General features: G+C 57.1%; 49 protein-coding genes and 1 tRNA gene (1 of these 50 running past the window's edge). 11 read left to right on the forward strand and 39 right to left on the reverse strand.

Annotated features, from left to right (window positions below; genetic code table 11):
* From BLV11_RS11600 to thrS, 13 genes are all read right to left on the reverse strand, one after another.
* The coding region (locus BLV11_RS11600; protein ID WP_139173232.1) for a transposase at nt 1–265 on the reverse strand (265 nt) is incomplete at its 3' end.
* A gap of 198 nt (nt 266–463) precedes the next feature.
* The gene (locus BLV11_RS11605) at nt 464–1,840 is read right to left on the reverse strand and encodes a tyrosine-type recombinase/integrase (protein ID WP_091814148.1); all 1,377 of its coding nucleotides are present in this window, start codon (nt 1,838–1,840) and stop codon (nt 464–466) included.
* A gap of 281 nt (nt 1,841–2,121) precedes the next feature.
* Nucleotides 2,122–2,313: a hypothetical protein gene (locus tag BLV11_RS18225; protein ID WP_139173233.1), complete on the reverse strand. Its 192-nt coding sequence runs from the start codon at nt 2,311–2,313 to the stop codon at nt 2,122–2,124.
* Nucleotides 2,314–2,322: 9 nt separating this feature from the next.
* On the reverse strand, nt 2,323–2,760 hold the full coding sequence (locus BLV11_RS11610) for a hypothetical protein (RefSeq protein WP_091814152.1): 438 nt from the start codon (nt 2,758–2,760) through the stop codon (nt 2,323–2,325).
* 180 nt (nt 2,761–2,940) lie between these two features.
* Nucleotides 2,941–4,320 carry a sodium:proton antiporter NhaD gene (gene nhaD, locus BLV11_RS11615; protein WP_091814155.1) on the reverse strand — a complete coding sequence of 460 codons (1,380 nt, stop codon included), beginning with the start codon at nt 4,318–4,320 and terminating at the stop codon, nt 2,941–2,943.
* Nucleotides 4,321–4,535: 215 nt separating this feature from the next.
* Complete coding sequence (locus BLV11_RS11620; RefSeq protein ID WP_091814159.1) at nt 4,536–4,901, reverse strand: MerR family transcriptional regulator; 366 nt, start codon at nt 4,899–4,901, stop codon at nt 4,536–4,538.
* Complete coding sequence (gene ihfA, locus BLV11_RS11625; protein ID WP_007151838.1) at nt 4,882–5,184, reverse strand: integration host factor subunit alpha; 303 nt, start codon at nt 5,182–5,184, stop codon at nt 4,882–4,884. The genes BLV11_RS11620 and ihfA overlap by 20 nt, the downstream gene beginning before the upstream one ends.
* A 4-nt stretch (nt 5,185–5,188) precedes the next feature.
* Nucleotides 5,189–7,561, reverse strand: a complete 2,373-nt coding sequence (pheT, locus tag BLV11_RS11630; RefSeq protein ID WP_091814162.1) for a phenylalanine--tRNA ligase subunit beta — start codon at nt 7,559–7,561, stop codon at nt 5,189–5,191.
* 60 nt (nt 7,562–7,621) lie between these two features.
* Nucleotides 7,622–8,620 (reverse strand): phenylalanine--tRNA ligase subunit alpha, encoded by a 999-nt coding sequence (gene pheS, locus BLV11_RS11635; RefSeq protein ID WP_091814165.1) that lies wholly within the window; start codon nt 8,618–8,620, stop codon nt 7,622–7,624.
* A gap of 198 nt (nt 8,621–8,818) precedes the next feature.
* A complete protein-coding gene (gene rplT, locus BLV11_RS11640; protein WP_091814168.1) occupies nt 8,819–9,172 on the reverse strand; it encodes a 50S ribosomal protein L20 in 354 nt (117 codons plus the stop codon).
* A 32-nt stretch (nt 9,173–9,204) separates the two neighbouring features.
* Complete coding sequence (gene rpmI, locus BLV11_RS11645; protein WP_091814171.1) at nt 9,205–9,396, reverse strand: 50S ribosomal protein L35; 192 nt, start codon at nt 9,394–9,396, stop codon at nt 9,205–9,207.
* Between the two features lie 95 nt (nt 9,397–9,491).
* Nucleotides 9,492–10,031 carry a translation initiation factor IF-3 gene (infC, locus tag BLV11_RS11650; protein WP_091814175.1) on the reverse strand — a complete coding sequence of 180 codons (540 nt, stop codon included), beginning with the start codon at nt 10,029–10,031 and terminating at the stop codon, nt 9,492–9,494.
* Between the two features lie 15 nt (nt 10,032–10,046).
* Nucleotides 10,047–11,960 carry a threonine--tRNA ligase gene (gene thrS / locus BLV11_RS11655; RefSeq protein ID WP_091814179.1) on the reverse strand — a complete coding sequence of 638 codons (1,914 nt, stop codon included), beginning with the start codon at nt 11,958–11,960 and terminating at the stop codon, nt 10,047–10,049.
* Nucleotides 11,961–12,197: 237 nt separating this feature from the next.
* Between thrS and BLV11_RS11660 the strand changes: the two genes are divergently transcribed.
* A complete protein-coding gene (locus BLV11_RS11660; RefSeq protein WP_091814182.1) occupies nt 12,198–12,944 on the forward strand; it encodes a ParA family protein in 747 nt (248 codons plus the stop codon).
* Between the two features lie 39 nt (nt 12,945–12,983).
* Here the strand turns inward: BLV11_RS11660 and BLV11_RS11665 are convergent, their stop codons facing one another.
* The 11 genes from BLV11_RS11665 to BLV11_RS11715 all read right to left on the reverse strand — a co-directional run bounded on the left by BLV11_RS11665 (nt 12,984) and on the right by BLV11_RS11715 (nt 29,034).
* Nucleotides 12,984–15,590: a TRAP transporter permease gene (locus BLV11_RS11665; protein ID WP_091814185.1), complete on the reverse strand. Its 2,607-nt coding sequence runs from the start codon at nt 15,588–15,590 to the stop codon at nt 12,984–12,986.
* Between the two features lie 261 nt (nt 15,591–15,851).
* Nucleotides 15,852–16,835 carry a TAXI family TRAP transporter solute-binding subunit gene (locus BLV11_RS11670; RefSeq protein ID WP_091814851.1) on the reverse strand — a complete coding sequence of 328 codons (984 nt, stop codon included), beginning with the start codon at nt 16,833–16,835 and terminating at the stop codon, nt 15,852–15,854.
* A 183-nt stretch (nt 16,836–17,018) separates the two neighbouring features.
* Entirely contained in the window at nt 17,019–19,403 is a 2,385-nt protein-coding gene (locus BLV11_RS11675) for an efflux RND transporter permease subunit (RefSeq protein WP_091814188.1), read from the reverse strand.
* Between the two features lie 49 nt (nt 19,404–19,452).
* Nucleotides 19,453–20,544, reverse strand: coding sequence for a WD40/YVTN/BNR-like repeat-containing protein (locus BLV11_RS11680; protein ID WP_091814192.1), 1,092 nt, complete (start codon nt 20,542–20,544; stop codon nt 19,453–19,455).
* A 187-nt stretch (nt 20,545–20,731) separates the two neighbouring features.
* The gene (locus tag BLV11_RS11685; RefSeq protein ID WP_091814195.1) at nt 20,732–22,120 is read right to left on the reverse strand and encodes a DUF1329 domain-containing protein; all 1,389 of its coding nucleotides are present in this window, start codon (nt 22,118–22,120) and stop codon (nt 20,732–20,734) included.
* A 166-nt stretch (nt 22,121–22,286) separates the two neighbouring features.
* Nucleotides 22,287–24,926 (reverse strand): aminopeptidase N, encoded by a 2,640-nt coding sequence (pepN, locus tag BLV11_RS11690; protein WP_091814198.1) that lies wholly within the window; start codon nt 24,924–24,926, stop codon nt 22,287–22,289.
* Nucleotides 24,927–24,997: 71 nt separating this feature from the next.
* Nucleotides 24,998–25,834: a DUF2797 domain-containing protein gene (locus BLV11_RS11695; protein ID WP_091814201.1), complete on the reverse strand. Its 837-nt coding sequence runs from the start codon at nt 25,832–25,834 to the stop codon at nt 24,998–25,000.
* Between the two features lie 8 nt (nt 25,835–25,842).
* Nucleotides 25,843–26,100 carry a YeaC family protein gene (locus BLV11_RS11700; RefSeq protein WP_091814204.1) on the reverse strand — a complete coding sequence of 86 codons (258 nt, stop codon included), beginning with the start codon at nt 26,098–26,100 and terminating at the stop codon, nt 25,843–25,845.
* Between the two features lie 173 nt (nt 26,101–26,273).
* Entirely contained in the window at nt 26,274–27,131 is an 858-nt protein-coding gene (locus BLV11_RS11705; protein ID WP_091814207.1) for a rhomboid family intramembrane serine protease, read from the reverse strand.
* 2 nt (nt 27,132–27,133) lie between these two features.
* Nucleotides 27,134–28,135, reverse strand: coding sequence for a metallophosphoesterase (locus BLV11_RS11710; protein WP_245726012.1), 1,002 nt, complete (start codon nt 28,133–28,135; stop codon nt 27,134–27,136).
* 14 nt (nt 28,136–28,149) lie between these two features.
* Nucleotides 28,150–29,034: an NAD(+) kinase gene (locus tag BLV11_RS11715; protein WP_091814214.1), complete on the reverse strand. Its 885-nt coding sequence runs from the start codon at nt 29,032–29,034 to the stop codon at nt 28,150–28,152.
* 165 nt (nt 29,035–29,199) lie between these two features.
* On the opposite strand from BLV11_RS11715, the gene BLV11_RS11720 reads away from it, so the two are divergent.
* The gene (locus BLV11_RS11720; RefSeq protein ID WP_091814217.1) at nt 29,200–30,102 is read left to right on the forward strand and encodes a DUF1853 family protein; all 903 of its coding nucleotides are present in this window, start codon (nt 29,200–29,202) and stop codon (nt 30,100–30,102) included.
* Here BLV11_RS11720 and BLV11_RS11725 read toward each other — a convergent pair.
* Entirely contained in the window at nt 30,099–31,367 is a 1,269-nt protein-coding gene (locus BLV11_RS11725; RefSeq protein ID WP_091814220.1) for a DNA repair protein, read from the reverse strand. The genes BLV11_RS11720 and BLV11_RS11725 overlap by 4 nt on opposite strands.
* 321 nt (nt 31,368–31,688) lie before the next feature.
* A complete protein-coding gene (locus BLV11_RS11730) occupies nt 31,689–33,761 on the reverse strand; it encodes an oxidoreductase (RefSeq protein WP_091814224.1) in 2,073 nt (690 codons plus the stop codon).
* Nucleotides 33,762–33,874: 113 nt separating this feature from the next.
* Between BLV11_RS11730 and BLV11_RS11735 the strand changes: the two genes are divergently transcribed.
* Nucleotides 33,875–34,930 (forward strand): AraC family transcriptional regulator, encoded by a 1,056-nt coding sequence (locus tag BLV11_RS11735; protein ID WP_091814228.1) that lies wholly within the window; start codon nt 33,875–33,877, stop codon nt 34,928–34,930.
* A gap of 255 nt (nt 34,931–35,185) precedes the next feature.
* Here the strand turns inward: BLV11_RS11735 and BLV11_RS11740 are convergent.
* Together BLV11_RS11740 and BLV11_RS11745 are read right to left on the reverse strand one after the other, a co-directional pair.
* Nucleotides 35,186–35,262 (reverse strand) — tRNA-Asp (locus BLV11_RS11740).
* A 124-nt stretch (nt 35,263–35,386) separates the two neighbouring features.
* Entirely contained in the window at nt 35,387–36,418 is a 1,032-nt protein-coding gene (locus BLV11_RS11745) for an AraC family transcriptional regulator (RefSeq protein ID WP_091814231.1), read from the reverse strand.
* A gap of 197 nt (nt 36,419–36,615) precedes the next feature.
* On the opposite strand from BLV11_RS11745, the gene BLV11_RS11750 reads away from it, so the two are divergent.
* On the forward strand, nt 36,616–37,500 hold the full coding sequence (locus BLV11_RS11750) for a MaoC/PaaZ C-terminal domain-containing protein (RefSeq protein WP_091814235.1): 885 nt from the start codon (nt 36,616–36,618) through the stop codon (nt 37,498–37,500).
* A gap of 144 nt (nt 37,501–37,644) precedes the next feature.
* Here the strand turns inward: BLV11_RS11750 and BLV11_RS11755 are convergent, their stop codons facing one another.
* From BLV11_RS11755 to BLV11_RS11765, 3 genes are read right to left on the reverse strand one after another with little or no spacing between them, the layout of a single operon-like run.
* A complete protein-coding gene (locus BLV11_RS11755) occupies nt 37,645–39,231 on the reverse strand; it encodes an ATP-binding response regulator (protein ID WP_091814238.1) in 1,587 nt (528 codons plus the stop codon).
* A 46-nt stretch (nt 39,232–39,277) separates the two neighbouring features.
* Nucleotides 39,278–39,904 (reverse strand): response regulator FixJ, encoded by a 627-nt coding sequence (fixJ, locus tag BLV11_RS11760; protein ID WP_091814241.1) that lies wholly within the window; start codon nt 39,902–39,904, stop codon nt 39,278–39,280.
* Between the two features lie 51 nt (nt 39,905–39,955).
* The gene (locus BLV11_RS11765; protein ID WP_091814244.1) at nt 39,956–42,361 is read right to left on the reverse strand and encodes a Lon protease family protein; all 2,406 of its coding nucleotides are present in this window, start codon (nt 42,359–42,361) and stop codon (nt 39,956–39,958) included.
* Nucleotides 42,362–43,053: 692 nt separating this feature from the next.
* Here BLV11_RS11765 and BLV11_RS11775 point away from each other — a divergent pair.
* From BLV11_RS11775 to BLV11_RS11790, 5 genes are all read left to right on the forward strand, one after another.
* On the forward strand, nt 43,054–43,431 hold the full coding sequence (locus tag BLV11_RS11775) for a PilZ domain-containing protein (protein WP_091814251.1): 378 nt from the start codon (nt 43,054–43,056) through the stop codon (nt 43,429–43,431).
* Nucleotides 43,432–43,559: 128 nt separating this feature from the next.
* On the forward strand, nt 43,560–45,461 hold the full coding sequence (ftsH, locus tag BLV11_RS11780) for an ATP-dependent zinc metalloprotease FtsH (RefSeq protein WP_091814253.1): 1,902 nt from the start codon (nt 43,560–43,562) through the stop codon (nt 45,459–45,461).
* Between the two features lie 36 nt (nt 45,462–45,497).
* A complete protein-coding gene (locus BLV11_RS18330; protein WP_175528345.1) occupies nt 45,498–45,653 on the forward strand; it encodes a hypothetical protein in 156 nt (51 codons plus the stop codon).
* Between the two features lie 56 nt (nt 45,654–45,709).
* A complete protein-coding gene (locus BLV11_RS11785; protein ID WP_091814257.1) occupies nt 45,710–46,702 on the forward strand; it encodes a calcium/sodium antiporter in 993 nt (330 codons plus the stop codon).
* Nucleotides 46,703–46,777: 75 nt separating this feature from the next.
* Nucleotides 46,778–47,080 (forward strand): helix-turn-helix domain-containing protein, encoded by a 303-nt coding sequence (locus BLV11_RS11790; RefSeq protein WP_139173234.1) that lies wholly within the window; start codon nt 46,778–46,780, stop codon nt 47,078–47,080.
* Here the strand turns inward: BLV11_RS11790 and BLV11_RS11795 are convergent, their stop codons facing one another.
* From BLV11_RS11795 to BLV11_RS11805, 3 genes are all read right to left on the reverse strand, one after another.
* Nucleotides 47,081–47,551: a flavodoxin family protein gene (locus tag BLV11_RS11795; RefSeq protein WP_091814854.1), complete on the reverse strand. Its 471-nt coding sequence runs from the start codon at nt 47,549–47,551 to the stop codon at nt 47,081–47,083.
* 98 nt (nt 47,552–47,649) lie between these two features.
* Nucleotides 47,650–48,696: a recombinase RecA gene (gene recA, locus BLV11_RS11800; RefSeq protein ID WP_091814264.1), complete on the reverse strand. Its 1,047-nt coding sequence runs from the start codon at nt 48,694–48,696 to the stop codon at nt 47,650–47,652.
* Between the two features lie 145 nt (nt 48,697–48,841).
* A complete protein-coding gene (locus BLV11_RS11805) occupies nt 48,842–49,339 on the reverse strand; it encodes a nicotinamide-nucleotide amidohydrolase family protein (protein WP_091814267.1) in 498 nt (165 codons plus the stop codon).
* 81 nt (nt 49,340–49,420) lie between these two features.
* Between BLV11_RS11805 and mutS the strand changes: the two genes are divergently transcribed.
* Both mutS and fdxA read left to right on the forward strand, forming a co-directional pair.
* The gene (mutS, locus tag BLV11_RS11810; protein WP_091814271.1) at nt 49,421–52,036 is read left to right on the forward strand and encodes a DNA mismatch repair protein MutS; all 2,616 of its coding nucleotides are present in this window, start codon (nt 49,421–49,423) and stop codon (nt 52,034–52,036) included.
* A gap of 163 nt (nt 52,037–52,199) precedes the next feature.
* Nucleotides 52,200–52,523, forward strand: a complete 324-nt coding sequence (gene fdxA / locus BLV11_RS11815; RefSeq protein ID WP_091814275.1) for a ferredoxin FdxA — start codon at nt 52,200–52,202, stop codon at nt 52,521–52,523.
* Between the two features lie 84 nt (nt 52,524–52,607).
* On the opposite strand, the gene BLV11_RS18525 is transcribed toward fdxA, so the two are convergent.
* From BLV11_RS18525 to BLV11_RS11840, 5 genes are all read right to left on the reverse strand, one after another.
* Nucleotides 52,608–52,838 carry a GDCCVxC domain-containing (seleno)protein gene (locus tag BLV11_RS18525; protein WP_425433829.1) on the reverse strand — a complete coding sequence of 77 codons (231 nt, stop codon included), beginning with the start codon at nt 52,836–52,838 and terminating at the stop codon, nt 52,608–52,610.
* Nucleotides 52,839–52,895: 57 nt separating this feature from the next.
* Nucleotides 52,896–55,595 (reverse strand): cation-transporting P-type ATPase, encoded by a 2,700-nt coding sequence (locus tag BLV11_RS11825; RefSeq protein ID WP_217634567.1) that lies wholly within the window; start codon nt 55,593–55,595, stop codon nt 52,896–52,898.
* Between the two features lie 126 nt (nt 55,596–55,721).
* Nucleotides 55,722–56,360 (reverse strand): LysE family translocator, encoded by a 639-nt coding sequence (locus BLV11_RS11830; protein ID WP_091814282.1) that lies wholly within the window; start codon nt 56,358–56,360, stop codon nt 55,722–55,724.
* 48 nt (nt 56,361–56,408) lie between these two features.
* The gene (locus BLV11_RS11835; RefSeq protein WP_091814286.1) at nt 56,409–57,443 is read right to left on the reverse strand and encodes a hypothetical protein; all 1,035 of its coding nucleotides are present in this window, start codon (nt 57,441–57,443) and stop codon (nt 56,409–56,411) included.
* A 133-nt stretch (nt 57,444–57,576) separates the two neighbouring features.
* Nucleotides 57,577–57,671 carry the end of a DegV family protein gene (locus BLV11_RS11840; protein ID WP_091814289.1) on the reverse strand. 856 nt of this gene lie beyond the right edge of the window, so the window shows 95 of its 951 coding nt (coding positions 857–951); its start codon lies beyond the right edge, outside the window; it ends in the stop codon at nt 57,577–57,579.

Here is a 57,671-nt window from a genome sequence, read left to right on the forward strand (position 1 = left end):
ACACTGCCGCTTCGCGCAAAAAATCACGCTCCTTCTTCACACGGGCCAGTTCTCGCTTGAGACGGGCAACCTCCTCGTCTCTGGGAGAGCCAGAGCCTTTGAAGGCCTTGTCCGTCTCCTCATCCGCTTCTCTGCGCCAACGGGTCAGTAGGTTGGGATTGATGCCGATCTCCAAAGCTATTTGTCGACAACTCACACCGGGTTGGCGGGTCAAAGCAATGGCTTCGCGTTTGAACTCTGGGCTATATTTTCTGCGTCTGGACATGAACACTCCTTTGGCACATTGTGCCTCTTTTCAGAAGTGTCCGCAGTAACGGGGTAGAACCCATAGGCTTGTAGCTGATTAGGAATACGACACCAAATATTTCTTTCCTCTTTCTTTTGGGACCTCAACAACTCTTGAACGTCGATACCACCATCCCGCTCAAGATCCGCTAGAGACGTCATCAAAACTGCACTAACCTTACGCGTCACTTTCAACCTCCTGAGAGCCCATTGTCGAACCAGCCTTGTGAAGCTTAGCAAGGTGAGAGCCAAGCGTATCCCATGCTTCTTTCTTTTCGGGACCATAGCTGTGCCGTTGATAGACCCGCTTCACTTTGTTCTCTTCTGTGTGATTCAGGCAACGCTCTGCTACCTCTGGCATGATTCCCAATGCTGTCATCAAAGTGGCTCCTGTCCGGCGAAGGTCATGGGGCGTCCACTTACCACCTGGTACAATCAATGTCTGTCCACGCGAACTCCTACCCTTATGCGGTTCACGTCCCTCTGGCAACTGTCTGTCGCCGATTTGCTTAGTGATCGTGCGCGGGCACACCGGACCGGTTAACTTCGAGTTTGGATAACACCACTCTGAGTCGCCAGTGTAGGACTTCAGGTCATGGAACCATCCAAGCGCAAATTCAGACAATGCAACTTCATGCGGTTTCCCGTTTTTACTGTTTTCAGCAGGGATTGTCCAAAGGGCACGAACAAAATCAATATCGAGCCACCTTGCCTTAACGAGCTCACCAATACGACAGCATGTAGCCAACATGATCCAGATGGCACTTGAGGTTGAAGGCAACATCTGAGCCGCAGGAACTTGCGTGGCAAGGGCCTTGATCTCCTCGCGACTCAAGACCCGGTCTCGCTCGACCTCTTTACCGCCAATCTTGGATTTCCTGATACTGGCTGTAGGGTCATGTTCAATGAGATCCCGATCAACAGCAAACCGAAACATCTGACGAATCAGGCTCAGGGTTAACTTGGCCAGCCGGGTTACCCCCCGATTGAGTTGGGAATCCACAATCTCAATTACGTTCCCCTTCTTCACATCTTCAACGGCAAGCTCACCAATCTTGGGGAGGACATCTTTTTCAAAGATCCTACGAACCTCAGCGCCGCCGTCCTTTCGGTTCTTTAGGTCAATGTCAGCCCAGTGCTCAAAGAGCTCTGATACTGTCTTACGGGCCGCCTGACGAGCTATCTCAGCCTCAGCAGCTTCCCGCTCGGCCTCCATCCGCGCCATCTCAGCCTCATGGGCAGCTTTGCGAGCGACCTCCTCTGCATCCAGGTGCTCTTTTAAATCTCGAACACCGCTCTGGTAAAGACGGGATAGCTCTCCGGCTTTTGTTCTGGCCTCACGCAGGGTCAAACCGTCCTTGCCAGACTGATCATAGTTTCCAATCGGAAGAAAGATTCGGTCGCCGTCAGAATTGGTGTAACGAAAATAGAACAGCCGGTCGCCGCTTTTCAGGATTCGAGCCATAAAACGCCCGCACCCTCTCGGAGCGTCCTCCGTTAGCCAAACTGATTTATCTGGCTTTGAGTTCATCTGCTTGTCTGTAATGGTCCCCATCGCACCCAATCCGTATTAACCTGAATTCTCGTCACCGTTTGGTCACCGTTTCTCGTTCGCTTAAACTGGATGCTATTGGATTTCCTTGGAAAGCGCAAAACAGAAAAGTCTTTGGTATCAATGGGTAGATGATTTTACTTGGTTTGGATTAGATTGGGCTGGATGACAATCAATCTTTATGGGGTGCAGGTGGTCGCAGGTTCAAATCCTGCCGTCCCGACCATATCCCAAAAGAAAGCCCGATACCGAAAGGTTCGGGCTTTCTTTTTTCTCCCCCTCAGTCACCGCAAACTGACGATCTTCAGAAGCATCAAACGAACGCTTTCTCTTGAGCGGACATCACCGCACGAAAACTCATCCACATGCAGCTCCTGCTCACAAAGCAGACGCCACAGACATTCACTGCTGAGCGTTACGGTAACGCTTTCGGCTCCGGCAAATTCCCTGGCCGGACCAGTTCTTTGCTGTCTCATCGCCGCACCTCAATGAATCACGTTGGCTTTTCTCTGATGAGCGCTTGAGCCCGCCAATGCCGGCCAGCTCATATAGTCGCTGAAAAAGCGCAGGCGTTTCGCCTGATCCCTTAATGTTGCGGCAAATTCCCTGGGAGCATCGTCGTTCAAGCGCTGCAATGCCAGCTCGATAACGGCGTCCGCCAACTCAGGATGAGCCAGCTTCTGGAGCACTTCGGCAAGACAGATTGCCGCCAGCACCATCTCAACGACCATGCCAGGCCGAGGCTCACGGAGGGAAGTTGAAGCGAGATCGAAAGCACAGCCGGCATAGCTGACAACCTGCGGCCAATTCTGACGATCGGAATGATTACCAGCCTCCGCCATCCAGTTAAACCAGAGATCCATTTTTTCGCTTTGGCCCAGGGCCGAAAGCTCGTTCAGGTGGGCATGACACAAAAACCGCATAGGCGACCTCACTATCCTTAATGATAATCATTATCATCTTAGCAGCAATTGAAGCCATCGCAAGAATTTTAGACAACACAGCAAACATTTCAGGGCGAATCACCCTGCCCTCATGCCGGGCGGACCATGCCAATATGGCCGCCCAACACCTCAAGAGAAAGCGTCGCAGTCAGAGCCCGTTCAGAATAGCTCTGCATTCAGCCATAGGTGGGTCAGTATTGAGGCCCCATAGCCAAGCACAATCACCGGCGTCCAACGCAGGTGCGTCATCATGGTGTAATACCCTCGGGCCTGCCCCATCAGCGCCACCCCTGCGGCAGAGCCGATGGACAGCATGGAACCACCTACACCCGCGGTTAGCGTCACCAGCAGCCATTGCCCATGAGACATCTCCGGCTCCATGGAGAGCACTGCAAACATCACTGGAATGTTATCAACAATGGCGGACAAAACCCCAACCGCCACGTTAGCCGCGGTCTGGTTCCAGTTGGTGTACAACAAGGTGGAGACCTCACTGAGATAGCCGATGTAGCCCAGGCCGCCCACACACAGCACGACACCATAGAAGAACAGCAACGTATCCCACTCCGCCCGGGCAATGGGGCTGAAGATGTCGAAGGGAATGGCATTATCCAGGCGGGCCAGCAGACGCTCATTCTGCTCCTTAGCAGCCCACGCTCGTTCCTTAGCGACATTACGCTCGAAACTGATGCGCAGGTAGTACCCAAAGACCTGCAGGTAACCCAGCCCCATCATCATCCCGACAACCGCTGGCAGGTGCAGGAAGTTGTGTCCCAGTACCGCCGTAGTAATCGTCAGCAGGAACAGCACCACCGTGCGGCGAGCGCCCCGCTTCATGATGACCTTTTCCGTTGCCTTTTCGGGCGGCTCATTGGGAATAAAGAAGTGCATAATGGCTGCTGGAACCAGGAAGTTCACCAACGAAGGCACGAACAGTGCAAAGAACTCGGTAAAGTCAACGACCCCCTTCTGCCAGACCATCAGTGTGGTTATATCGCCAAACGGCGAGAAAGCACCACCAGCATTCGCGGCCACCACGATATTGATACAGGCCATCCCGATAAAACGGGGACTGTTCTCGCCGACCTTCATGACCACAGCACACATCAGCAAGGCGGTCGTCAGGTTGTCGGCCACCGGCGATATCAGGAACGCCAGGATCCCGGTAATCCAGAACAGACCCGCGTAGCTGAACCCCTTGTTCACCAGCCAGGCCCGCAACGCATCGAATAACTGTCGCTCTTCCATCGCGTTGATGTAGGTCATGGCGACCAGCAGGAACAACAACAGCTCGGAATACTCCAGCAGGTTGTGCCCAAGCGCCTCGTTCGCACTTTCACTGTCACCATTGGCCGCAGCCAGGCCAGCTACCAGAAACCAGATGATGCCTGCGGCCAACAGAACCGGCTTGGACTTACGCATATGCAGCTTTTCTTCGAGCATCACAAAGGCATAGGCCAGAACAAAAATCGCGACGGCCAGGTAACCAATGGGATGGCTGGTCATGTTCAAGCCGCCAGCCCCGGCAGCATGGGCCATAGAAGCCCCTGCCAGTAGCAACAGGCTCAACGCCGAAAAGAGCGCCGCGTACACACGGCGATGTCTTGATTGATGATTCGAATTACTGGTTGGCATGCATGGAACCTCACCGGAAGCAGTAGGTAGTTGGAAGGGATAATGCTTGTTCAGGACGGGCGTGCCAGGCACAAAAAAGCCGAAGTCATGAGCTTCGGCTTTTTATTTCAGCACTGCCATCATTTGATGGGGGCACCCAGAACCTCCAGGACTTCTTCCAGCTCGGTGATCATCTGACGGATCAGCTGCTTGTACTGGGAGGTATCGTCTTTCACTTCATGACTGCTGAGCTTCTGCTTGGCGCCACCGATGGTGTAGCCCTGATCGTACAGCAAGCTTCGAATCTGACGAATGGTAATCACGTCGGAACGCTGGTAGTAACGGCGATTACCACGACGTTTGACCGGCGACAGCTGCGGAAACTCCTGCTCCCAGTACCGTAACACGTGCGCTTTTACCGCACACAGCTCGGCCACTTCACCTATGGTGAAATAGCGCTTGCCCGGGATGACGGGAAGTTCGTTGTTATGACTGGGTTCCAGCATACGCTTCTACTTTCTGCTTCAGTTTCTGGCCCGGGCGGAACGTCACAACACGACGTGCGCTGATCGGGATTTCTTCACCGGTCTTGGGGTTTCGTCCCGGCCGCTGCTTTTTGTCGCGCAGGTCAAAGTTGCCGAATCCCGACAATTTGACCTGTTCGTTGTGGCTGAGTGCGCCCCTGATCTCATCGAAAAAAGCTTCTACCATTTCCTTGGCTTCACGCTTGTTGAGACCTAATTCCTCATACAGGCGCTCTGCCATTTCCGCTTTCGTCAACGCTGCCATTCAATCAGCTCCTCAGTGTCGCCCCCAACTCTTCCTTCAGTGCGCCAATCACGCCGTCGAAGAGTCCGTGCACTTCATCTTCGTTGAGTGTTCGTTCCGGATGCTGCCAGAACAGGCTCAAAGCCAGGCTACGGTTGCCCTCACCCAGGCTTTCGCCCTCATAAACATCAAACGCACGCACCGACGTGAGATTCTCTCCCGCCGTATTCCTGACGACACGTTCTACATCCGCAAAAGCCGTCTCATTGCCGATAATAATAGCCAAATCCCGGCGAACTTCAGGGAATTTTGAAATTACTTTGAAATTAGGCACATAACCGGTAACGACTGGATTCAAGAATAGCTCAAACATCAGAATCGTGCCATTAAGTTCCAGTTTTTTCTGCACTTGCGGGTGCAATGCCCCAAGCCAGCCGACTGACTGGCCATCCAGCACCAGCTCGGCCGTCTGCCCCGGGTGCAGCGCCGGATGACTGCCACGACGGAACTCAACATTAACACCAAGCATCTGGAACAGCGCCTCAAGCTCGCCCTTAACGTCGAAGAAGTCGGCTTCGCGGCGACCGTTCAGCCAGTTTTCCGGCACCTGGGGCCCGGCAACTACGCCGCTTAGCATCGGACGCTGCTCAATCTCACCGTCCCGACGCACGAAACGCAGGCCAGTCTCAAACAGACGGACTCGCGGTTGCTGGCGATTCTGGTTGTAAGCCACCGTCTTCAACAAGCCGCTCCACAGGGTGGTGCGCATGACTGACAGGTCCGCTGAAATCGGGTTAGCCAGCTCGATGCCCTCTTCATCGGGAGAGACCAGGGCCTGTACCTTCGGGTCAACGAAGCTGTAGGTAATCGCTTCCTGGTAGCCGCGGGATACAAAGAAACTCTGTACCGCCGACAGCGGACGGGTCGCCTCGGGCGTCGCCGTCAGCCCCAGGGAGCCCATCGGCTCAGTGACTGGCAGATTGTTATAGCCAAAAATACGACCCACTTCCTCGATCAGGTCTTCCTCAATGGCCAGATCCGGTCGGAAGCTGGGCACACGCACCTGCCAGCCATTCTTTAGAAGCTTGTCGATGTGCAAACCCAGTCGCGAGAGAATCTCCTCAACAGTTGTGCGATCAATCTGCAGCCCCAACACATCGGCCAGACGCTGCTCACGCAGATCAATCAGCAACTCGTCCGGCATTTCGGCCTCGTTGACAACCTCAATAATTTCGCCGGGCTCGCCACCCACGATATCCATCAACAGCGCCGTTGCCCGCTCCATGGCATCCCGTGCCAGGTTATAGTCAACGCCCCGCTCAAAGCGGTGAGAGGCGTCGGTGTGCAGACCGAAAGCACGAGCTTTACCCGCCAGGGTAATGGCATCGAAATAAGCCGCTTCGAGGATCAGGCTACGGGTGTTCTCGCTGACGCCAGAGTGCTCACCGCCCATGATGCCCGCCATGGCGATCGCCTTCTCGTGATCGGCAATCACCAGCGTGCCCTCATCCAGAGTCACTTCCTGGCCATCCAGAAGTACCAGTTTTTCACCGGCCTCCGCCATCCGTACCACAATGCCACCCTTGATCTCCTCGCGATCAAACGCGTGCATCGGCTGGCCCTGCTCGAGCATGACGTAGTTGGTCACGTCCACCGCTGGGTCAATGGAACGGATGCCACTGCGGCGCAGCTTCTCCTGCATCCACAACGGCGTACCCACACTCAGATCGACGTTGCTCAGCACCCGCGCCAGGTAACGCGGACAGCCTTCCGGAGCGCGCACCTCAACCTCGACGCGCTCACTGGTTGTCGCAGCCACTGGCTCGATTTCCGGACCTTCAACCGGCTGACTGTTCAGAACCCCCACTTCCCGGGCAATACCACGAATGGACAGACAGTCGGAACGGTTCGGGGTCAGGTCTACGTCGATGGAAACGTCATCCAGCTTCAGGTAATCCCGCAGACTTTCGCCGGTAGGTGCATCTGCCGCGAGCTCCATCAGCCCCTCATGGCTATCAGACAGGCCCAGCTCCGATTCGGAACACAACATGCCAAACGAAGGCTGGCCGCGGAGTTTCGCTTTCTTGATCTTGAAGTCACCAGGCAACACCGCACCCACGACCGCAAATGGCACCTTGAGACCTTCACGCACATTGGGTGCGCCACACACGACCTGCACGACTTCTTCGCCACCGGCAACCTGGCACACCCGCAGCTTATCGGCATCCGGATGGGGAACTACGGCCACCACCTCGCCGACGATAACGCCGGTAAAACGCCCAGCCACCGGCTCAAAGCCATCGACTTCCAGACCCGCCATGGTGATCTGGTCCACCAGTGCCTGTGTATCGATTGCAGGATTGACCCATTCCCGTAGCCACTGTTCACTGAATTTCATGTTGTATGCCTTGTTCTGATGCCGGTTTGCGGTATTGACTCGATTCGATGGTGTTCGCTGTTAACGGAATTGACGCAGGAAACGCAGATCGTTCTCGAAGAACATCCGCAGATCGTTCACACCGTAACGCAGCATGGCCAGACGCTCTACGCCCAGACCAAACGCAAAGCCCCGATACTCTTCGGGATCAATGCCGCAGTGTTCAAATACCTTGGGATGGACCATGCCGCAGCCCATGACCTCCAGCCACTTGATGCTGCCATCCTCTTCCCGACCCCATTCAATGTCCACCTCAGCCGAAGGTTCAGTGAACGGGAAGTAGGACGGGCGGAAACGCACCGCAAGATCACGCTCGAAGAACACCCGGAGGAACTCCTCAACGGTGCTCTTGAGGTCAGCAAAGCTGACATTCTTTTCAACCAGCAAGCCCTCAACCTGATGGAACATCGGCGTGTGGGTCATATCAGAATCGCAGCGATACACCCGGCCCGGGCAGATCATCCGGAACGGCGGCTTGGAAGCCTCCATGGTACGGATCTGAACCGGCGACGTATGGGTACGCAGCAGGGTTCCGGGATTGAAGTAGAAGGTGTCATGCATGGCGCGGGCCGGATGGTGGCCCGGAATATTGAGCGCCTCGAAGTTGTGATAATCATCTTCGATTTCCGGCCCCTGCTCGACGCTGTAGCCTGCCCTGGCGAAGAACTGCTCAATGCGCTGCAGGGTGCGGGTGACCGGGTGCAACCCACCCAGGTCCTGACCACGGCCCGGCAGGGTCACATCAATGGATTCACTGGCCAGTTTCGCATCCATGGCCGCCTGCTCAAGAGCGTCCCGACGGGCATTGATTGCCTGCTGAACCTGAACCTTGGCTTCGTTGATCTTCTGTCCGGCCGCCGGGCGCTCCTCGGCAGACAACTTGCCGAGGGACTTCAGTTGCTGGGTAAGCACACCTTTTTTACCCAGGTAATCGACGCGGACCTGATCCAGTTCCTGCAGACCAGCGGCTTTATCGACCGCGGCCAGCCCGTCCTGAACAAGTTGCTCCAGGTTTTCCATTGACCCTGCTCCAAACCAGATATGGAATTGCTTGAAAGGCTTCTGAATACATCCTGCTGTGTTCGCTGGCGAACCGGGCATCGAGGATTCATTCAGAAGCCCTATAACAAAAATAGGGGAAGAGCGCGCCCTTCCCCTATCATCGGGCGCCTTGAACCAGCACCCTATCGATCAGCAATCGCTGAAAGAGCTAAGCGATCACAAAGACGCTTTGGCCTTCTCAACAACAGCAGCAAATGCCTGCTGTTCGTTCATGGCCAGATCGGCCAGAACCTTACGATCGATTTCAACGTTAGCCTTCTTCAGACCAGCGATCAGACGGCTGTAAGACAGACCATTGGCACGGGCGCCAGCATTGATACGGGCAATCCACAGTGCACGGAACTGACGCTTGCGGTTGCGACGGTCACGGTAAGCGTACTGACCCGCTTTGATAACCGCCTGCTTGGCAACACGGAACACACGGCTACGAGCACCGTAGTAACCTTTGGCCTGATTCAGAATCTTCTTGTGACGACGGCGTGCAACCACACCACGTTTTACGCGAGGCATATTCTATATCCTTCTGTTAAACCAGTGGGCGATTACTGCCCGATCATACGCTTGATGGAAGCCACATCGGCCTTGGCAATCAGCTTGGTACCACGGAGCTGACGCTTACGCTTGGGGCTCTTCTTGGTCAGAATATGACTGGTGAAGGACTGCTTATGCTTGAAGCCTTTGGCGGTTTTCTTAAACCGCTTGGCGGCCCCGCTTTTGGTTTTCATCTTGGACATTTTTTAAAACTCCGCATTCTATTTTGAAAACAACGCATGTGCTTCTGAAACGACAAATCCCCCGCGACTGCGGGGGATGAGTCACTGTTCCGGAATCACTTCTTCTTACGGGGCGCCACAACCATGGTCATCTGCCGGCCTTCCATTTTCGGCCGCATCTCTACCGTAGCCAGCTCTTCAATATCCGTCTCGATGCGGGACATGAGTTTCATACCAATTTCCTGGTGTGCCATCTCACGCCCACGGAAGCGAATAGTGATTTTGCCGCGGTCCCCGTTCTCAAGGAAACGTATCAGGTTGCGTAGTTTGACCTGATAATCCCCTTCTTCAGTTCCTGGACGGAACTTAAGCTCTTTGACCTGCGTCTGCTTCTGCTTTTTCTTGGCAGCCGCCTTGGCCTTTTTCTCTTCGAAGATCTTCTTGCCGTAGTCCATTATCTTACAGACAACGGGATCGGAATCCGTGACCTGAACCAGATCAAGAGAAGCTTCTTCCGCCCGTTTCAGAGCATCCTCGATGGATACAATACCGACCTGCTCGCCTTCGGCGTCGATCAGCCGGACTTCTGTTGCGTCAATGTTCTCATTGATAGGTGCGCGTGGTGCGCGGCCACCCCGATTCGTTCGCTGTTTAATAATAAGATCTCCGTCTTAGATTTTGCCTTTGCGTTCAACCGCTTCTTGCAGTAGCGATTCGAATGCTTCCAGCGTCATGGTTCCCAGGTCTTCCCCTTTGCGGGTTCTCACCGCAACGGCGCCGGCTTCCACTTCTTTGTCGCCAACGACGACCAGATAGGGAACCTTGTTTAAAGTATGCTCGCGGATTTTAAAGCCGATCTTCTCGTTTCTCAAGTCAGCATTAACCCTATAGCCCAAAGATTGCCATTTTTTAGCCAAATTCTGGCAATACTCGGCTTGGCTGTCGGTAATATTCAGTACCGAGACTTGGGTCGGAGCCAGCCAGGTCGGGAAAGCACCTTCGTATTCTTCGATCAGAATACCGATGAAACGCTCAAAGGAACCCAATACCGCCCGGTGCAGCATGACCGGCGTGCGACGCTCGGAATTATCGGCCACATACTGGGCGCCAAGACGTCCTGGCATGGAGAAGTCGACCTGAATGGTACCGCACTGCCAGACCCGGCCAATGCAATCCTTGAGCGAGAACTCGATCTTGGGCCCGTAGAATGCGCCTTCACCCGGCAGCAACTCCCAGTCTACACCTTCCCGGTTCAACGCTTCTTCCAATGCCGCCTCAGACTTGTCCCAGACTTCATCAGACCCCACCCGCTTCTCGGGACGGGTGGAGAGCTTGTACAAAATCTCGCTGAAGCCAAAGTCTTCATAGACTTCATGCAGCAGCGCGATAAAGCGGGACACTTCCGCCTGAATCGCATCTTCTTCACAGAAAATGTGGGCATCATCCTGAGTAAAGCCGCGAACACGCATGATTCCATGCAGCGCACCGGAAGCCTCGTTTCGATGGCAAGAGCCGAATTCAGCCAGCCGCAGCGGCAGATCCTTGTAGCTCTTCAGGCCCTGATTGAACACCTGAATGTGGCAGGGACAGTTCATCGGCTTGATGGCAAAATCGTGCTTCTCGGATTCGGTGGTGAACATGTCATCATGGAACTTGTCCCAGTGACCGGATTTCTCCCACAGGGTCCGTGACACCACCTGCGGTGTCTTGATCTCCTGGTAACCGTGGTTACGCAGCTTGTCGCGCATGTACTGCTCGATCTGCTGATACACGGTCCAGCCATCCGGGTGCCAGAACACCATGCCCGGCGCTTCTTCCTGCATGTGAAACAAATCAAGCTTCTTGCCGATCTTGCGGTGATCCCGCTTTTCGGCTTCTTCAAGACGATGCAGGTAAGCCTTCAGTTCTTTCTTGTTACCCCAGGCAGTACCATAAACCCGCTGTAACTGCTCGTTATTGGTATCACCACGCCAGTAGGCACCCGCCACTTTGGTCAGCTTGAAAGCCTTGAGTTTTCCGGTACTTGGGACGTGAGGGCCGCGACACAGATCAATGAAGTCGCCCTGGCGATAGAAGGACAGATCCTCGTCGCCCGGAATGTCCTCAATGATGCGAACCTTGTATTCCTCGCCCATGTCTTCAAACAGCTTTACCGCTTCGACACGGGACAGTACGGAACGGGTGACCGGAATATCCTGCTTGGCCAGTTCGCCCATGCGATTCTCGATGCGCGACAGATCTTCGTTGGTAAACGGGCGTTCAAACTTGAAGTCGTAGTAGAAGCCGTTGTCGACAACCGGCCCGATGGTTACCTGAGCCTCCGGAAACAGCTCCTTGACGGCCATGGCCAGCAAGTGCGCCGTGGAATGACGAATAATATCGACACCCTCTTCGTCGCGCTCGGTAATAATGGCCAGCTCAGCATCATCGGCAATCAGGTAACTCATATCGACCAGCTTGCCATTCACCCGCCCACCAAGGGCGGCCTTGGCCAGACCCGCACCGATATCGGCGGCAACGTCGTGAACGGTAACAGCTTGGGCAAAACTGCGATGACTGCCATCCGGCAAGGTAACTACAGGCATGTTTGACTCCAGTCAGTGGTGATCCCTACGAAAGACCACATGTAATCGGTGAGCGCGATACAGGACGCGGACCGCTTCGGGGCAAGGATTTTAACAGGGGAGCCGAGGGCATTAACAGAGGGGGTAGACCAATGATCACTGTAATTTCCCGTCTCACTGTGGAGAATAGACACTCGGTCACAGTCAGCAACTGGCCTCCCCACACGGAACGGGCTGTATATCTACAGAGAAAACGGAATGCGCATTATCGCTTTTCACAACCTCAAAGGTGGGGTTGGCAAAACCGCCGCGGCGGTCAACATCGCCTATCTGGCCAGCTCATCCGGCATACCGACCCTGCTCTGGGACCTTGACCCTCAGGGGGCAGCCAGCTGGTATCTGGGCGAAGACCCGGACATTACCGGGGAGAAAGCGTCACGACTGCTGAAGGGCAAAACCCCGGTAGGCCGACTGATTCACCCGACCCGGTACCCAAAACTTGACCTGATCCCGGCACACCCCAGCTTTCGCAACCTGGACGTGAAGCTGGCTGAGCAGGAAAACAGCAGCACACTGAAATCCTGGCTGGCCCCGCTGTCGGAAGATTACGGTCTGGTGATTCTGGATTGTCCGCCCTCCCTGTCCCACCTGGCGGAACAGGTACTTTCCTGTGCCGATCAGGTCTATGTCCCCACCATTCCCACCTGGCTATCAATTAATAGTTGGCAGCAGTTGAGACAGTTCGCCAAAGACAAGAAGATCCGGGTGGCAAAATTTCACCCGTTCCTATCGATGGTAGACCGCCGCAAAACGCTGCATCGAACCATTCTGGAACAGGGCGACGAGCGACTGAAGGAACGACTTAAGGGCTATATCCCCTACGCCAGTGACGTGGAGAAGATGGGAGAGGCGCGCAAGCCGGTGCCGGTACTCATGCCCCGCTCTGCCGCCTCACACGCCTATCGATTGATGTGGCAGGAAATTCGCAGAATCACCCGCCTGTAGGCACGAGGCAGTCGCCCGCCGGCGACCGCCTCCTATCACTCAGGCAGCGCCTGCTGCCGGTGTCGCGCCCTCCCGGGATCGACGACGAATCTGCCCAAATGCCAGCACGGCAAGCAACAGCAGAGCCGGGATGAACATCAATTCCTTCGGCGGCCGCTCAAGAGCAACCTGGACAGAATCAATGGTCCAGTCAAAGTAGATGCCGGCATCCTCAGCCGCCGTACCGAAGCCAACAAAGTCCACCACCATTCGATCGCCATCCGCACGCAACTCCAGACCCGCCTGCATAAGGCGGTCCTCTGGGGTTGCACCTTCCGGCAACGGCAGTTCCACGAAGGTGGAGACATCATTGCCGTCCAGCGACATGCCGGATGCCTGGAGCACAATGGGCTCGTCGACCGGTACCTGATCCACATACTGCATGATCTCAGTACCCGGCCGGCTTTCAGTGGGCGGATACATCATGTCCCACCAGAACCCCGGCCGGAACAAGGTAAAGGTGATCAGCAGCAGCAGCGCGGTTTCCCAGTGTTTGCTGCGGGTAAACCAGTAACCCTGGGTCGCCGCCGAAAACACCAGCATGGCCGTGACCGCACTGAAGATGGTGACCAGCAGGTCAAACCAGCCCGAGAGTCCGATCAGCAGCAACTGGGTGTTGAAGATGAACATGAACGGCAGAATCGCAGTCCGGATATCGTAGGTAAAACCTTGAATACCGGTACGTATGGGGTCGCCCCCGGATATCGCGGCGGCGGCATACGCCGCCAGCCCAACGGGCGGCGTATCATCCGCCAGTATGCCGAAGTAGAACACAAACAGATGAACGGCGATCAGCGGCACAAGCAATCCATTCTGGGCCCCAAGGGTTACGATGACCGGTGCCATCAGAGTCGACACCACAATGTAGTTGGCGGTCGTCGGCAAGCCCATGCCGAGAATGAGGCTGATCAGTGCTGTAAACACCAGCATCGCCAGCAGATTGCCACCGGAAATAAACTCAACAAACTGGGTCATCACCAGCCCAATGCCGGTCAGCGTCACCGTCCCCACCACAATACCCGCGGTGGCCGTGGCAACGCCGATGCCGACCATGTTGCGCGCACCGGTTACCAGCGAATGGAAGAGATCGCCACAGCCGTCCAGGAGCGCGCCTCCCACAGCCCCATGCTTATGAAACATGGCCTTAAGCGGGCGCTGGGTCACGATGATAAAGATCATGAACAGGGTCGCCCAGAAGGCCGACAACTGAGGTGAAAACCGTTCAACCGTCAGACACCACACTAACACCACAACCGGCAGCAGATAGTACAGGCCGGTCTTGACCGTCGGCCCGACCGGTGGCAGTTCAGCCATGGCCTCGTTCGGGTCATCTTCCTTGAGTTCAGGGAACCGGGTGGCGTACCACACCAGCCCGACATAGGCCAGCAACAGCAGCGGCGCCAGCACCCAAACCGCGTCACTGCCCAGGGCATCCTTGACCCAGCCGATGCCATAGTAGACCGCCAATGTAAGCACACTGAGCCCCAGCAAAAGCACCACCCAGGTGAGCATGCGCTGCGCCAGGGAGGGCCGGTCCAGTCGCTCCACCCCCTGCATATTCATCTTGCAGGCTTCCAGGTGGACGATGTAGATCAGGGCGACGTAGGAAATCAGTGCGGGCAGGATCGCGTGCTTGATGACCTCGATATAGGAAATGCCGACATACTCCACCATCAGAAACGCCGCAGCCCCCATGATGGGCGGCGTCAGCTGGCCATTGGTGGAAGCAGCAACTTCCACTGCGCCTGCCTTGGTGGCAGGAAAGCCGACCCGCTTCATCAGCGGAATCGTAAAGGTACCGGTCGTGACAACATTGGCAATCGACGATCCGGAGATCACCCCGCTCAGGCCGCTGGACACGACGGCAGCCTTAGCCGGCCCCCCGCGCATATGCCCCAACAGAGCATAGGCGACCTGGATGAAATAGTTACCGGCACCCGCACGCTCCAGCAAGGCGCCGAACAGCACAAACAGGAACACAAACCCGGTGGAAACCCCGAGCGCAACCCCAAACACCCCTTCCGTACCCAGCCACTGGTGAGATGCCAGTTTTTCAAGACTGGCTCCCTTGTGGGAGATCACGTCAGGCATGTAGGGCCCTGCGAGGGCATAAACGATGAACACCGTCGCCACAATGGTCAACGGAAGCCCCAGCGCCCGGCGAGTCGCCTCCAACAACAGCACCAGACCGCCAAGCGCCACGATCAGATCCTGGGTAATTGGCGCGCCCGGACGGGTCGCAAGCTGGTCGTAGAACAGATACAAGTACGCAGCGGAGAACGCTGCTGCCAGGGCAAGCACCCAGTCATAAACCGGCACATGATTGACATGCTTGCCGCGAATCATGGGGAATGCCGCAAAAGCGAGAAACGACGCAAAGGCGAGATGAATTGAACGCGCTTCAGTCGAATTAAAAATCCCAAATTCCACTACATAAGGTAGCGGAGACGCTATCCATAGCTGGAACAACGACCAGCACAAAGGGACGACAAAAAGAATGACCGCGGCGGGGCCGGTAGCGGCCCTCCCCCCGGACTCCGTCTGCAGAAATTCCTCTACATCCGCCTGCTCTTTGTTCGTTTTGGCTCTGGGCTCACCATTGGCCATAGTTACATCCTGTTTGAACAAATGAGAGTCTTGGGAGGCTCTGATTAACTCCAGATCACCGTTCACCGCCCCACGGGGCGTGACCGGTGGCTGTATCTACTGCGTTGCGCCTGCTGCCAGGCCAGTATGGCCACTGGCGACAAACCGCGCCTTGCGTCTACAGCCTTCCGTTCGCGCAAAGGCAATTCGGAGCTAATCAGAGGCTCCCTTGATACAACTGCGGGCATACAACTATGCCCGCAGCGTTTAACACGTGGCCGATCAGTCGATCAGGCCCACTTCCTTGTAGTAACGCAGAGCTCCCGGGTGCAGAGGCGCACTCAGGGCGTCCGCGACCATGTCTTCTTTCTCAAGAACACCAAAGGCCGGGTGCAGTCGCTTGAAGCTGTCAAAATTCTCAAAGACAGCTTTGACGATTTCATACACCACATCCTCGTCTACACTGGCTGAGGTGACGAAGGTCGCCGCGACACCAAAGGTGGTCACGTCCTCATCATTGCCACGGTACATGCCACCGGGAATGGTGGCGACCCGGTAGTATGGGTGGTCCGAGACCAGCTGCTGGGTCGCTTCGTTATCCACGCTAACCAGAACGCTGTCACAAGAGGTGGTTGCTTCCTTGATCGCACCCGATGGATGACCAACGGTGTAGAAGAACGCATCGATGTTGCCATCACACAGCGCCTGAGACTGTTCCGCAGCTTTCAGCTCGGCAGCCAGGGAGAACTTGTCGAGCCCCCAGCCCATGGCCTCCATCAACACTTCTGCCGTAGCACGCTGACCAGAGCCCGGGTTACCGACCGATACCCGCTTGCCTTCCAGATCTTCAAAGCTGTTGATGTTCGAGCCTTTGGCGGCCACAACCGTGAATGGCTCAGGGTGCAGTGAGAACACCGCACGAAGGTCTTCATTAGGACCATCTTCGGCAAAACCATTGGTGCCATTAAAGGCATGGTACTGCCAGTCCGACTGAGCGACCGCCAGATCCAGTTCACCCTGACGAATGGCGTTGAGGTTGTAGACCGACCCACCGGTGCTTTCGACCGAGCAACGGATTCCGTGCTCCTTTCGATCCATATTAACCAGGCGGCAGATGGCACCACCAGCCGGGTAATAAACACCCGTCACACCGCCAGTACCAATTGTTACGAACCGCTGTTCCGCAGCTGAGACAGTCGTTGATGCCGCGCCAAGCCCCACTGCGGCTGCTATTGCGAGTGCAGAGAAGTTCTTTCGAAGTGCCATGAGCTCATCCTTTTTCTTCATCGTTATCATTCAATGCCCGCTTCAACCACAGGCAAACTACGGCTACCCCATAAAACATAGACCAGTTCCGGAGGTAAATAAAGTGACCGTTATCACGCTAACCGTTTGAGCACACAATAAAAAAGCCCGTCGAAACGGGCTTTTTCAGTTCTCGGAACAGGACTATTTCGACTGTTGCGCCTTAGCCAACATGCGCTCCGGGCGCAGCAGGAAACGCGCCAGTGCCGGCAACAGCCAGATCGCACCGACCATGTTCCAGAGGAACATGAAGAACAGCAGGAAGCCCATGTCGGCCTGGAACTTGATAGGCGAGAAGATCCAGGTCACGACCCCCAGCCCCAGCGTCACACCGGTAAAGACAACGGCTTTACCGGTAGAACGCAAGGTCTCGTAGTAGGCTTCCTGAAGCGTCTTGCCTTCCAGCAGGAACTTCTCAAGCTTGGTATAGATATAGATACCGTAGTCGACACCGATACCCACACCCAGCGCAATAACCGGCAGGGTAGCAACCTTGATGCCGATACCGGACACCGCCATGATTGCTTCGCAAAGGATCGAGGTCAGCCCCAGAGGCACGACGATACACAGGACGGCACGGATAGAGCGGAACGTCAGCAGACAGAGCAGACTCACCACGCCATACACGAAGACCAGCATCATATCCTTGGCTTTGGAGATAACCTCGTTGGTCGCGGCTTCTACACCCGCATTACCAGCAGCCAGAAGGAAGGTATGCTCTTCATTGTTGGCCTTGGCAGCGTAAGCCTCCACCACATCAACCGCAGTCTGCAGGGTTTCAGCTTTGTGATCTTCCAGGAACACCAGCACCGGAGTGAGGCTACAGTTGGTGTTGATCAGACCTGCTGGGGCCTCACGGATTGACGCGTTGATAATGGTCTGGTTGCGGGAAATCTCGTACCACTTCCAGTTACCCTCATTGAGAGCCTTGGTCACGATCTTGGATACGTCCGCCAGTGAAACAGAGGACTGAACACCCGGCGTGTTCTGCAGCTCCCACTGCAACCCGTCCAATGCCCGCAGCACGTTGTACTGAGTACATTGCTCGGCCGGCGTTTTCACCATAACGACCAATACATCGGCACTGGTGGAGTAGTTGTTGATCAGGTAGGCGTTGTCCTGGTTATAGACAGAATCAGCCCGCAACTCCGGTGCACCCTGATCAAGGTCACCCACTTTCAGTCCCTGCTTGTAGTAGACACCAAGACCAAGACCCAATACCGCAATCAACAGTGAAATAGGCGCCACACTGGGGTGGGAGAAATAGGACATGACCCGCCATTTGCGGTCCTGCTTCTCACCATGATTCTGAACATGGCGGATACCACCCTTGGTGATACCGATGTAGGACATGATCAACGGGTGCAGAACCAGGTTGGTAACGATAACAATCGCAACACCCAGGCCGGCGGCAACCGCCAGATCCTTTATGACGTCGATCTGGATGAACAGCAGGGTCAGGAAGCCAAACGCATCAGAAATCAGCGCCAGCATGCCCGGAATATACAGCGCCCGGAAGGCCAGACGCGCAGCAGTGATCGGATCAAAGCCCTTGGCAGCTTCCAGCGCCATCGCGTTCACCACCTGAACACCGTGACTGATACCAATCGCAAAGACCAGGAACGGAACCAGTACGGAATAGGGATCCAGGCCGTAACCCAGCAGCCTCAGCGCACCGAGCTGCCAGAATACAGCAACAATGGAGGCAAAGACCGGGACCAGGGTTCCGGAGATACAACGGGAATAGCCAAACAGCAGCAGCGTGGTCAGAATGATGGTGATACCGGCAAACCAGGCGATTGAGCCGATACCTTCAATCAGGTCACCCACTTTCTTGGCGAAACCAACAATGTGGATCTCGACGTTGGCATTCTGGGCTTCGTACTTAGCGCGGATCTGCGCCTCAAGCTGACGGGAAAACTGTGCGTAATCCAGCGGTTCACCGGTTTCCGGGTTCTTTTCGTACAACGGGGCATAAACCACCGTCGACCCGAAATTATCGGAGACCAGTCGACCGACTTCATTCGAGCGCAGAATGTTCTGGCGCAGCGATTCCAGGCTGGCCGGAGAGCCATCATAGCCATCGGGAATAACACTACCGCCCTGGAAGCCCTGTTCAGTGACTTCAACCCAGCGGACGTTGGCAGTCCACAGCGACTTCAGGCCCGCACGGTCTACCCCATTCAGGAAGAACACCTCATCGGTGATCTGCTTGAGGGTTTCCATGTATTCCTTGTTAAAGATATCGCCGTCTTTTGCTTCAACAGCAATTCGCACAAAGTTACCCAGATTCTCCAGGTCATCCCGATGGTCAAGCATATTGACAATATAGGGATGCTCCAGCGGAATCATCCGCTCGAAGCTGGCATCCGGCTGGATCTTGATGGCGTTGTAGCCAAGGAAAAGCGTCAGAACCAGGAATGCAAGCAGAATGGCTGCCCGGTTGTTAAAGATCAGCCGCTCCAGGAACGGCTCCGCCTTTGGCGTCGTCAGGTAATGTTCGCCCTTATCGTGCTTCGGGTTGGACATTAAAAAAGCCCCTCTTCAAATCTGTCAGTTTCGCCGCAACAAGGCGTGATTAAAGGTCTTGTCCGCGAGCATCGGTCACGTTTACACCGCGCTCACCCACAATGAGAATGTTGGTATCAGACACCGGCACCACGCTCATGACACCTTCACGGTCATTACGGAAATTTTCCCGAAAACTTTCAGCACCGTTGGTACTCACCAGAATGGCACCGCCATTACCAACAAGGGTAATCCGGCCATCGTCGGCTACAGCGCCACCATTAAGGGTTGCGGTCGCACCGCTGGGCACAATTGTCCAGGACTTACCCAGATCCCGGGACAACAACACGTTGCCACGGAGCCCAAAAGCCAAAATTTCATTGACATTGCCAGTGCCAAGCACGCCAAACAGGGAGCCCGGATAAGGGCTGTCGCGAAGCTCCCAGGTTTCGCCATTATCAACGGAGACAAAGATCTGCCCGGCTTCACCGACGATCACCAGACCACCCCCCGTCACACTGGTGATGGCATTCAGGTGGTATCCACTCGGGTTTTCCAGGCGCCCGGACCAATCCTGCCAGCTATCGCCGCCATCATTGGTACGCAAAATCATGCCGTAGGCACCGATCACAAAACCGTGCTGCTCGTTTTCAAACCAGACATCAAGCAATGGGTTTACCGGCCCGATGTCCAGATCAGAACGCATGTTCTCTATCGAGAAATACAGATCGTCCAGCGCCCACTCCAGATCCCCCTTCTCTTCCTCAGGGGCTTCTGCAATTCGCTCCTCCAGCTCCGCCGCGCGCACTTCCTTACCGGCAATGGCCAGTTCAGCTGCACGAATACCGGTCAACTGCAACGCCCAGCTTGCACCAGCGTCATCAGTCCTGAGCACCACACCACTGTGACCTACCGCCCAACCCGTGTCGGCATCGGCAAAATCGAGAGCGGTCAGCGTAACCGACACGGGAACCTGCCCCTGTGACCAGGACTGCCCCTCATCATCCGAGAAGATGATATGCCCGCGCTCACCAACGGCCACGATGCGTTCACCCGCCTGAGTGGTATCGGTCAGCAATTGGGTGGGCGCCAGGGCTGTCTCCCTGGCCGGAGTTTCAATGATGTCCGGCAGAGCAAACGCTGCCGGGGCAGAACACGCCATGGTCAGTCCAAGGCAGACTGTACCCAGGTTCTTGCACGTCAACCGTGTAGCCATTCAATGTGCCTATTATGTTTATCCAGTGTCTCTGTGGACGGCTTTAACAGCCGCTACTAACTAAAGTAGACCGCCAGTCTCACGACCGCCGGTCTAAATCCTGCTTTCTTTTATATTTCTTACTTTTAATTCCTTAGCGAACACTCCTGCGACGCAGGGATGCTGGCGAGTAATACCGCCGGTTCGGGACTTCATTGGTGAACACCCGGGTGCCTGGTTCTTCCGTATCCAGCCCAAGTACATGGTACCGGCGCGCCTGCAGGTCGTGATAAACGTCCAGCGCAGTCCAGACGCCGGGAAGTTCGTAATAGTTGATTGCCATTCCGAAGGTTACCCGCCACAACTCGCCACGACCGTCGTACTGGTCAACCAGCAGAATATTCCAGCTGTCTTCATCAATGTAAAAACGGCGTTTGCTGTAAATGTGACGTTCACCGTCCTTGAGGTTCGCCTCTACCACATGAACCCGGTGCAGCTCCCAGCGGGTCAGGTCCGGATTGATATGTGCCGGCCCGAGAATGTCGGAGTACGGGACCCCTTCCTCGCTTAACAGGTAGTTGTTGTAGGGCACGTAGATTTCCCTCATGCCCTTGTAGTCCCAGTTGTAGCGATCCAGAGCCCCGTTAAAGATGTCGGTATCGTCGGCCGTGCGCAGGTTGTCAGCGGCGGCAATGGGTGAGTCATACCCCAGGTTGGGTGCGCGTCGAACCCTACGCTGACCTGCGTTATAGCCCCAGCCATTGCGGGGGTTGATGATCTGGTTCAGGGTCTCATGGATCAGGATGGCGCCCCCCGCCAACCGGGGTGGTGACTGGGTGAACGAGAGGTAGTAAAAGATCACATTATCGAGATCCCCTTCATCCCCTTCCGGATTGTAGAAATTGAAAAAAGCTTCCTGCTGGGAGGTGACCAGGGTGTAATCACCGTTGCTCTGCACCGCCACTTCACTGGCTCTGCGGGTCAACGAGACGCCCCGCCAGCGGGTCAGGTGGTTCCACATCGCCTGCCAGGCTTTTTCTTCACTGGAACCACTCAGGATCGGGAATGGGTAACCGCCGTAGGCGCCGTCCAGTCCCGCGCCGGCGCCTACGATCTCAGCATTGACGGCATTCTTGCGGGTATTTTCCGCCACCCAGTCAGGTACAGCGTGGGTGCGCCGGGAGAGGTAAACCGGGACCCGGAACGAGCTCGGATAGGCTTCCAGCAGAGCCTCCACCCCGTCGGTGAGGTGATCCTGATACTGCGCCATGTTACTGGAACTGATGGTAAACAGTGGCTGGTCATCCGGGAACGGATTGATATGGTGCTGACCGCTACCCTCGTAGCCCTCGGGAGCGGTGGTCAAGCCACCGGTCCAGGCCGGAATGGTACCAGCGGCATTACCCTGCTTGATCGACCCGAACGGTGTCAGGTCGTTGCCAAGACGAGCGGCTTCACTTGCGGATACTGCACCCAAAGCAGGAGACGCTGCAATCGACAGCGCGAGCAGCCCCCCCAAAAGCATTTTTTTATTATTTAGCATGGTATTAACCTTGGTGAGTCTGAAAGCCTTTACGGCGTATTGTTTTAGTAAAAGGTCAATTCGGTCCTCTAAGTGAAAAGCAGGTTAGACGAATAGCCTATCAAGGTCATCGTCCAAAAGTGCGATTTTTGTTGATGAAATGTCACCACTCGCTTCCGCGACGGCCCTACTCTTTCAGACTTTTGTGAACGATTTCAAAGACATCTTTCGATAAGCCTTCTTTATCCCGTACCGACGCCAACGCCTGTTTCATTTTTCCACCATAGGGCTCGGCAAATTTTCGCCAACGGGTCAGCGGTGATACCAGGCGCGCAGCAATCTGCGGGTTACTGTCATCGAGCCTGCATACCTGCTCGGCAAGGAAAATATACCCGGAACCATCGGCCTGATGGAACTGGGCCAGGTTCTGACCTGCAAACACTCCGATCACCGAACGTACCTTGTTAGGGTTCTTCCAATCAAATGCAGGATGCGCCAAAAGCTCGCGTATATGGTTCAGGGTACCGGCCTGCAGGCTCGCTGCCTGTACTGAAAACCACTGTTCAACCACCTGGGGATCATCCTGCCAGCACTGGTAAAAGTCGTTCAGCGCCGCTTCCCGCTCCGTCACAAAGCAGGAATTTACCAGCGCCCGCAACGCGCCCATCCGATCTGTCATGTTGCCCGCATCCTGAAACTGGGTCTGGGCCAGGCCACAGGCCTCCCGGTCTCCAATGTGCAACAGCCAGGACAACGCTGTATTGCGAAGGCTGCGGGCCGCGATGGCCTCAGGCGTCAGCTGGTAAGAGCCATCATCTCCGTTGCGGCGATAGCACTCAAGGAGCTCCCCTCGCAGTGCCTGCGCCAAACAGTCCAGTACCCGGGTTCGAGCCCCGTGGATGGCCTGAGCATCGGCGCTATCGGCCAGTTCCACCAGATAGGCTTCCGATGGAAGCTGGAGCATCTTGGCGACCAGTGCCTGATCCAGGGATGGATCGCTCAGCAGCGATCGGTAAGCCTCGACCAGTCGCTCATCCACACCCTCCTCATCGCCGCGGATCAACGCCTGAATAACATCCACCGCTAACCGCTGACCGGCGTCCCAGCGATTGAAACCATCACCGTCGTGGTTCATCAGGAAAATAAGCTGTTCACGGGTCCAGGGATAATCTACCCGGACCGGAGCAGAGAATCCGCGCACCAAGGACGGAACCGGCCGCTCGGAAAGACCATGAAACTCAAACTCGTGACGGGCCGCGGTTAACTCCAGCACCCGCTCAGAAGGCGCATCGTTTTCATCGGCAAACAACCGCAGCGGCAGATCCGTTCCATCTGCCCCCAGAAGCCCGAGCGCAAAGGGAATATGCTGGGGGTTCTTGCTGGTCTGGCCCGGTGAATCCGGGATTGCCTGCTCAATGGTCAGGCGGTAAATGCCCGCTTCGGAATCAAAATCGTCGCGAACGGTCAAAAGCGGCGTGCCCGCCTGCTCGTACCACAAACGGAACTGCCCAAGATCACGACCGCTGGCATCTTCCATGGCTTTGACGAAGTCATCGGTGGTGACCGCCTGGCCATCATGGCGTTCAAAATACAGATCACTACCCTTGCGGAACAGCTCGGGCCCCAGCAAGGTATGAATCATGCGGACGACTTCCGCCCCCTTCTCATAGATCGTCAGGGTATAGAAGTTGGAGATCTCCATATAGGAGGATGGCCGCACCGGGTGCGACATAGGGCCCGCGTCTTCAGCAAACTGGGCCGTGCGCATCAGGGTCGCGTCCTCAATTCGTTTCACCGTGGGCGAGCCCATGTCGGCGGAAAAGCCGGCATCGCGGAACACGGTAAACCCTTCCTTAAGACTGAGCTGGAACCAATCCCTGCAAGTGACCCGGTTTCCGGACCAGTTGTGGAAATACTCGTGAGCAACAATCGCTTCGATACGCTGAAAGGCCGTGTCGGCTGCAGTCTCGGGACTGGCCAGAACGCAGGACGAATTGAAGATATTGAGCCCTTTGTTCTCCATTGCCCCCATATTGAAATCATCCACGGCCACGATCATGAAAATGTCGAGATCGTATTCCCGGCCATAGACCTCCTCATCCCAACGCATGGACCGCTTGAGAGAATCCATGGCATGGTCGCATTTGGCCGCATTGCGGGCCTCAACATAGATCCGCAGATCAATGTCGCGGCCGGAGCAGGTGGTAAACGTATCCTGCTTCAGCACCAGATCCCCCGCGACCAGGGCAAACAGATAACAGGGTTTCGGGAACGGGTCTTCCCAAGTGACAAAATGACGGCCGTCCGCCAGCTCGCCGCGATCGACATCATTCCCGTTCGACAGCAGCACCGGGTACTTTTCCCGGTCAGCTTCGACGCGGGTGCGGAAACGGGCCATCACATCCGGGCGATCCGGAAAAAAGGTAATGCAGCGAAACCCTTCGGCTTCACACTGGGTACAGAACATCCCCGATGATTTGTACAGACCTTCGAGACGGGTATTGTTCTGGGGCTCGATCCAGGTCACCACGTTCAACCCGAACTTATCCGGTACGGCCTGAACCACCAGTTTATCGCCCTGATCCTGATACCGGTCTGCGCCCAGCTCGATGCCATCCAGGCTCACCGACTCCAGCTTGAGACTGTCACCATCCAGCTCCAGATGCTCTGCCACCCCCGGGTACTCGGGGTTGCGACGCACGGTCAGGGTACTATGGACCCGCGCCCCATTCTCAAACAACTCAAACCTGAGATCCACGTGATCGACCAGAAAGGCCGGCACGCGATATTCGCTCAGGTAAATGGTTCGAGGCTGACTTGTTCGCATGATTCTCTCCAGCAGGCGGGGCGGTGCGGCGCCACGGAAACATTTGGAATGACAGTAAGACAATCCCGGCGTCAGGCGGTGACCTGGAACCGGACTTCATAGGCGGTGTACTTGCGGATGTTGATCACACCCGTGTCCAGAATGAGGTACTGACCCTTGATCCCCTGCAGGACACCAGACACCGACGGTGTCTTGTCCAGATTATGGGTTTTGATCTTGTCCGGCCATACCTGAACGGGATAACTGAGACTCAGGCCCGGCTCATCCACGGCCCGCAGGGCATCTTCGCCATGAACCTCGCGCAGGGCTGCCAGCTCGGGCTGGATTTTTTCCAGCATCGCCGCACGCTCGGCAACAAGATCCAGCTCCGGGGTCTCACCTTTGAGCATGGCCCGCCAGTTGGTGCGATCGGCAACGTACTGCTTGCAGGCCACTTCGGCCAGACCGGCCAGTTGACGGGTGGCTACCCGCAGCATGGGAATCGCGGCCACCGCTCCCTGGTCAATCCAGCGGGTGGGTACCTGGGAGGCCCGGGTAATACCCACCTTGAGGCCCGAGGAATTGGCCAGATACACCACATGCTCGGTCATACAGTGGGTCTCACCCCACTTCGGATCCCGGCAGGTACCTTCGTTGTAATGGCATTTTTCAGGGCTGACGATACAGCTGTCACACTCCGCCAGCTTGCGAAAACACGGATAGCAGTAGCCCTGACTAAAACTCTTCTTGGTCATGCGGTCGCAATGGATACAGCGGATCACACCATCGAAATCAATCTGGACCGGATGCCCGATGAGGTCATTCAGGGGCAGCCGGGTATCCCCGACCTTGATGGTGTACGCCACCGGGTCTGCGGCTTCTACCGGCATCTTCCGGAGCCGTCCGGTTACATCAATAACTGCGCTCAAAGCCTACCTCAGCTCAGAATACGAATTGGGGACGCGTCATCGTCCGGGCCACAGCTGCTACCGTCGCTTTTGGTCCGGTCGATGTAGCCCACGCGCTGCTCTTCCGGTACATGCTGACTCTCGTAATACAACACCGCCTCCATGCACAGCTCCCGCTGTTCGTCGGTAAGCACCCGACCATCCGGCCACTTGCCCAACTCCACCGCCTGACGCAGGCTCTGGTAGACCGTGGGATCCATACGCTCAATCAATTCCTGGTATGTCATCACATCTTTCCGAATATATTTCGCAAAAAGAAATCATTTAAGGGTTGACCCAATTAAATGATAACGATTATCATTACTAAACCAAATGACAAAGGTCGTTCATTTGGTCTCTCTCATCAGGAGCTTACAAGCTCTTTTATGCCCCACCTTCGGTGGGGCTTTTTTATTCCCGTTCAGTGTCTTACCCTGCGCGGCGGCCATAGCGCCATCGCCAGCCCGGCAACAAACCCGCCAAGATGCGCTTCATTCGCCATCCTGCCAATCCCCAGCCACTCCGGCAATGGGGTAAAACCGATCACCATCCAAACCACCGCAAAAACCACCAGCGCGGGCGGAAACTGAAATCGTGGCATCCGCTGCTGGCCGAGCCAGCAATAGCCGAGTACACCATAAACCACACCCGACAGACCACCAAACAGAGGTCCTGATACGGCATACTGCAGGCCATTGGAGAGCAGGCTGGTGACCAGAAACAGCACGACCATGCGCGCCCGACCATCAAACCACTCAATCTGGCTGCCCAGGAACCACAACATCACCGAATTGAAAATGAGATGCGACCAACTGAAATGCAGAAAATCCGGCGAAATCAGCCGCCACACCTGACCGGATGCCAGACTCTCTGACAATGCTGCCATACGTTCCGTCAGGGTCCCCCATTCGTAGTAGCGGGGATCAATAAACGTCAGGTTCGCCGACATCATGCTGGTACCCAGCCCGGTAATCCACGCAACCAACACCGCGATAACAATGAACGACAACACCAGGGGTGCATGCCTCGGTGACGGCTGCCAGCGCCCCCCACGATAGACCGGCGAGCTGTTGGCCTTATGGACGCCGGTACGAAAATCCGGCGATTCCATAAACTGATTCAGGGCTGCCAGCACCGCGTCGGTGAAGTCGGGGTTCTCCAGCCACAGAACCTGAAAGTTGCCTTCGGCCGTGATCCGGTGATTAACCCCCTGCTCTCGCAGCCAGCGGCTGAACTCAGCGAGATTGATATCGGTTTCAAGCTGTTTGATCCGGTACAAGGTTACCTCGCGACACTGTCTTCGGAATACGGGTCACCGCCCTGCTCGGGCCGATCGACGTCCACATAAACAAACTTGTCCCGCGACAGTTCACGTTCATCGTCCATGCGATAGGCCACCAGCTTGCCGTACTTGACGGCACTGTAGTCGATGCAGGCCACATTCGGGGCGATCGGCTCCGGGCTGCCATCCATCCAGTAGTGGCCAACAAATACCGGCAGCTCGCTGGCAGGGTAACTGAGTAGCTGGGCATGCTCCTCCGCCGTCAGTTCCCGGCTGGCAACCTCCGGTGGCAGCGGGTCGGGCTGGAACACCACATCCTGATAGGTTCTCGGGTGGTCCGCCCAGAACTTGGTGCGGAAAAACTGGCGCACGTAACCATCCTTGCCGGTAATCGCCATGCCTCCCGGTAACTTGAGGTCGGTGCCTCGCAGCAAGGTATCCATCACCTGACCTGCAAAGGATTCCAGCGCCGAGGACGCGTACAGAAACTCTTCATCGATGCAGGCGCCACCCTGGGTTTCCTTGAACTTCTGGATCAGGGCGGTGTCCCAGCAGGCGTGAACCACGCGGAAGTGCTCCTCCTCGATAAACAGAGGCACGGTATAGAACCACTCCAGAAACTCGTTCCACTCGTGGGGGTAATGCTCGAACTGATCCAGGGTTTCACGAATCAGTCGGTCATGGCGGGGGTTGTGATCCCGCAACCATTTGCGGCCGCTTCCGGCCGGTGCGCGGGTGCAATAGCCCAGGGCATTGTATTCGTGATTACCCATGACCATGCGTGCCGAACCCCGCTCCACCATGTCCCGGACCAGGTGAAGGGCTTCGCGGATACGCGGCCCACGGTCGACAATGTCGCCAATAAAGATGGCCTGTCGGCGAGGGTGTTCATACACCCCGCTGATCTTGCGATACCCCATCTGCTCCAGCAGGCGAACCAGGGTATGCGCACAGCCGTGAACGTCTCCGATAATGTCATAACCGCGGCTCGCGGACTTCATTGATACCGCCATAATCAACTCGCTGCTATCTCGCTCGCCCAGCCCAGTTTGTCGCGGCAGGTGGCATAGAAATTGTGATCTTCCGGATGAATCAGACGGATCTTGAATGGCTTCTTGGTGATCCGGATGATGTCACCCGGCGCACAGGCAATGTTCATCTGACCATCAAAACTGATCTGCGGGTAAGCTTCGTTGGTTTCACCGATCACCAGCTTGATCTCGCTTTTGCCATCCACCACGATCGGGCGGCTGCTCAGGGTGTGGGGGAACATTGGCACCAGCACAATGGCATCCAGTTTCGGATGCATGATCGGCCCGCCTGCGGACAGGGAGTACGCCGTCGAACCCGTGGGAGTCGACACAATCAGACCATCCGACCGCTGGCTATAGACAAAGTGGCCGTCGATAAACAGATCAAAACCAATCATCCGGGTCGATTTGCCCGGGTGCAAAACCACATCGTTCAACGCTGCGCCAAATCCCAGGGCCTGGCCATTGCGCTCCACACTGGCATCCAGCAAGAAGCGTTTTTCTTCAATGAACTCCCCCGCCAGCACTTTTGCCAGGCGCTCCTCAAGATCCACCGGCGAAATATCCGTCAGAAAGCCCAGCCTCCCCCGGTTCACACCCAGCAACGGAACGTTGGATTTGGCCAGTTCGCGAGCGGCACCAAGCAGGCTGCCATCACCACCAACCACAATCACCAGATCACAGATTTCTCCCAGCAGTTTCTTGCTGGCCACCTGCAATCCGTGGCCAGGCAACATACTGGCGGTGTCATCTTCAATGATGACGTGATAGTTCTCACGGATCAGGTATTGCTTTAGCTGGCGAAGCGTTTCCACCACCTTGACGCTACCCAGCCGCCCAATCACACCAATATTCCTGAATTGATCCATTTAGAGTCCTAGAGAGTTCTGTTCAGTCCTGTAAAGAGGTCCGTAACCGGCATTCAGTTATAGCCGCCACCCTGTTCAGCGACCGTTGTTAATGTCATCTTAACGAATATCGGCAAATTACTGAAAATACCTTACCCCGACTTCGACAGATTTTCCGGTCCAAACATGATGACACCCGATAACAATGCCTGGAATACGCCTGCGGTCCGGCACCTGGCATGGCTCTGCGGGGCCCCTTCGCTGATTTGCAACGAGCTGACCCGGTCACTGCCTGACCACCTTCCAGAGAATACCTTCAGGCGACTGCGGGCGCTTGACCTGCAGCCCGAGCCCCTGCTGGATGCCCTGTCCCGGAGCCAGAGCTACCGGCTGGGGCACTATTTTGAGGAGCTCTACCACTTCCTTCTCACCTGGCTACTGGAGTGGCCGGTCCTCGCCCGCAATGCCGCCATTCGCTCGGATCAGGGTAGCACGCTGGGCGAACTGGACTTCGTTGTCCAGAACCCGGTAACCAATCAGTTCGAACACCATGAGATCGCGGTCAAGTTCTACCTCGGCGTACCCGAGCATCAGGGCACACGCTGGTTTGGCCCGAACCCGAACGACCGGCTCGATCTGAAAACGGACCGAATGCTGTCACATCAACTGACCATGAGCCAACGCCCGGAAACCCGGCGGGTACTGGCTGCATGCGGCGTTAGCGAAACAATCCACCCGGTTCTGTTCATGCCCGGCTACCTGTTTCACCCCATCGCCCCAGCGCTACCCGAGCCTCCGCTGGCAGACTGGATCAACCCCCGCCATGAACGCGGCGGCTGGCTATATCACTCGCAACTGGATCTGTTCGACACGCGACACTGGACGCCGCTTCAGAAGCCTCACTGGCTGGGAAATTTCCGGCAAGCGATGGCGACACCTGGCGAACTGACGGAACAATCCCTGAGCCAGGTTGCCCTGAGCGGGCGCCCGGCACTGTTTGCCAAAATGGGAAAGTGCCCCCAGGGAAACGGCCTGAGGGAAGTCGAGCGCTGGTTTGTCGTACCTGACCACTGGCCCGGGCGCGCTTAAGCGCCCTGGTGCTCGTCGCAGCGGTCATCAATGCCCGGCCGGAAGTCCGCAGGCTGGCTGACCCGCATCACCGGATGCTCGCATGGTTTACCATCAGCATTCTGATGGCGACACATCGGGTTTTCGTAATGATCCAGCCAATCGCGATAGGCCGGTTCATTCAGCCCACATTTATCAGCCGCGTACGCCGTGGGATTCTGGAAGTAGGTTTCGATGTCATCAAATGGCAGGGTCAGGTGGCCAATGCCGGCGTGATAGGCCACCAGGAACACCGACTGCTCCTGCAACTGCTTCATCACGGTGTTCTCGGGAGGCTCACGGTGACGCAGTTCATGCAGCTCCTGCTCCAGCAGAACGATCTTCTCGTCCCGCATCTCCAGCTCGCGCTGCTTGCGCTCCAGCTGTTCATTCAGCAGCACCGCCTCAGCACCGCTCGTCGGGCTGGCCTCCCGGGCCTCTTCGACACTCTGGCTGACCTGCTCCTGCATGACCAGGTACTGCTCATTGCGCTGCGCCAGACGCTGCTTGAGCTGCTCGTTGGCTAGCCGTATCCGCTCAAATTTCTGTTCGAGCTCCGCCAATTCCGTACGCATGGCCTGCATCTCGAGACGGTGCTCGCGGCGGCTATCGGCCAAAGCATCACGATGGACACTTTGCAGGGTCTTGATCCGAAGCCGATGCTCACGGAGCTGGCTGGCAATGCGGTTGCGCTCGGCCTTCAGTTCCTGCTCGGCTTGAGATTTGCCAGCGATTTCCGGTGCCACAGCTTGCCCAAGCACAGGGATATCATCATCACTGATCTCGGGGACCGGCTCCCGCTTCTGGAACTTCAGGGAGTTCGATTCGATTGCCTTGCGGATGACCTGGAAGGTGTTGTTGCCCGGTGCCATGTCAGGATCCCAGAGCTCATCCTTGATGCCGGCCACCGGGCACTGGCTCTTACAGACCAGACGAATGGGGCCATCCCCCAGATTCGGGCCTTTGCCGCCCGATACCGAGAGTTCTTCAATGGGGATGTTCCAGCTGCTGTCGGCACGTCCTTCGTCATCGAAATAGATGCAAAAAAACACCATACCAAGGATATGAAGCTCATCGCTCAGGCTGACATAGACCGCCTTGACGTCGGTCTCTTTCAGGTCCGAGAGGCCCACATAGCCATCCAGGAACGCCCCGAATTCCGAAGCTCGCATCTGACGGGCGATTTTTTTACCGTCCATGAAGAATACCGCCGCGTATCCCTCACTCGCCTGACCGGCAGACCCCATTCTTGACTCCTGCTGAATAAGCACCCCGGACTTCTGCCGGCGCGGTGCCACCTGATTTGATCGGACTGACGGGTATTGGTTGCAGCCCCTTGCAGCGATGCTCTTCCAAGCGGGCAAACCTTTGATGCAACAGCAACACCCCAGCAATTATTGTAGTGCCGTGGCTGCATTCTGGCAGACTTTACGGAGAAATGTTCCTGTCTTGAAGTAACTTTTTTTAACCGTTCACAAAAAAGCCCGGAAGAGAACCATTCTCTTCCGGGCTTTCCTGTCAGCGCAGCCAGGGACGGCTCAGGCCGCCTCCCGGATCACCTTCGACAATCAGATTTCTGCGGCCAGACGGCTGCCCTGATTGATGGCTCGCTTGGCATCAAGCTCGGCCGCCACATCCGCACCACCAATCAGGTGTACGCGGGCGCCGGCATCCTCGAGCCCTTTCTGCAACTCGCGCAGCGGATCCTGGCCGGCACAGATGATGATGCTGTCAACATCCAGCACCCGGTCTTCGCCCTGCTCGGCGCCTTTCGGGGTGATGGTGATATGCAGCCCCTGGTCATCAACCTTACGGTAGGAAACGCCAGGAATCATCTGCACATTGCGGTGCTTCAGCGACGTGCGGTGAATCCAGCCGGTGGTCTTGCCCAGGTTCTGCCCGACCTTGGAGGTCTTGCGCTGGAGCAGGTAAACCTCACGCGCCGCTTCCGGCACCTCGGGGGTAACACCCTTGATGCCGCCACGATGCTCAACCGTGAGATCAACACCCCACTCTTTCATGAAATGACCGGTATCCAGAGACGGGGACTCGCCCTTATGAACAATAAACTCGGACACATCAAAACCAATACCGCCAGCACCGATGACCGCCACCTTGCTGCCAACCGGCTTACGCTCAAGGATCGCATCCAGATAGCTCATCACCTTGGGATGATCGATACCCTCAATGTCCGGAGTCCGCGGCGCAATGCCGGTTGCCAACACAACGTCGTCGAAACCTGCGCCGGTCAGGTCGCTTACAGAAACCCGGGTATTGAGCCGCACATCAACGCCGTGCTTGTCGAGCATCACCCGGAAGTAACGCAGGGTCTCGTAGAACTCTTCCTTACCCGGAATACGCTTGGCGACATTGAACTGGCCACCGACCTCAGAACCGGCATCAAACAGGGTGACCTTGTGGCCACGCTCAGCAGCCACCGTCGCGAAAGCCAGACCGGCAGGGCCCGCGCCAACCACGGCAATGTTCTTCGGACTCGCGGTTTTCACATAAGCCAACTCGGTTTCATGGCAGGCCCGCGGGTTCACCAGGCAGGATGTCAGCTTGCCAGCAAAGGTGTGATCCAGACAGGCCTGGTTACATCCGATGCAGGTATTGATCTCCTCAGCAAGATCATCCTCAGCCTTGTTGACCAGATCCGGGTCAGCCAGGAACGGGCGCGCCATGGACACCATGTCTGCGTGACCGTCGGCCAGCACCTTTTCGGCGGTGTCCGGCATATTAATACGGTTGGTGGTAATCAGCGGCACACTGACTTCGCTACGCAGGCGCGCAGTTACCTCGGTGAACGCCGCCCGGGGGACCGACGTAGCGATGGTCGGAACCCGCGCCTCATGCCAGCCGATACCCGTGTTGATGATGGTCGCGCCAGCCTTTTCGATGGCCTTGGCAAGCTGAACCACTTCTTCCCAGGTGCTGCCGTCTTCGATCAGATCAAGCATCGACAGCCGATAGATGATGATGAACTCATCCCCTACCCGCTCACGCACACGCCGCACGATCTCCAGGGGCAGGCGGATACGGTTTTCATAGCTGCCACCCCATTGGTCGGTGCGGTGGTTGGTGTGGGCAACAATGAACTGGTTAATGAAATAACCTTCGGACCCCATGATCTCAACGCCGTCGTAACCGGCCTGCTGAGCGAGTGCTGCACAGGTCACATAATCCTGAATCTGCTTCTCAACGCCCGCTTCATCCAGCGCTTTCGGTGTAAACGGATTGATTGGCGCCTGAATCGCGGAAGGGGCCACCAGCTCAGGACTGTACGCATAGCGACCGGCATGAAGGATCTGCATGCAAATCTTCCCATCCGCCTCATGGACAGCCTGGGTAATCAGCTTGTGCTCTTCCGCCTCAGCCTCGGTATCCAGTTTTGCAGAGCCCTGGAACACGCAACCCTCGGCATTGGGACCAATACCCCCGGTGACAATAAGGCCTACCCCACCTCGAGCACGCTCGGCATAAAAGGCTGCCAGACGCTCAAAACCATGCTTGGCTTCTTCCAGATTGGTGTGCATGGAGCCCATCAAGACCCGGTTACGCAATTGAGTAAAACCGAGATCCAGTGGGGCCAGCAGGTTCGGATACTTGGCCAGGCCAGGTTTGGCAGTATGTTCGCTCATCAGTCGCTCCTGGGGAGTTAGTCGTTATGTGGCGATAAATTAGCCTGCCTGCTTGCTCAGCTCAATATCCTGAAATAACATTTAATTATCCCCACACAACACTTAATCGAATCATGCTCCAGAACCCCCCCGACCAACCACGTCGCAACACCCTCGGCGACATCAGCGTACTCCACGTCGAAGCCCTGCTGCGTGCAGTCCACAACGAAGGCTTCTCCCGCGAATCGCTGATGGCAACGTTTGGCCTGAACGACCAACTGCTCGGCTCCCCCGATGCGCGCATCAGCATTCCCCGCTATATGCGATTGGGACACGCTGCCATTGAACTGACCGGCAACCGGGCGCTGGGATTAGTCATTGGCGCCCTGAGCCGGCCGGTCGATTCCGGCCTCCCGGGCCTGGCCGCACAGAGCGCCGCAACCGCCGGTAACGCACTGGAGACCCTGGTTCGCTACTCCCTGCTGACCAGCCGCAATAGCCGCGGCCATCCCAGTATGGCCAGGGGGGCGACTCTGGCGACGTTCTACTCCATACGCCCCTACAACAGCTTTAACTTTTTTGTGGTCGACTCGGTACTATCGACCTGGGTACAGCTGCTACGGACGCTTACCGGGCGTCATCATGTCGTGGAGCAGGTCCGCATCGAGTACCCCTCACAGGGCCTGGAGGACACCTTCAGCCATTGGTTCGACTGCCCGGTCCACTTCTCTGGCGGAGAGAACAGCATTCAACTGGCTGAGGGTATTCGCGAACTCGCATCGCCAGACGCGCAGACCGCGTTGCACCGACAACTTATTGCCAACTGCGAACTGCGACTGAAACAGCTCCGCTCAGGCTGGACGTTACGAGAGCAGGTCAAAGACAAACTGTCCCCACTATTGGAACAATCGGCACCAACGCTGGAAACCGTCGCTGCGGAATTCGGCCTGTCACCCTGGACGTTGCAACGGAAACTGGCCGAGGAAGGCACAGGTTATCGCCAACTGATTGATGAAACGCGAAAGGAATTGGCCCGGGACTATATCCGCGAGACCATGGTGTCGCTCACGGAAATTTCCTGGCTTCTGGGATTTTCAACGCCTGCAGCCTTTCACAAAGCTTACAGGCGCTGGTTTGAGGTGAGCCCCGGAGAACACAGAAAAAAGCTTCGGGCTCATGATAACGGTTAATTCCGGCAGGAAAGGCGGCGCTTACAACTCCGTGGCGTCGTCCAGAACCTCATCGTCATCATAGTCTTCATTGTCCTGCGCGAGCAGTTCTTCTTCATATTCCATCATATCCAGCATCCTCTCGGATTGAGTCCTTTGAAGGGATAACGCCAGAATATGAAACAACAATGACAAAACGATGACAAGCGCCAGAACGGCGAAATTTTGACTAACCAGGAGAAAAAAATCGGGCAAAGCCGAAAAGAGAGGAAAAAATGGCGGAGCGGACGGGACTCGAACCCGCGACCCCCGGCGTGACAGGCCGGTATTCTAACCAACTGAACTACCGCTCCGCGTTGGGCTGCCACCTGAGGCGTCATCCGTGGATGACTGTGTGCGGTGACAACGAGGGCGCATTATATAGAGCTTTGCCCCCGTGTCAACGCTTTTTCACGAAGTATTTTGGATTTTCTTCAATCACATGGCGTCAATGCTGGCATCTCGGCCCTGAGCGTTCTTGCGGTACTCGATTGGGGTCATTCCAGACCAACGCTTGAATGCCCGGTAAAAGGTGCTCGGCTCAGAGAAACCGGTCAGATACACGATTTCGTCAATGGACTCGTCAGTGGTCGCCAACAGCTGGCGTGCCAGCCGGTAGCGGAAGTCCGCCAGCACCTGGTTAAAGCTCGTTTCAGCCTCGGTCAGTCGTGTCCGCAGGGTACGGGGCTTTATATCCAGCCGTTCCGCCACCGCATCAAGGGTGACCTCACCGCTTTCCAGCAACTCCGCCACAATTCGCTCAACCTGGCCCATAATGTCTTTCTTCTCCAGCCGCGCCACCTGCTCACTGGCAAAGCGTTCATGCAGGGCCAGCAGTTCGGGCTCAGCGTGGGTGGAGGGATAGGTCAGGACATCAACAGGGAAATAGAGACGATTTTCTTCGGCACCGAAGCGAACCTCGCATTGCAGCGCTTCTTCAACCAGCTCGTGGCCGCGCTCACGCTCATGCTCAAACTCAATCCGCGAGGGACGGAAGCTGCCATCTGTGATGGACTTGAAGAACGCCAGCAAGCCCTGAACAAAACATTCGTTGAAGTGCCTCAGGCGACGCACTTCGTCTGAGGCGGTGTCCAGCACCATACAGGCTTCGTCACCTTCGATGAGGAATTCTGTGTTGGCGGCATCACTGAGCAAGCGCTGGTAATTCTGCGCCCGCCTGAGCCCCTCGCCGAAGGTGGGACTACTGAGAAAAAGGTATTCCAGTACCTGCCCCCGGTAGACCGGAAGTAACTGACCCAGATGCAACCCGATATCCGGATCGCCGGATACATCTTCCAGAACCTGCCAGAAATACAACTGGGCATTGTGCGGTGTACGAAGTTGCTCGGAGTATACATACGTTTCGTCAACTCCGAGTCGGGTGAAGACTGCATCCGTATCCACTCCCTTCTTCTTCATCGCCTCATAGATAAGACGCAACATCACACCAGCATCACGAAGTTCCTGCATATTATCCCGCTTATAGTTGTATATTTTTTCTGTTGGCCATCCCGACCTTGGGGGGTGTAGCGCGAGTCATTGTCGTGCCTCCCTGACTTTGCCAGACTCAGCCTCACCTGAACAATATTAGCGCAATTTGGGCCAACGAAGCACAGTTGTACCAGATTTTTGACAGTTCTCAAGTAATTGCAGGAGACATGCATTCCATGACCGCAAACTATACGTACAACAAACAGGCCCCAGGACTCTGGCCCCTCTATAGCCGTGCGGTGCTCCCGAAGAACAAAGACCAGGGCTCTGTTACATTGCCAGCCCTCAGCGCCAACCTGATCGGCGTCAGTACCACCGGCCCCAAGCTTACACGCTACGAACAGGTTTGTGGTTTCATTCCGCAAAACTCGGTGCCGATGACCTGGCCTCACATCCTGGCGTTCCCGCTTCAACTGAAATTGTTGACGGATCCCAAGTTTCCAATTCCGCTGCTGGGACTGGTTCATCTGCGCAACAGCATAACCCAGCACCGCCCCATTGGCCGAGGTGAGCGACTGGATATCGAAGTAAGGCTGGACGGTGAGCAACAAACCGATCGCGGCCTGGAGTTCGATCTGGTTACCGAGTGCTTTGCCGCCGGCAAGAAAGTCTGGGAAGAAACCAGCACCAACCTGTTCCGCCAGAGTAACGGCGGCACCAGTGCTAGCAAGAAGCCTTCAGGCGCCAAGCCCGAACTGCCACGCTACCCGAATACGCTGGACATCAAGGCTCCGGAAAACCTCGGCCGTCGGTATGGCAAGGTTTCAGGGGATCTCAACCTGATTCACCTCCACGCACTCACCGCAAAGGCCTTTGGCTTTCCCCGTGCGATTGCCCACGGCATGTGGAGTAAGGCTCATGTCATCGCCCTGCTGGAACAGCAGAATGGCTGGCAGAAAGGTCCGGTAACGGTTAGCTGCAACTTCAAGAAGCCCCTTTTCCTCCCGGGCAGTGCGCAGCTGAACTGGCAGGAACGGGACAACGCCTGGGATTACCAGTTGCTGAACAGCAAGGGCGATGCCCCACACCTGTCTGGCGAGATCACCTGGCACAAGGACTAAACGCGACCCGGCGGCCGACGACCAAAAGCCTGTGCAACCCACTTGCACGGGCTTTTGAATCGATATCAAGACGGTATGACAGGGTTTCGAGGAGTGCGAGGGGGGGGGTCGAGTAGAGAGCGCCAAGGAAAAGCGCTCTGAGGCCTACTGGATGACTACTGAAGGGCCCGCCAGAGCATCAGCCGCGCTCGCAACGGGCAGCGTGAAGTAGAAACGGGCACCTCCCTGCTCCGGCCGCTCAAAGCCTATCTCACCACCCTGGGATTTGATCAGCGACTGACACATGGGCAAACCAATGCCCATGCCTTCCGGCTTGGTTGTATAAAACGGCAGAAACAGTTTTTCCTCAGCTCCCTCGGGCAATCCTGTCCCGCGATCGGTCACTTCGACCCGCACAAAGTCTGCACCGCAAAGGCTTGCCGTGACCTCAACCGGTGCCGACGATTCCCCCGAACGGGTTGCTTCCAGAGCGTTTCGGATCAGGTTTAACGCTACCTGCTGAACCTGCACCGGGTCTACCAGAACACGTTCAACGCCGTCCGCCACCGACACCATCACCTCGCCCCCGTTTTGCCGCACATCCACTTCGGCAAACTGCCGGGTCTCTTCCAGCAGGGCGGCCACCGACACCACTTCCTTGCCGGTAACGGGCTTCTTGACGAACTGACGGATGCGGCGAATGACTTCACTGGCCCTGTGGGACTGAGCCTCGGTTTTCTCCAGGGTTTCCCGCAACAGTGACAGATTCAGCTCATCACAATCGATCAGCCGCATGGCCACCCGGGAATAGTTGGTGATTGCGGTCAGCGGCTGGTTCACTTCATGCGCAAAGCCTGCGGCCATCTCCCCTACGGTGGAGAGACGAGAGGCATGGGCCAGCTGTTCACGCTGCTTTTCCACCAGTTCACGAGCGGCTTCGAGTTCAGACTCCCGCGCGAGCTCATCGGTAATGTCCCGAAAGACCACCACCGCCCCCATCAGGGTGTCACCCTCAAGCTTCGGGGATGAACGATATTCCGCCGCGAACTCCGTGCCATCGGGTCGCATCATAACAACACCACGACGGAATTCCGGCTTCCCCAGGCGACAGGTTGCCTGTACCGGGAGATCCAGCTCGGCATCGGGTTGATGGCCGCATTCACGGCAATGGGTATCGAAGAAGTTTGAGCCGATCAGCTGATTCGCAGGACTCCGGACGATGGCTTCGGCAGCGGGATTGACAAAGATGATTGTGCCACTGGCATCGAGCCCGTAGATACCTTCACTGATGGCATTGAGAATTCGGCTCTGGTCGCTCTCCAGCTGCCGGTTACGCTGCTGCAGCTGGCGCTCAAGCCGTATGACACTGGCGTGGGTACGAACCCGGGCAATCACTTCCTCAGCCTGGAAGGGCTTTGAAATGTAATCAGCCCCGCCCAGGTTAAAGCCCCGGACTTTGGCTTCGACATCGTCCAGCGCGGACAGAAATACCACCGCACTGTCTGCCGTTACCGGATCCGCCTTTAGCTGCTGGCAGACCTGATAGCCATCCAGTTCCGGCATCATGATATCCAGCAGGATGACTTCTGGCCGGTCGCGCCGGGCCAGGGTCAGCGCTTTGTTGCCGTCGTTGGCGATCAGCAGACGATACCCTTTGTCTTTAAGGGTCTCATAGAGAACCTTCAGATTCTGGGGATTATCATCGACCAGCAACACCGTTGCGTCGGCACTTGCACAGACCTGTTCACTCATGGATACACAGCCAGTTGAATACATAATCGCATGATGCCCGCCCAGACTAGCTGGCGTCGATACGGTCCTTTACGGACAACACCATCCGGACCAGATGCGCCAGGGAGTGAGTTCCCATCTTGTGCATGACCCGAGAACGGTGGATTTCAACCGTACGCTGACTGATTTCAAGCTCAATCGCGATCACCTTGTTCGCTTGCCCGGCGATCATCCGCTCCATGATCTCAGACTCCCTGGGAGTAAGCGTCTTGATCCGCTTCAGGATTTCCTGCTGCTCACCCAGGCTCTTGCGCTGTTCACGATCCTCGGCCAGCGCCACTTCAATTTTTTCCAGCAACGCCTCTTCACGATAGGGCTTCTGAATGAAATCGACAGCGCCTTCTTTCATCGCGTCCACCGCCATCGGCACATCACCATGACCGGTGACAAAGATGATTGGCAGAATGGAATGGCGTTCATTGAGTTTCTTCTGCAACTCCAGGCCATCCATGCCCGGCATACGGATATCGAGAACGATACAACCGGCCATCTCCTCGGAATAGGCCTTCAGGAACGCAGTGGCATTCTCAAAGGTCGCCACAGCCTTGTTGTCTGACTTCAACAGCAGTTCCAGCGAGTCCCTGACTGCTTCATCGTCTTCTACCACATACACCGTTTGCTGAATGTCACTCATGCTCCACTCTCCATTTGCCAGACCACGAAGAACCATGGTCAAGGATGGCTGTTACTGTTTACTGTCTGAGGATGCAGAGGCGGCCGCATGTTCCTGCCGCTCATGTTCACGCATGCCATCCAGCCGCTGCTGGATCAGGCCGTAAACACTGTGTTTTGGATACTGCCCTTTCTTGTCGGGCTCCCCCGCCTGTTTTCCCATCAGCAGGGCAACGGCCTCCTCCACGGTCGAGACCGAATAAATGGAGAAGCGACGCTCCCGAACCGCTTGCAACACCTCGGCATCCAGCATCAGATTCTGGACATTGGTCGAAGGCACAAGCACACCCTGGGTTCCGGTGAATTCCGTGAGCTGACAGGTTTTGAAGAAGCCTTCCACTTTCTCGTTGGCACCACCAATAGGCTGAATCTGACCAAACTGATTCACCGAACCGGTCAGGGCCAGATCCTGCCGGATCGGCACCCCCGACAGCGATGACAACAGGGCACAGAGTTCCGCCAGCGAAGCACTGTCACCATCGACCTCGCCGTAGTTCTGCTCAAAGGTGATACTCGCCGAGAGGTGCATCGGATCGGTGACAGCGAAGTGGGCAGCCAGCCAGGCGCTGAGAATCATCACGCCCTTGGAGTGAATGTTACCGCCGAGCTTGACGTCCCGCTCGATATCAATGATATCGCCGCCGCCATAATAAGTGGTGGCGGTGACCCGGTTTGCCATGCCGAACTCAAAACCACCGGTCGACATGACGGACAAGGCATTCACCTGACCCACCGTCTTGCCAGACGTGGAAATCAACGTGGTACCGTCGCGCAACGAATCATAGAGCTGGTCACGGATTCGGCTGGAGCGGTACTGGGCACTGGTCAGCGCCTGCTCCACATGTTCAGCGGAAATCAGGCTGGCGTTTTCCTGGCGGGCCCAGTAGTCGGACTCCCGCAGCAGGTTCGCGATGTCGGCGGCATGCAGCGACAACCGGTCCTGGTGCTCTGCCATACGGGCACTGTGTTCGATCACCCTCGCCACGGCACGGCGATCACAATGCAGCAGATTCTTCTCCTTCACCAGGCTGGCAATGAACTTGGAATACAGCAACTGACTGTCGGGCGTGCGGACCATCTCATTCTCGAAATCCGCGGTAACCCGGAACAGCTCGGAGAATTCGGAGTCGTATTCCTGCAGCAACATCCAGGTTTCCCGATCTCCAAACAATACAATTTTGACATCCAGCGGAATCGGCTCAGGTTCCAGGGAGATCGTGCCTGATAGCGTCATTTCCCGCTCAAGAGAGTTGATCTGCATGGATTTCGAGCGCAATGCCCGCTTGAGACCATCCCAGACGAAGGGTTGCTCCAGCACCTTGATCGCGTCCATCAGCAGGTAACCACCGTTAGCGCGATGCAGGCTGCCGGGCCGAACCAGGGAAAAGTCCGTGAACACAGTCCCTTTGAAGGTGACATTTTCAACGTAGCCAAACAGGTTGTGGTAGGTCGGGTTGTCTTCGACCACCACTGGCATTTCGTTGTTTTTCTGGTGCACCAGGACATTGATCTGATAGCGCCGGGGTAGCTTCTTGTCGAGCGATGCATAGGCAATGGCGGCCTGCTCGTCGTTTTCCTCCAGGAAAATATCGAGGTTGTCTGCCAGGTCCTGGCGCACCGCCTCCAGAAAACTCACCACGTCTTCAAATTCACCGTAACGGGCTGTCAGCTCGTCAATCTGGTGGCCAGAAATCCCTTCGAGGGTTTCCTGGTTCAGGGCATGCTGCTGTTCGGCGTATTCCTGTTCCCAGTCAGCCACCTTGCGTACCGCCTGCCGCAGTTTCTTCTCAAGCTTGTCGATTTCCCGCTCGAACTGATTGCGCTTGGCCTCGGAGAGTGCCTCAAAGGTTTCTGCGGTATGAGGTTCATCACCGTTCATCGCAACCAGGCGATACCCACCGGGGGTAGTAACAGTCAGGTTGATGTTCTTGCGGCGGGCCTGATCCGCCACTTTTCCCAGCTCCTTTTCCTGGCGCTCGGCAAAATCTTCCTTGAGCTGGGAGGCACGCTCGAGAAAATTGTCGCTGTCGAAGGTCTGAGGCACCATCTTCATCAGTCGCGCCATCAGCTTTTCCATATCCTGGCGAAGCTGGTTGCCGCGTCCCGCCGGCAGTTTCAGTACCTTGGGTATCCGCGGCTCTTCAAAGTTCGCGACATAACACCAATCGTGGGCCTGCTGTCGGGTGTCCACATGGTGCTCAAGGTAGCGCAACATCATGGTTCGCTTGCCCAGCCCGTTGCGACCGACGGCGTAGACGTTGTAACCACCATGGGGCATCGCCAGCGCAAAACGGACCGCTTCCTGGGCACGATTCTGACCGACAATTTCTGCCAACGGCTCAAGCTGACGGGTGGTTCTGAATGGAAACTCTTTTAGGACGCAGGCTTTGTACAGCCGTTGCAAGGGCAATGCCTTCAAGTTGAATTCCTGTACGGCGACGATGGTGGATTAATGGTAAAAGAGTAGCGCAATAATCAAGGGTTTATCACGCTGAACGGTGTTCATTGTAGATTTTGCCATGGCTGCTGTCTCGCCCTCCCTCAAGTTTCCGCACAGATTGCCGATATAATGACCAAATATAGAAACAGCTGAACCAACGGGGTCGATCGCCGGACTCTACCGCCTCGGCCATCGGGAGGATGTATTTACGTGGATATCTATCGCAATACCTACCAGCCTGTTGCTGCCCTGGACCGTCCCCGGAGAGAGGGTGACAACCGGACGCCGCCCAGCGATGAGGCCAAGGCCCCACCCAGCCAGGCAAACACGGACCGCCGTCGCCAGCCCGACCGGAGACGCCGTCAGGAGCCCTTCGACGGGCCCGACCAGCGGCAGCGGAAAACCCGCCGCCGCCCCCTGCTGCTGGACCCCAAAACAGCCGAATCGGCGCCCCTGGAAGACCGGCGGGGACGATTGCTCGACGCAAAGGCCTGATCTGACAAAATAGGTGCTTGATGCACCTATTTTTTGTGACGCACCGCTCACTCCGGCACTTGATCATTTTTAAGCCAGCAACCGCGGCACTACACTTTCGGTCCCTCCCCCTGCGCCATGATGGCAGCAGCAGCCGGAGCCATAACAATCATAAGACCCAGTATGGATACGCACCCATGATGCCGGACTATGCCGATCGCCGAATCAAGGAGCGCTTTGCGGCGCAATGCCTGAAAGTGAACCTCAGGGAGCGGGGGTTCTTCGGGCGTAACAGAAAGCCGATCTCGGTTTGCTGCCTCGACATGAACCGCTATGGCATGGGGCTGTTGTCACCGCGTCCGGTAGAACCCGGCTCACGGCTGTTCCTCGATTTTCACGGCAAGTACATTTCCGAAGCCAACGTTCGCGCCCGGGTTATCGACTGCTACCCTTATCAGGCCGGGTTCCGGGTCAGCATCCAGTTCACCAATTTCGTGTCCATGCGCAGCTATTCCCGCGCCGTCGATAACGCGCTCTCGCGGATTGAAGGCATCTATAACCGCTACGTCAGCTGATCCTCCGGACCCTCCCCGCCCCATTTGGCCCTCTGCGGCTGCCAGCTCGTGACAGGACTTGCGCTGAGTCATTGCCTGATTGCCCTGAATGACCAAGAATGAGGGTGTCTGATGCGAGGGAAAACGCCATGGCAAACGAACAACCTCAACCGCCCCTGTTCAACTGGACCCAGATGTGGATGATGCTGGGGGTTGTGCTCGTAGCCATGTACCTGCTCAACAGCCCGGACAAGTCCTCGGTAGCGGAACTGCCCTACAGCACCTTCAAGAGTTATCTTACCGACGACGCCATAACCCGTGTCGAAATGCAGGGTGACACCCTTCGTGGCGAATTCAGGGATCCCCAGTTTCTGGATGAGAGCAATACCGGTTACAGCGAGTTTTCGACCCGCATGCCCGCCAGCGGCGATGACCGCCTGCTGGATCAGCTTGAAGCCCACAATGTGACCCTCGAGGTCCTCGACGCCGAACATTCTCTGTTAACGGCCCTGCTGTCCGTTCTGCCCTGGATACTCCTGCTGCTCTACTTCTTCTGGCTGTCACGACGGACCATGGGGCAGATGGGGGGCAGCAACAGTCCGTTTGATTTCAGCAAACAGTTGCAGGCTCAAATCAAGGGCGACATACCCGACACCACCTTTGATGATGTCGCCGGTCAAGACAATGCCAAGCAGGAGGTGCAGGAACTGATCGAGTTCCTGAGGAATCCGGAACAATTCCGCAGCCTTGGCGCCGAAGTTCCCCACGGCATTCTGCTGATGGGCCCACCCGGAACCGGTAAAACCCTAATGGCCCGCGCCCTGGCCGGAGAAGCCGGGGTTCGCTTCTATCCAATTTCGGCCTCGGAGTTCATTGAGGTCTTTGTCGGCGTGGGCGCATCGCGTGTGCGCCAGCTGTTTGAATCTGCCAGAAAGAACACACCCAGCATTATCTTCATCGACGAACTGGACAGTATCGGCCGCACCCGCGGCACCGGCCTTGGGGGTGGTCATGATGAACGGGAGCAGACCCTGAACCAGATACTGGCTGAGATGGATGGATTTAGTGGTCATGAAGCGGTCATCGTCCTGGCGGCCACGAACCGCCCCGACGTGCTCGACCCCGCCCTGCTTCGGCCCGGTCGCTTCGACCGTCACGTCACCCTCGACCTGCCCGACCTCAGTGGCCGCCTCGACATCCTTGCCGTCCATACCCGCCATGTACCGCTGGATCCCACCGTCGACTTAGAGAAAATCGCTGCTGGCACCCCCGGGTTCTCCGGCGCCGATCTCAAGAACCTGGTGAACGAGGCTGCCATGTTGGGCGCCCGCAGCCGGGCCAAGACAGTGACCATGGCAAACTTTGACGAAGCCCGGGATAAAATCATTCTCGGTACCGCCCGCAGTCTGGTGATTTCGCCTCAGGAAAAACACCGCCTGGCCGTACACGAAGCAGGCCATACCCTGGTCGCTCATTTCCTCCCTAACGCCGACCCTCTGTACAAGGTATCCATTGTGCCCCGGGGGCAGGCGCTGGGTGGCACCCACCAGCTGCCCATCGAAGAGCGGCACACCTACTCAGAGGAGTATCTGCGGGATCGCCTCGCGGTCATGCTGGGCGGTCGCGCTGCCGAGAAATCCCTGCTGGGAACCGTCAGCTCCGGTGCTGACGACGACATTCATCAGGCCACAGGTCTGGCCCGTTCCATGGTGAGCCGCTGGGGCATGTCAGACGAGGTGGGACCGGTTGACCTGCGGGCCAGCGAGGGCCACCCCTTCCTTGGCCGCGAAATCGCCCAGCCCCGCCACTACAGCGAGCATGCAGCCGAGGTGGTTGATGACGCCGTGCAAAAGCTGCTGCTGTCGGCCCAGGCGGTGGCCATGGAACTGATTCGCACCCACCAGCCGCAAATGGAAACACTGATTACCCGTCTTGAGCAGGAAGAAACCCTGCACCAGCAAGCCATTGAAGACTGCCTTGGGCCAGCGAAAGTCTCGAAACTCCGATATTTCCCGACGGTCTCCGGTAACCGTAAACAGGATGACCATTAAGCAGCTCCATAACCCCTGATGATGAGGATCTGCACCATGAACACCCCATCAGACGACGCCGCCGATGAACGGCTCCGGGCCACTGAACTGCCGGGCGTCAACATCGAGATGGTCGGGCACTCCGGCCAAAATACCGTCAAACGCATCCTGTTCGGCAGTGCCACCTGGAAACTCTGTGTCTACCCGCTCTGATCGGTCTGGACTGCACGCAACTGAGCCTTTACCAAGGAGCCTTCCCGGGCCACACTATGACTGCCAACCTGCTTGCTAGCTTGCCACTCTGGCTCAACAGCACCCTACTGGTCGTGGCCGCCCTGATCATTGCCAAGGGCGCCCAGGTGGCCATCGCCTCGGCCTCCCAGCTGGCTACGTCCCTCGGGCTTTCCGAGCTCGTCATCGGCCTTACCGTGGTCGCCCTGGGCACCTCGTTGCCCGAGTTTGCGGTGACGGTCACCGCGGCATTGGAAGAACAAGGCAACATCTCCCTCGGCAATATTGTCGGCTCAAACAACTTCAACCTGGGTTTCATCCTCGGAGGGTGTGCCCTGATACGGTCCATTCCCACCAACAACACGCTGGTTCGGCGGGATGGACCGATCCTGGTGGCCGCCTCGCTGCTGTTGCTGCTGTTTGTTGGTACCGACCTGACCCTGAGCCGTTTCGAAGCGGCCGTCATGTTGCTGATCCTGTTGAGCTACCTTGGGCACCTGATCCACACGCAGGACCGAACCATGATGGCAGAAGCCCAAGCCAGCAGGCCGGCCGGGCAGCGCCCAACGTCGACGGTGCCTCGGCTCTGCCTGACCTTTGGTTTTGGCCTGGTTCTGGTGCTGGCGGGTTCGCAATTGATGGTCGACTCCGCCGTCACTATTGCCACCCGGTTTGGCATCAGCGATTGGGTAATCGCCGTCACCATAGTCGCCGCCGGAACCTCCATGCCCGAGCTGGCCACCAGTCTGGCGGGGGTGATACGGGGTCACTATTCGTTAAGCGCCGGCAACCTTATCGGCAGCGATCTGTTCAATATACTGGGCGTTCTTGGCCTGGCGGGTATGATTCACCCAATCAGCACCGACCCCATGGCCCGGCTATCGCTGCTGGCGGTCATCGTCATGGTGATAGTCGCGCTGATATTCATGCGCTCTGGATGGCGGATTTCCAGGGTTGAAGGCGCCCTGCTGATCGCCCTGGCCCTGTTCCGCTGGGGCCTGGACACCGTCAGTCGGTCGCCCGCCTACTGATCGCCTGCACCAGACCAGAATTACAGCCCCCTGCGGAAATCTCTCGCTGAGGTGCCGGAATTGCTGCAGCAGTTCATGAAAATGCTAAGCCAGCCATTGTGGCAGGAATATAAGTCCACGGGCTGTTTCTGTGCCGAAGAAAAGATCCTGCAGTTTCTGCGGGTGCTGGCGAAAAAGCAGAAGCGGCGCGGATACTCAGACACCCAATTGCGGCTGTTCATGCGTCGCAATGACATTGCCAACTATCTGGGCCTTCGCTCGGAAACAATCAGCCGTGTGCTGACAAGACTGGACAAGCGCAAGCTTCTCAGCGTTCACCGGGAACAGATTGTGCTGTTCGAGCCTCAACAGATAGAGGGACTTAGAGGCCCTGTTTGATCAGAAAAGTCCGGCGTCCAGGCTCGCCGCCATATAAAGCCCCAGTTCACGGCACTGGTTCTCGAACTCGCGCTGGTATTCACCTTGGCAAATCAATGCATCCTGAACCGGACGCCAACGCAGGCCCGTGGTGATGGACTCTATGGCGCGCCGGGTTCCTGTTCCATCATGGCCAGCACGGATATAGAAGGCAAAGGGCAAGCCCTGGGTCTTATCCAGGCAGGGGTAGTAACTCCGGTCAAAAAAATCCTTCAGGGCCCCACTCATATAACCCAGATTTTCGGTGGTACCGAGAATGATGGCATCACAGGCGAGAACATCGTCAGGGCCAGCGTCCAACGGAGAAAGCACCTTGACTTCAACCGACTCAAGGTCGGAATGGCGGGCGCCATCAGCAACAGCACTGCGCAGGGTCAGAGTATTCGGCGACGGGGCATGGGCAACAATGAGTAGCTGCCGTTTGTCGGACATGACGAACTCCCGATGCTGGAGCTTCATGGGGATTGAAGAGATCACTTACAATCGCCACCCGGGAAGCAGTCATTTTCCCGGGTGGCAGTATCACAAACTTACAGCAGTTCGCCTGTCGTTTCACTGGGCTTGGTGGCCTCAGTTTCTTTCGGCGTCGGCTTGGGCATCAGCTTGTCGCGTACCTTAGCCTCGATTTCGTGGGCCATATCCAGGTTTTCTTCCAGGAACTTGCAGGCGTTGGCCTTGCCCTGGCCGATCTTGTCGCCGTTGTAGGCGTACCAGGCACCGGATTTGTCCACAAAGCCTTCCTTCACCCCCATGTCCAGCACTTCGGCCATGTGGTAGATGCCCTTACCATACATGATCTGGAACTCGGCCTGACGGAACGGCGGCGAGACTTTGTTCTTGACGACCTTGACCCGGGTTTCGTTACCCACAACCTCGTCACCATCCTTGACGGAACCGATGCGGCGGATGTCCAGACGCACGGATGCATAAAACTTGAGCGCGTTACCACCGGTGGTGGTTTCCGGAGAGCCGAACATCACGCCAATTTTCATACGGATCTGGTTGATGAACACCATCAGACAGTTAGCCTGCTTGACACTGCCGGTCAGCTTACGCAGAGCCTGAGACATCAGTCGAGCCTGAAGACCCACGTGGGAATCGCCCATCTCGCCTTCGATTTCCGCCTTCGGCGTCAGCGCCGCCACGGAATCAACGATGATGACATCCACGGCGTTCGAGCGTACCAGCATGTCGGCGATTTCCAGGGCCTGTTCACCCGTGTCCGGCTGGGACACCAGCAGTTCGTCAACATTGACGCCCAGCTTTTCAGCATAGATCGGATCCAGCGCGTGCTCGGCATCAACGAAGGCACAGGTCTTACCCTGCTTCTGAGCCTCGGCAATCACCTGCAGGGTCAGAGTGGTCTTACCGGAACTCTCCGGGCCGTAGATCTCTACGATACGACCATAGGGAAGACCACCAATGCCCAGCGCTACGTCCAGTCCCAGGGAACCGGTTGACACTGCCGGAATCGCTTCCCGTGGCTGATCGCCCATCTTCATGACGGCGCCCTTGCCAAACTGGCGTTCAATCTGGCCCAGAGCTGCGCTGAGTGCTTTCTTACGGTTGTCTTCCATTGTTGCCATGCCCTCTTTAAGGTCATCAAACCCGAAACATTTATCCGCTGAACGGCGGAAATTCACCCGTACCGCCCAGCATTAAACTGTATATTTGCACAGTATTAAAACACAACCCAAAACAGAGACCAACCCCCACCGGCATTCAATCCGCCAGAAAGTTCTTAACCCCTTGTAGTACGTACAAAACAGCCTCTCGGCGAATGTCGTCGCGGGAACCATGGAAGTGCATCCGCGATGCGACCATGTCCTCCGGCCCCCGCCCCCAGGCAAACCACACCGTGCCCACCGGTTTCTCCACACTGCCGCCGCCGGGTCCGGCAACACCACTGATGGCTACCGCCACGTCCGCTCCGGTGGCTGCCAGGGCCCCGGCTACCATTTCCCTTACCACGGCCTCACTCACCGCTCCATGCACCTGCAGGGTCTCCCCGCGAACGCCAAGCAGCCGCTGCTTGGCATCATTACTGTAGGTAACAAGTCCACTGTGAACATATTCCGACGAACCCGGGCGGTCAGTCAGAGCCTTGGCCACCCAGCCTCCGGTGCAGCTCTCCGCGGTGGTTATCCAGAGTTTTCGTCGCATCAGGGCCATGGCCAGTTCAGAACCGGCCGCTTTCAACTGACTATCCGTAACCGACATACTGCTCTCCTTCGTTTCATCCCGGGCTCAATTTTCTTACAATCGCAGATCGCGAAACAGACACCAAAACCGGACACCTTCATGTCAGCAGCTCAGAAAGACATCCCCAAGCATACCCCGATGATGCAGCAATACCTCAAGATCAAAGGGGAACACCCCAATGAACTGGTGTTTTATCGCATGGGGGATTTTTACGAGCTGTTCTATGACGACGCAAAAAAGGCAGCCGATCTTCTTGATATCACCCTGACCGCCCGGGGCCAATCCGGCGGCCAGCCGATTCCGATGGCTGGCATTCCCTATCATGCAGCAGAAAACTACATTGCCCGTCTGGTACGTACCGGTCAATCCATTGCCATCTGTGAGCAAATTGGCGACCCGGCCACCAGCAAGGGGCCAGTGGAGCGCCAGGTGGTCCGGGTTGTTACTCCCGGGACCCTCAGTGATGAAGCGTTCCTGGAAGACCGTCGTGACAATTTGCTATCGGCCATTTTCAGCCACCGCGAGCGCTTCGGCTTTGCCTCCCTCGACATTTCCAGTGGCCGCTTTGCGGTGTCTGAACTAGAAAGCCTGGAGGAACTGCGGGGTGAGTTGCAGCGACTGCGCCCGGCGGAAATCCTGATCAGCGAGGACTTTCCCTACGACGAAGTACTTGACGGTTTTACCGGCATTCGTCGCCAGGGCCCCTGGCTGTTTGAGTCCGACACCGCCATGCGAGTGATCACCCAGCAGTTGCAAGTACGCGACCTGACCGGTTTCGGCTGCGAAGACCTGAGCCTGGCGATCTGTGCCGCCGGGTGCCTGCTGCAGTACGCCCGCGAAACCCAGCGCACTGCCCTGCCCCACATTCGTAAGCTGACCCGGGAAAGCCGCGACGAGGCTGTGATTCTCGACGCCACCAGCCGGCGTAACCTGGAAATCGACACCAATCTGATGGGGGGCACCCAGCATACCCTGGCCTGGGTGATGGATCGTACCGCCACAGCCATGGGCGGACGGCAACTGAGACGCTGGCTGAACCGTCCGCTGCGGGACATTCATACGGTTGAGCAGCGCCAGCATGCGGTTTCAGCATTGCTGGAAGGCTTCTATTACGAACCGGTACACGACGCCCTCAAGGCCGTGGGTGATATGGAGCGGATCCTGGCCCGGGTCGCCCTGCGCTCCGCCCGCCCAAGGGATCTGGCCCGGCTACGCGATGCCTTCGCGGCGTTACCGGAACTGCAGAAGACGCTGGCCCCGATCAGCACCCGTCACATTGTCAGTCTGGCTGCCACCATTGGCGAATACCCTGACCACGCCGACCTTCTTGAACGGGCAATTATCGACAATCCCCCCGTTGTCATTCGCGATGGCGGGGTGATTCGTGACGGCTTCGACAGCGATCTGGACGAACTGCGCAACATCAGCGAAAACGCCGGTCAGTACCTGCTCGACGTCGAGACCCGGGAGCGCGAACGCACCGGCATCAGTACCCTCAAAGTGGGCTACAACCGGGTTCACGGCTACTACATCGAGATCAGCCGGGCCCAGTCAGATCAGGCTCCGGTGGACTATATCCGTCGCCAGACCCTGAAAAATGCAGAGCGATTCATCACTCCGGAGCTGAAAGTCTTTGAAGACAAGGCCCTGAGCGCCAAAAGCCGAGCCCTGGCCCGGGAAAAAGCGCTCTATGACGAGATTCTGGAAACCCTGGCAGCCACCCTGGCGCAACTTCAGGATACCGCCCAGGCACTGGCGGAACTGGATGTTCTGGCCAACTTCGCCGAGCGTGCCACCAGCCTTCGCTTCTGCGCCCCTGAATTTCGCAATGAACCTGGCTTCGACGTCGAGGACGGCCGGCACCCGGTGGTTGAGCAACTGTTGAGCGAGCCCTACGTGCCCAACAACCTGCTGATGGACAACAAACGCCGCATGCTGGTGATCACAGGCCCAAACATGGGCGGTAAATCGACCTACATGCGCCAGGCTGCCCTGATAGCCCTGCTCGCGTACACCGGCAGCTACGTGCCCGCCAACCGGGCGGTGCTCGGGCCGGTGGACCGGATTTTCACACGCATGGGCTCGTCGGACGACATTGCCGGCGGGCGATCCACCTTCATGGTGGAAATGACCGAAACCGCCAACATTCTCCATAACGCCACCGAACACAGCCTGGTGCTGATGGACGAAGTCGGCCGCGGCACCAGCACCTTCGACGGTTTGTCCCTGGCCTGGGCGACGGCCGATCACCTGGCGCGCAACATTCGCTGCTACACGCTGTTCGCCACCCATTATTTCGAGCTGACCCAACTGGCCGAAGATCTGGACCATGCGGTCAACGTCCACCTCACCGCCACCGAGCACGACGACAGCATTGTGTTCCTGCACAACGTCCACGACGGCCCCGCCAGCCAGAGCTACGGCCTGCAGGTGGCCAAGCTGGCCGGCGTTCCCCAGGGCGTCATTCTCAATGCCAAGGCCCAGCTGAGTCAGCTGGAAGGCTCTGCCACACCCGCTGCAAGCGGCCGTGAGCCCCAGGCAGCCGTGTTGGCAGCGGCTCCGGTGACGGACAGCCCAGCGTTCCAGGGCGACATGTTTTCCAGCCTGGAGCCCAGTGAAGTCGAGCAGACCCTGAGCTCTCTTGATCTGGATGATCTGACCCCGAGAGACGCTCTGAACCAGCTCTACGAGCTTAAAAAGATGTTGAAGGCATAACCTTATAGCGGTCAGACGCTTGCGACAGCGCGGGCCGCTCCCTACAATATCGCGCTAATATTATTAGGGAGTCGCGAATCCGCCATTCGAGCGCTTCAGCTGCCCGGATTGCTTCGCCGGTTTCCATACTGATGAGAACGACCACCGAACCAGGGATCTGACTATGGCATTTGTCGTTACTGATAACTGCATCAAGTGCAAATACACTGACTGTGTTGAAGTATGTCCGGTGGACTGCTTTTATGAAGGACCGAACTTTCTGGTCATCGACCCGGACGAGTGCATTGACTGCGCCCTGTGCGAGCCGGAATGTCCCGCTGAAGCCATCTTCTCTGAAGACGAGCTGCCTGCGGATCAGATTCAGTTTGTTGAAATCAACGCTGATCTGGCCGCCAAGTGGGACAACATTACCGAGAAGAAAGACCCGCTGCCGGACGCTGAAGAGTGGGATGGAAAGCCCAACAAGCTGCAGTATCTGGAGCGCTGAGGCGCACCGATCGGCAAGCTCAGAAAAGGGAAGCATCTGCTTCCCTTTTTTTGCTTTATTGACCGCGTCGGCCAGCCCCTTTATTCAGCACACGTCAGAACCACAGCCTCCGGATCGCTGCTGAACCGGCGGACATGGCACCGTGCCGTACGAGCAAAAGACACAACAATCCCCCGCCTTCGGTCTCAACACCCGATGACAGGACGAGCATTCATAGAAATACTGGCACGCATCCGTCGGCATGGTCTCTGTTGCCCGGTGACGGCAATACGGGCACTCAATGATTGACTCCAGGGTAACAGAAGACACAATCATTCCCTCCCATCTGTTCAACCCGAGAAGCTGAGTCTGACGACCACCCCGGCTCAGGAGTTAACCACTGCCCCACGGCTCCCGCAATCGCACCTGCTTTTCAACTTCCACGACCACAAACACCGCCCCCCCCACGGCAATCACCACCAGCCAGTCCTGCCAGCCTACGGCCCGGGTTTCGAAAATACTCTGGGCGGACGGCAGGTAGGTGATCACCAATTGGCCGATGGAGACCCCGGCGACCGCCAGCCAGACCACAGGGGTACCCTGAACCATTCGACGGGTGAGCGAGGCGCTGTTCATGTTACGAATATAGAACAGGTAGAAGATTTCCATCACCACCAAGGTGTTCATAGCGAGTGTTCTGGCCAGCTCTACCTCATAACCCCGGGCCATGGCGTGGAAATAGATTCCGAACACCCCGCCAAGGAACAGGGCCGTCACCAGCACGATCTGCCAGAGCAGGCCACCGGAGAGTAACGGGTCGTTTCGTGGCCTGGGCTGACGACGCATGGTGCCTGCCTCGGTCGGCTCGAACGCCAGCGCAAGCCCCAGAGACACCGTGGTGATCAGGTTAATCCAGAGGATCTGGATCGGGGTGACCGGCAACGCCAGCCCTGCCAGCAAGGCAACCACGATCGCGCAGGCCTCGCCACTGCTGGTCGGCAGGGTCCAACCAATCATCTTGCGAATATTGTCGCGCACGGTGCGGCCCTCACGAACGGCCGCTACGATAGAGGCGAAATTATCATCGGCCAGCACCAGATCGGACACTTCCTTGGCCGCCTCGGTGCCTTTGCGACCCATGGCAATGCCGATGTCTGCACGGCGCAGGGCTGGGGCATCATTGACGCCATCCCCCGTCATGGCCACCGTCATGCCCTGGGACTGCAGGGCCTTAACCAGGCGAAGTTTGTGTTCCGGACTGGTACGGGCAAATACGTTGGCCCCTGCGGCCACGTCGGCCAGTTCCTCGTCGCTGAGTCGGTCCAACTCGGCGCCGGTCAAGGTCCGGTGAGTGTTCGGCAACCCCAGCTGCTGGCCAATGGCAGCGGCAGTGCTGGCGTGGTCACCGGTGATCATCTTGACGTCGATGCCCGCACTCTGGCACTCGGCCACCGCCGCCACAGCCTCTTCCCGGGGCGGATCGATAAATCCGGCTAAGCCGATCATCACCAGTTTCTGCTGAAGATCGGCCAGCTCGATCACCGCCTGACTGGCCGCGACCGGACGAAAGGCAAATGCCAGAACCCGCTGACCATCCGCAGCCGTCTGTTCCGCTTGTCGGTGCCAATGGTCCGCCTCCAGCGGGACAACGTCACCGTTGGCAGCCAGTTGACGATCACACAGGGCCAGCACCGATTCCGGCGCGCCTTTGAGATAGATACTGCCGTGGCCTTCATGGTCATGATTGAGGGTGGCCATAAAGCGGTTATCGGTATCAAACGGAATGATGTCGGTTCGTCGCCATTGCCTCCGTAAATCCGCGGGGTACAGATCAGCCTTACCCGCCAGTGCCAGCAGCGCCCCTTCCATGGGATCGCCTTCAACCTGCCAGTCATCCTCGTGTTTTCTCAGCTCAGCGTCGTTGCACAACACCGCCGTCCGGATCAGGACCTGCAGGGCCGACGGTACCGCGTCCGCCGCAACCTCCTGCCCTTCCAGCCAGAGCGATCCAATAGGGGCATAGCCGGCGTCATCAGCACTGTAGAGACGACCGCCAGCCACCACCGTGGCCACACTCATTTCATTGCGGGTCAGGGTTCCGGTCTTGTCAGTACAGATCACCGACACCGCCCCCACGGTTTCAATCGCTGGCAGCCGTCGCACTATTGCATGGCGCCGGGCCATGGCCTGTACGCCAACCGCCAGGGTAATGGTGAGCACTGCAGGCAACCCCTCCGGGATGGCCGCTACCGACAACCCCACCACCGCCATGAACAGACCGGCAAAGGCCTGCTGCTGAACCAGATGGCCATAGGCCAGGAGCAGGCCTGCCATCACCACGATCACCAGGGTCAGCCAGCGGGCAAACACCGCCATCTGTTCAATGAGCGGCGTTTTCAGGGTTTCGACATCGGCAAGCATGCCACTGATCTGTCCGACTTCAGTATCCACACCCGTCGCTACAACGACTCCACTGCCCTGGCCACTGGTAACAGTGGTGCCACTGAAGGCCATGCAGGAACGATCGGCCAGCACCGCATCGTCACTGACCGGTGCAACCTGCTTGTCGACTGCAACGGACTCACCGGTGAGAATCGCCTCCTGGATTTGCAGACTGTGAGCCTTGAACAAACGCAAATCGGCAGGCACCTTGTCGCCCGCATCGAGCAGCACCACATCGCCGGGGACCAATTGCTCACCCGCCACCGAATGCCGCCGGCCGTTGCGTATGACCGAAGCCTGGAGTGCCAACATGTGACGAATGGCCATGATCGCCCGCGCCGCTTTGCCTTCCTGGACGTAACCGATAACCGCATTAAGTAGCACCACTGCGAGAATGACAGCGGTGTCCAGGCCATGGCCGAGCGTCCCGGTGATCAGGGCCGAAGCCAGCAGGACATAGATCAGGATATTGTGAAACTGACGCAGAAAGCGCAGAAACCGGCTTTGGGGGGGAGGCGTCGGCAGCCGGTTGGCACCGTAACGCCGCTGACGGGAGGCGACCGCCTGATCCGATAATCCGGTTGCAGAGGTCTGCCAGTGCTCAATAACGGCATGCGCGCTCTGGTGATGCCAATGCTGACGTTGACCCATCCGCGGAACCATCCCTGTCGTTCGATTTCCGGGGGCGGCGTGGAGCTCCCCCAACCCAGCCGCTATTAACAACCATAGTGCCAGCGTCGGCGGCAATCCATAGGACGCCGGCCCGTTAAGACCGCCTCAAGTCTGAGACAGGGCGACCTTTGCACCAACGCCAATGAATACGCCACCGGTCAGGCCATGGAGCGCCCGCTTGATCCAGAACGGAATCGCCAACCGGTGGGAGTGGCCAACCACCAGCGCCACCAGACACTGCCACACCATCGCCAGCACAAAATGAATCGCCGCCAGCACCAGGGACTGCAGCAGAACATGGCCTTCCGGGTTCACAAACTGGGGCAGGAAAGCCATGTAGAACAAGGCCGTTTTGGGATTAAGCACATTGGACAGCAGCCCTTCGTGAAAATCCCTCGGGTGTGAAGCGCGAACCCTTAAAGGTGCGTCAGCGGGTGCCTCCACCTCATGGCGTGCGCAGGCCTGACGCAGGCTGGCCACACCGAGCCACACCAGGTAACAGGCCCCCGCCCATTTCAGCAGGGTAAAGGCCCAGGCGGTCTGGACCAGAATCAGGGAAATACCGATAGCAGACAGGGTGGCGTGAACGAACAGGCCGGTGCAGATGCCCAGGCTGGTCACCGACCCCGAACCGACACCCGAACGGGCCGTGTTACGCACAACCAGCAGGGTATCCACGCCCGGAGTCAGGGTCAGCAGCAGGACCGCAATGAGATACGCCCACAGAACTTCAACAGATGGCATAAGGACCCCGGTACAACGTCACCGGACCCCGTGCAGGCATTGCCCGGTTCAGGACTCCGGCTGGAGAATCTTCTTGACCGCAGCCGATTTGTAGAACGAGGACAACCGGCGACGCAGGAAGTCTTCAAGATACCCCTCCTCCCGCAACACGTCCACCAGCGGCAAGGCGAAGGCATCCATCTCGGACATGATCATGGCTTCATCGACGCCGATATCCTCCAACAGAGTGGCCAGGGGCTGATCTCCGTATTTCTCGAACAGGTGGTTTACGACGGCCTCACAACACCCTTTAAAGTACGGAGTCTGGCGAAAACTGAGCCAGAAATCGTAACCCAGCATAACGAATTCCTGCAGCTGGACATCCCCCAGTCCCTCGCGCAGCTCGCCAATGGTGCGATCTTCCAGGGTCACCCAGGCCGCCATGACGGTATCGCGGAGCTCATCATCGGTCAGCGCTTTGTGCAGGAACTGTTCGCTGCGGCTGATGAGCGCTGGAAGGCTGTCTGACAGCCAGGTCTTGATACGGCGCTCGAAGCTTTCATCCAGGCCGGGCACAGCCTTGTTGGCCATGCGCTTACCCAGCTTCATCATGGAGCCGACCCCCGGCACACTGCGGGTAATCAGGTTATCTTCGTAGAGGTAACTGACCAGGCCCTGATAGACCACATTGGACACCAGCTCCTGATACACCGGGTGGGACATGACACTGCTGATCATTCGCTCCCGGTGATGCTTGAGCTCCAGCACCTGTTCCAGGATGGACGTGGTTTGCTCCCGGCTCAGCACGTCCTTGAGCATGGTATCTTCCTGCACCGGGGCATTCAGCACCTCGGCGGCCATCTCTCCGGCCAGCTCAGGGATACCGCCATCCAGCTCCATGTCCATAACCAGGCGCTGAATCACCCCCATCACCTGTTCCGGTGCAATCACCCGGTTCAGGGTCACGGTCCCGGCCCGCTGCAGCAGTTCGCTGACTTCCCGCTCAATGGACTTGCGAAGTTTGGCGCCTTTCAGGGCCGCCATTTCATGCTTTACGTGTTGATCAAGCAACGCGTTGGCGAGATCGGCCGGAGATGTGGTCATGATGTTGGTCCCAGTGAAAGCCAAAGATTATCAGGGTAGTTATGGGCGAGGCTACCACGAAGCCCCGCCCCGGACGTTTGCCGGAAAAACCCGAAAAAGCCGCGACTCGGCCAAGCCCCGATAACCGCAATGGCTACTGGAAATCCCGGAAGTGGTGGGGTTCGGCACCCAGTGCCAGGCAGAGGCTGCCAGGGCCCACATAGATGCTGCTGGTAATCCCCATTTGCG

Source organism: Marinobacter mobilis, from assembly GCF_900106945.1.
GTDB lineage: Bacteria > Pseudomonadota > Gammaproteobacteria > Pseudomonadales > Oleiphilaceae > Marinobacter > Marinobacter mobilis.

Bases quoted from the DNA above. Each gene is read 5' to 3' on its own strand.
- BLV11_RS11605 (WP_091814148.1), bottom strand. From the start codon at position 1,840: ATGGGGACCATTACAGACAAGCAGATGAACTCAAAGCCAGATAAATCA.
- BLV11_RS18225 (WP_139173233.1), bottom strand. From the start codon at position 2,313: ATGAGACAGCAAAGAACTGGTCCGGCCAGGGAATTTGCCGGAGCCGAA.
- BLV11_RS11610 (WP_091814152.1), bottom strand. From the start codon at position 2,760: ATGCGGTTTTTGTGTCATGCCCACCTGAACGAGCTTTCGGCCCTGGGC.
- nhaD (WP_091814155.1), bottom strand. From the start codon at position 4,320: ATGGCCCATGCTGCCGGGGCTGGCGGCTTGAACATGACCAGCCATCCC.
- BLV11_RS11620 (WP_091814159.1), bottom strand. From the start codon at position 4,901: ATGCTGGAACCCAGTCATAACAACGAACTTCCCGTCATCCCGGGCAAG.
- ihfA (WP_007151838.1), bottom strand. From the start codon at position 5,184: ATGGCAGCGTTGACGAAAGCGGAAATGGCAGAGCGCCTGTATGAGGAA.
- pheT (WP_091814162.1), bottom strand. From the start codon at position 7,561: ATGAAATTCAGTGAACAGTGGCTACGGGAATGGGTCAATCCTGCAATC.
- pheS (WP_091814165.1), bottom strand. From the start codon at position 8,620: ATGGAAAACCTGGAGCAACTTGTTCAGGACGGGCTGGCCGCGGTCGAT.
- rplT (WP_091814168.1), bottom strand. From the start codon at position 9,172: ATGCCTCGCGTAAAACGTGGTGTGGTTGCACGCCGTCGTCACAAGAAG.
- rpmI (WP_091814171.1), bottom strand. From the start codon at position 9,396: ATGTCCAAGATGAAAACCAAAAGCGGGGCCGCCAAGCGGTTTAAGAAA.
- thrS (WP_091814179.1), bottom strand. From the start codon at position 11,960: ATGCCTGTAGTTACCTTGCCGGATGGCAGTCATCGCAGTTTTGCCCAA.
- BLV11_RS11660 (WP_091814182.1), top strand. From the start codon at position 12,198: ATGCGCATTATCGCTTTTCACAACCTCAAAGGTGGGGTTGGCAAAACC.
- BLV11_RS11665 (WP_091814185.1), bottom strand. From the start codon at position 15,590: ATGGCCAATGGTGAGCCCAGAGCCAAAACGAACAAAGAGCAGGCGGAT.
- BLV11_RS11670 (WP_091814851.1), bottom strand. From the start codon at position 16,835: ATGGCACTTCGAAAGAACTTCTCTGCACTCGCAATAGCAGCCGCAGTG.
- BLV11_RS11675 (WP_091814188.1), bottom strand. From the start codon at position 19,403: ATGTCCAACCCGAAGCACGATAAGGGCGAACATTACCTGACGACGCCA.
- BLV11_RS11680 (WP_091814192.1), bottom strand. From the start codon at position 20,544: ATGGCGTGTTCTGCCCCGGCAGCGTTTGCTCTGCCGGACATCATTGAA.
- BLV11_RS11685 (WP_091814195.1), bottom strand. From the start codon at position 22,120: ATGCTAAATAATAAAAAAATGCTTTTGGGGGGGCTGCTCGCGCTGTCG.
- pepN (WP_091814198.1), bottom strand. From the start codon at position 24,926: ATGCGAACAAGTCAGCCTCGAACCATTTACCTGAGCGAATATCGCGTG.
- BLV11_RS11700 (WP_091814204.1), bottom strand. From the start codon at position 26,100: ATGACATACCAGGAATTGATTGAGCGTATGGATCCCACGGTCTACCAG.
- BLV11_RS11710 (WP_245726012.1), bottom strand. From the start codon at position 28,135: ATGAAGTCCGCGAGCCGCGGTTATGACATTATCGGAGACGTTCACGGC.
- BLV11_RS11715 (WP_091814214.1), bottom strand. From the start codon at position 29,034: ATGGATCAATTCAGGAATATTGGTGTGATTGGGCGGCTGGGTAGCGTC.
- BLV11_RS11720 (WP_091814217.1), top strand. From the start codon at position 29,200: ATGATGACACCCGATAACAATGCCTGGAATACGCCTGCGGTCCGGCAC.
- BLV11_RS11725 (WP_091814220.1), bottom strand. From the start codon at position 31,367: ATGGGGTCTGCCGGTCAGGCGAGTGAGGGATACGCGGCGGTATTCTTC.
- BLV11_RS11730 (WP_091814224.1), bottom strand. From the start codon at position 33,761: ATGAGCGAACATACTGCCAAACCTGGCCTGGCCAAGTATCCGAACCTG.
- BLV11_RS11735 (WP_091814228.1), top strand. From the start codon at position 33,875: ATGCTCCAGAACCCCCCCGACCAACCACGTCGCAACACCCTCGGCGAC.
- BLV11_RS11745 (WP_091814231.1), bottom strand. From the start codon at position 36,418: ATGCAGGAACTTCGTGATGCTGGTGTGATGTTGCGTCTTATCTATGAG.
- BLV11_RS11750 (WP_091814235.1), top strand. From the start codon at position 36,616: ATGACCGCAAACTATACGTACAACAAACAGGCCCCAGGACTCTGGCCC.
- BLV11_RS11755 (WP_091814238.1), bottom strand. From the start codon at position 39,231: ATGAGTGAACAGGTCTGTGCAAGTGCCGACGCAACGGTGTTGCTGGTC.
- fixJ (WP_091814241.1), bottom strand. From the start codon at position 39,904: ATGAGTGACATTCAGCAAACGGTGTATGTGGTAGAAGACGATGAAGCA.
- BLV11_RS11775 (WP_091814251.1), top strand. From the start codon at position 43,054: ATGATGCCGGACTATGCCGATCGCCGAATCAAGGAGCGCTTTGCGGCG.
- ftsH (WP_091814253.1), top strand. From the start codon at position 43,560: ATGGCAAACGAACAACCTCAACCGCCCCTGTTCAACTGGACCCAGATG.
- BLV11_RS18330 (WP_175528345.1), top strand. From the start codon at position 45,498: ATGAACACCCCATCAGACGACGCCGCCGATGAACGGCTCCGGGCCACT.
- BLV11_RS11785 (WP_091814257.1), top strand. From the start codon at position 45,710: ATGACTGCCAACCTGCTTGCTAGCTTGCCACTCTGGCTCAACAGCACC.
- BLV11_RS11790 (WP_139173234.1), top strand. From the start codon at position 46,778: ATGAAAATGCTAAGCCAGCCATTGTGGCAGGAATATAAGTCCACGGGC.
- BLV11_RS11795 (WP_091814854.1), bottom strand. From the start codon at position 47,551: ATGTCCGACAAACGGCAGCTACTCATTGTTGCCCATGCCCCGTCGCCG.
- recA (WP_091814264.1), bottom strand. From the start codon at position 48,696: ATGGAAGACAACCGTAAGAAAGCACTCAGCGCAGCTCTGGGCCAGATT.
- BLV11_RS11805 (WP_091814267.1), bottom strand. From the start codon at position 49,339: ATGTCGGTTACGGATAGTCAGTTGAAAGCGGCCGGTTCTGAACTGGCC.
- mutS (WP_091814271.1), top strand. From the start codon at position 49,421: ATGTCAGCAGCTCAGAAAGACATCCCCAAGCATACCCCGATGATGCAG.
- fdxA (WP_091814275.1), top strand. From the start codon at position 52,200: ATGGCATTTGTCGTTACTGATAACTGCATCAAGTGCAAATACACTGAC.
- BLV11_RS18525 (WP_425433829.1), bottom strand. From the start codon at position 52,838: ATGATTGTGTCTTCTGTTACCCTGGAGTCAATCATTGAGTGCCCGTAT.
- BLV11_RS11825 (WP_217634567.1), bottom strand. From the start codon at position 55,595: ATGGGTCAACGTCAGCATTGGCATCACCAGAGCGCGCATGCCGTTATT.
- BLV11_RS11830 (WP_091814282.1), bottom strand. From the start codon at position 56,360: ATGCCATCTGTTGAAGTTCTGTGGGCGTATCTCATTGCGGTCCTGCTG.
- BLV11_RS11835 (WP_091814286.1), bottom strand. From the start codon at position 57,443: ATGACCACATCTCCGGCCGATCTCGCCAACGCGTTGCTTGATCAACAC.